General features: G+C 64.2%; 50 protein-coding genes and 1 tRNA gene (2 of these 51 only partly in view). 23 read left to right on the forward strand and 28 right to left on the reverse strand.

All coding sequences use genetic code 11. From position 1 onward, the window contains the following. Together BLR92_RS16300 and BLR92_RS16305 are read left to right on the forward strand one after the other, a co-directional pair. Positions 1–519, forward strand: partial view of a cytochrome C assembly family protein gene (locus tag BLR92_RS16300; RefSeq protein ID WP_089730341.1) — the 3' portion only. Its footprint begins 282 nt before the window's first position; the window shows 519 of its 801 coding nt (coding positions 283–801); its start codon lies off the left edge, out of view; its stop codon occupies positions 517–519. An 88-nt stretch (positions 520–607) separates the two neighbouring features. Next, entirely contained in the window at positions 608–1,891 is a 1,284-nt protein-coding gene (locus BLR92_RS16305) for an HlyC/CorC family transporter (protein WP_089730342.1), read from the forward strand. Between the two features lie 2 nt (positions 1,892–1,893). On the opposite strand, the gene BLR92_RS16310 is transcribed toward BLR92_RS16305, so the two are convergent. Beyond that, positions 1,894–3,780: an MFS transporter gene (locus BLR92_RS16310; protein ID WP_089730343.1), complete on the reverse strand. Its 1,887-nt coding sequence runs from the start codon at positions 3,778–3,780 to the stop codon at positions 1,894–1,896. An 8-nt stretch (positions 3,781–3,788) separates the two neighbouring features. Beyond that, complete coding sequence (locus BLR92_RS16315) at positions 3,789–4,403, reverse strand: TetR/AcrR family transcriptional regulator (RefSeq protein ID WP_089730344.1); 615 nt, start codon at positions 4,401–4,403, stop codon at positions 3,789–3,791. Positions 4,404–4,620: 217 nt separating this feature from the next. Here BLR92_RS16315 and BLR92_RS16320 point away from each other — a divergent pair, with 217 nt between their 5' ends. Together BLR92_RS16320 and BLR92_RS16325 are read left to right on the forward strand one after the other, a co-directional pair. Beyond that, entirely contained in the window at positions 4,621–5,307 is a 687-nt protein-coding gene (locus BLR92_RS16320; RefSeq protein ID WP_089730345.1) for an SOS response-associated peptidase, read from the forward strand. Next, on the forward strand, positions 5,307–8,126 hold the full coding sequence (locus BLR92_RS16325) for an insulinase family protein (RefSeq protein ID WP_089730346.1): 2,820 nt from the start codon (positions 5,307–5,309) through the stop codon (positions 8,124–8,126). The genes BLR92_RS16320 and BLR92_RS16325 overlap by 1 nt, the downstream gene beginning before the upstream one ends. A 66-nt stretch (positions 8,127–8,192) precedes the next feature. Here BLR92_RS16325 and sbcB read toward each other — a convergent pair whose 3' ends face one another. The 4 genes from sbcB to minC all read right to left on the reverse strand — a co-directional run bounded on the left by sbcB (position 8,193) and on the right by minC (position 11,562). Further along, positions 8,193–9,653: an exodeoxyribonuclease I gene (gene sbcB / locus BLR92_RS16330; RefSeq protein ID WP_089730347.1), complete on the reverse strand. Its 1,461-nt coding sequence runs from the start codon at positions 9,651–9,653 to the stop codon at positions 8,193–8,195. Positions 9,654–9,717: 64 nt separating this feature from the next. Beyond that, positions 9,718–9,966, reverse strand: a complete 249-nt coding sequence (gene minE / locus BLR92_RS16335; RefSeq protein ID WP_089730348.1) for a cell division topological specificity factor MinE — start codon at positions 9,964–9,966, stop codon at positions 9,718–9,720. Beyond that, positions 9,963–10,781 carry a septum site-determining protein MinD gene (minD, locus tag BLR92_RS16340; protein WP_089730349.1) on the reverse strand — a complete coding sequence of 273 codons (819 nt, stop codon included), beginning with the start codon at positions 10,779–10,781 and terminating at the stop codon, positions 9,963–9,965. Before minD ends, minE begins: the two co-directional genes overlap by 4 nt. A gap of 46 nt (positions 10,782–10,827) precedes the next feature. Further along, positions 10,828–11,562, reverse strand: coding sequence for a septum site-determining protein MinC (gene minC / locus BLR92_RS16345; RefSeq protein WP_089730350.1), 735 nt, complete (start codon positions 11,560–11,562; stop codon positions 10,828–10,830). Between the two features lie 222 nt (positions 11,563–11,784). Between minC and BLR92_RS16350 the strand changes: the two genes are divergently transcribed. After that, positions 11,785–14,556 carry a DUF349 domain-containing protein gene (locus tag BLR92_RS16350; protein ID WP_089730351.1) on the forward strand — a complete coding sequence of 924 codons (2,772 nt, stop codon included), beginning with the start codon at positions 11,785–11,787 and terminating at the stop codon, positions 14,554–14,556. 83 nt (positions 14,557–14,639) lie between these two features. On the opposite strand, the gene phbB is transcribed toward BLR92_RS16350, so the two are convergent. Continuing rightward, positions 14,640–15,386, reverse strand: coding sequence for an acetoacetyl-CoA reductase (gene phbB / locus BLR92_RS16355; RefSeq protein ID WP_089730352.1), 747 nt, complete (start codon positions 15,384–15,386; stop codon positions 14,640–14,642). A gap of 178 nt (positions 15,387–15,564) precedes the next feature. On the opposite strand from phbB, the gene BLR92_RS16360 reads away from it, so the two are divergent. Next, a tRNA-Met gene (locus BLR92_RS16360) sits at positions 15,565–15,641 on the forward strand. A 381-nt stretch (positions 15,642–16,022) separates the two neighbouring features. Here the strand turns inward: BLR92_RS16360 and BLR92_RS16365 are convergent. Then, on the reverse strand, positions 16,023–16,832 hold the full coding sequence (locus BLR92_RS16365) for a DUF3750 domain-containing protein (protein WP_089730353.1): 810 nt from the start codon (positions 16,830–16,832) through the stop codon (positions 16,023–16,025). Between the two features lie 91 nt (positions 16,833–16,923). Between BLR92_RS16365 and BLR92_RS16370 the strand changes: the two genes are divergently transcribed. Then, positions 16,924–17,856, forward strand: a complete 933-nt coding sequence (locus BLR92_RS16370) for a tetratricopeptide repeat protein (protein WP_089730354.1) — start codon at positions 16,924–16,926, stop codon at positions 17,854–17,856. Here BLR92_RS16370 and BLR92_RS16375 read toward each other — a convergent pair. Further along, positions 17,850–19,004, reverse strand: coding sequence for a MalY/PatB family protein (locus BLR92_RS16375; RefSeq protein ID WP_089730355.1), 1,155 nt, complete (start codon positions 19,002–19,004; stop codon positions 17,850–17,852). The two genes, BLR92_RS16370 and BLR92_RS16375, sit on opposite strands and share 7 nt — an antisense overlap. A gap of 44 nt (positions 19,005–19,048) precedes the next feature. Between BLR92_RS16375 and BLR92_RS16380 the strand changes: the two genes are divergently transcribed. From BLR92_RS16380 to BLR92_RS16410, 7 genes are all read left to right on the forward strand, one after another. Beyond that, positions 19,049–19,474, forward strand: a complete 426-nt coding sequence (locus tag BLR92_RS16380; RefSeq protein ID WP_089730356.1) for a hypothetical protein — start codon at positions 19,049–19,051, stop codon at positions 19,472–19,474. A gap of 12 nt (positions 19,475–19,486) precedes the next feature. Then, positions 19,487–20,302, forward strand: coding sequence for a hypothetical protein (locus BLR92_RS16385; RefSeq protein WP_089730357.1), 816 nt, complete (start codon positions 19,487–19,489; stop codon positions 20,300–20,302). Between the two features lie 53 nt (positions 20,303–20,355). After that, positions 20,356–20,766 (forward strand): acyl-CoA thioesterase, encoded by a 411-nt coding sequence (locus tag BLR92_RS16390; RefSeq protein WP_089730358.1) that lies wholly within the window; start codon positions 20,356–20,358, stop codon positions 20,764–20,766. Then, on the forward strand, positions 20,763–21,233 hold the full coding sequence (gene ybaK / locus BLR92_RS16395; protein ID WP_089730359.1) for a Cys-tRNA(Pro) deacylase: 471 nt from the start codon (positions 20,763–20,765) through the stop codon (positions 21,231–21,233). Before BLR92_RS16390 ends, ybaK begins: the two co-directional genes overlap by 4 nt. A 148-nt stretch (positions 21,234–21,381) precedes the next feature. After that, entirely contained in the window at positions 21,382–21,903 is a 522-nt protein-coding gene (locus tag BLR92_RS16400) for a DUF501 domain-containing protein (RefSeq protein WP_089730360.1), read from the forward strand. 35 nt (positions 21,904–21,938) lie between these two features. Continuing rightward, positions 21,939–22,481, forward strand: a complete 543-nt coding sequence (locus BLR92_RS16405) for an LOG family protein (RefSeq protein WP_089730361.1) — start codon at positions 21,939–21,941, stop codon at positions 22,479–22,481. 37 nt (positions 22,482–22,518) lie between these two features. After that, complete coding sequence (locus BLR92_RS16410) at positions 22,519–23,502, forward strand: NAD(P)H-quinone oxidoreductase (RefSeq protein WP_089730362.1); 984 nt, start codon at positions 22,519–22,521, stop codon at positions 23,500–23,502. A 340-nt stretch (positions 23,503–23,842) separates the two neighbouring features. On the opposite strand, the gene BLR92_RS16415 is transcribed toward BLR92_RS16410, so the two are convergent. Then, the gene (locus BLR92_RS16415) at positions 23,843–24,337 is read right to left on the reverse strand and encodes a 3'-5' exonuclease family protein (RefSeq protein ID WP_245704242.1); all 495 of its coding nucleotides are present in this window, start codon (positions 24,335–24,337) and stop codon (positions 23,843–23,845) included. A 49-nt stretch (positions 24,338–24,386) separates the two neighbouring features. Continuing rightward, positions 24,387–24,905 carry a tetratricopeptide repeat protein gene (locus BLR92_RS16420; protein WP_089730364.1) on the reverse strand — a complete coding sequence of 173 codons (519 nt, stop codon included), beginning with the start codon at positions 24,903–24,905 and terminating at the stop codon, positions 24,387–24,389. A gap of 264 nt (positions 24,906–25,169) precedes the next feature. On the opposite strand from BLR92_RS16420, the gene yaaA reads away from it, so the two are divergent. After that, complete coding sequence (yaaA, locus tag BLR92_RS16425; RefSeq protein WP_089730365.1) at positions 25,170–25,952, forward strand: peroxide stress protein YaaA; 783 nt, start codon at positions 25,170–25,172, stop codon at positions 25,950–25,952. Positions 25,953–26,070: 118 nt separating this feature from the next. Continuing rightward, positions 26,071–26,886 (forward strand): Tim44 domain-containing protein, encoded by an 816-nt coding sequence (locus BLR92_RS16430; RefSeq protein ID WP_089730366.1) that lies wholly within the window; start codon positions 26,071–26,073, stop codon positions 26,884–26,886. 220 nt (positions 26,887–27,106) lie between these two features. Here the strand turns inward: BLR92_RS16430 and BLR92_RS16435 are convergent, their stop codons facing one another. From BLR92_RS16435 to BLR92_RS16460, 6 genes are all read right to left on the reverse strand, one after another. Continuing rightward, positions 27,107–29,389: a tRNA(Met) cytidine acetyltransferase TmcA gene (locus tag BLR92_RS16435; RefSeq protein WP_089730367.1), complete on the reverse strand. Its 2,283-nt coding sequence runs from the start codon at positions 29,387–29,389 to the stop codon at positions 27,107–27,109. A 55-nt stretch (positions 29,390–29,444) separates the two neighbouring features. After that, complete coding sequence (locus BLR92_RS16440; RefSeq protein ID WP_089730368.1) at positions 29,445–31,652, reverse strand: xanthine dehydrogenase family protein molybdopterin-binding subunit; 2,208 nt, start codon at positions 31,650–31,652, stop codon at positions 29,445–29,447. An 11-nt stretch (positions 31,653–31,663) separates the two neighbouring features. Continuing rightward, positions 31,664–32,659 (reverse strand): FAD binding domain-containing protein, encoded by a 996-nt coding sequence (locus BLR92_RS16445; protein WP_089730369.1) that lies wholly within the window; start codon positions 32,657–32,659, stop codon positions 31,664–31,666. Continuing rightward, on the reverse strand, positions 32,656–33,189 hold the full coding sequence (locus BLR92_RS16450; protein WP_089730370.1) for a (2Fe-2S)-binding protein: 534 nt from the start codon (positions 33,187–33,189) through the stop codon (positions 32,656–32,658). Before BLR92_RS16450 ends, BLR92_RS16445 begins: the two co-directional genes overlap by 4 nt. Before the next feature lie 248 nt (positions 33,190–33,437). Then, a complete protein-coding gene (locus tag BLR92_RS16455) occupies positions 33,438–34,991 on the reverse strand; it encodes a DHA2 family efflux MFS transporter permease subunit (protein ID WP_217636606.1) in 1,554 nt (517 codons plus the stop codon). Next, entirely contained in the window at positions 34,988–36,082 is a 1,095-nt protein-coding gene (locus BLR92_RS16460) for an HlyD family secretion protein (protein ID WP_089730371.1), read from the reverse strand. The genes BLR92_RS16455 and BLR92_RS16460 overlap by 4 nt, the downstream gene beginning before the upstream one ends. Before the next feature lie 147 nt (positions 36,083–36,229). On the opposite strand from BLR92_RS16460, the gene BLR92_RS16465 reads away from it, so the two are divergent. After that, positions 36,230–36,874: a TetR/AcrR family transcriptional regulator gene (locus tag BLR92_RS16465; RefSeq protein ID WP_089730372.1), complete on the forward strand. Its 645-nt coding sequence runs from the start codon at positions 36,230–36,232 to the stop codon at positions 36,872–36,874. 18 nt (positions 36,875–36,892) lie between these two features. On the opposite strand, the gene BLR92_RS16470 is transcribed toward BLR92_RS16465, so the two are convergent. The 9 genes from BLR92_RS16470 to BLR92_RS16510 form a co-directional block, all read right to left on the reverse strand. Next, positions 36,893–37,474 carry a hypothetical protein gene (locus BLR92_RS16470; protein WP_089730373.1) on the reverse strand — a complete coding sequence of 194 codons (582 nt, stop codon included), beginning with the start codon at positions 37,472–37,474 and terminating at the stop codon, positions 36,893–36,895. 10 nt (positions 37,475–37,484) lie between these two features. After that, positions 37,485–38,840, reverse strand: coding sequence for a TRAP transporter large permease (locus tag BLR92_RS16475; RefSeq protein ID WP_089730374.1), 1,356 nt, complete (start codon positions 38,838–38,840; stop codon positions 37,485–37,487). Further along, positions 38,833–39,468, reverse strand: a complete 636-nt coding sequence (locus BLR92_RS16480; RefSeq protein WP_089730375.1) for a TRAP transporter small permease subunit — start codon at positions 39,466–39,468, stop codon at positions 38,833–38,835. The genes BLR92_RS16475 and BLR92_RS16480 overlap by 8 nt, the downstream gene beginning before the upstream one ends. Continuing rightward, entirely contained in the window at positions 39,468–40,556 is a 1,089-nt protein-coding gene (locus BLR92_RS16485) for a TRAP transporter substrate-binding protein (protein WP_089730376.1), read from the reverse strand. Before BLR92_RS16485 ends, BLR92_RS16480 begins: the two co-directional genes overlap by 1 nt. A 274-nt stretch (positions 40,557–40,830) precedes the next feature. After that, complete coding sequence (locus tag BLR92_RS16490; RefSeq protein WP_217636607.1) at positions 40,831–42,225, reverse strand: sigma-54 interaction domain-containing protein; 1,395 nt, start codon at positions 42,223–42,225, stop codon at positions 40,831–40,833. Positions 42,226–42,318: 93 nt separating this feature from the next. Beyond that, on the reverse strand, positions 42,319–43,554 hold the full coding sequence (locus BLR92_RS16495) for a c-type cytochrome (RefSeq protein WP_245704243.1): 1,236 nt from the start codon (positions 43,552–43,554) through the stop codon (positions 42,319–42,321). Next, positions 43,554–44,102, reverse strand: coding sequence for a (2Fe-2S)-binding protein (locus tag BLR92_RS16500; protein WP_089730377.1), 549 nt, complete (start codon positions 44,100–44,102; stop codon positions 43,554–43,556). The genes BLR92_RS16495 and BLR92_RS16500 overlap by 1 nt, the downstream gene beginning before the upstream one ends. Beyond that, complete coding sequence (locus BLR92_RS16505; RefSeq protein WP_245704244.1) at positions 44,099–46,930, reverse strand: xanthine dehydrogenase family protein molybdopterin-binding subunit; 2,832 nt, start codon at positions 46,928–46,930, stop codon at positions 44,099–44,101. Before BLR92_RS16505 ends, BLR92_RS16500 begins: the two co-directional genes overlap by 4 nt. A gap of 125 nt (positions 46,931–47,055) precedes the next feature. Further along, entirely contained in the window at positions 47,056–47,967 is a 912-nt protein-coding gene (locus BLR92_RS16510; protein ID WP_175488837.1) for a LysR family transcriptional regulator, read from the reverse strand. Positions 47,968–48,100: 133 nt separating this feature from the next. Between BLR92_RS16510 and BLR92_RS16515 the strand changes: the two genes are divergently transcribed. The 3 genes from BLR92_RS16515 to BLR92_RS16525 are packed head-to-tail and all read left to right on the forward strand — an operon-like array spanning position 48,101 to position 51,677. After that, a complete protein-coding gene (locus BLR92_RS16515) occupies positions 48,101–49,495 on the forward strand; it encodes a uracil-xanthine permease family protein (protein ID WP_089730380.1) in 1,395 nt (464 codons plus the stop codon). Continuing rightward, the gene (locus BLR92_RS16520) at positions 49,492–50,967 is read left to right on the forward strand and encodes an amidohydrolase family protein (RefSeq protein ID WP_089730381.1); all 1,476 of its coding nucleotides are present in this window, start codon (positions 49,492–49,494) and stop codon (positions 50,965–50,967) included. The genes BLR92_RS16515 and BLR92_RS16520 overlap by 4 nt, the downstream gene beginning before the upstream one ends. Beyond that, the gene (locus BLR92_RS16525; protein ID WP_089730382.1) at positions 50,964–51,677 is read left to right on the forward strand and encodes a sulfite exporter TauE/SafE family protein; all 714 of its coding nucleotides are present in this window, start codon (positions 50,964–50,966) and stop codon (positions 51,675–51,677) included. Before BLR92_RS16520 ends, BLR92_RS16525 begins: the two co-directional genes overlap by 4 nt. 2 nt (positions 51,678–51,679) lie before the next feature. On the opposite strand, the gene BLR92_RS16530 is transcribed toward BLR92_RS16525, so the two are convergent. Beyond that, positions 51,680–52,198: an ankyrin repeat domain-containing protein gene (locus BLR92_RS16530; RefSeq protein ID WP_089730383.1), complete on the reverse strand. Its 519-nt coding sequence runs from the start codon at positions 52,196–52,198 to the stop codon at positions 51,680–51,682. 191 nt (positions 52,199–52,389) lie between these two features. Here BLR92_RS16530 and BLR92_RS16535 point away from each other — a divergent pair, with 191 nt between their 5' ends. From BLR92_RS16535 to BLR92_RS16545, 3 genes are all read left to right on the forward strand, one after another. Continuing rightward, a complete protein-coding gene (locus BLR92_RS16535) occupies positions 52,390–53,178 on the forward strand; it encodes a transporter substrate-binding domain-containing protein (protein WP_089730384.1) in 789 nt (262 codons plus the stop codon). Between the two features lie 184 nt (positions 53,179–53,362). Beyond that, positions 53,363–53,620, forward strand: coding sequence for a type II toxin-antitoxin system Phd/YefM family antitoxin (locus BLR92_RS16540; RefSeq protein WP_089730385.1), 258 nt, complete (start codon positions 53,363–53,365; stop codon positions 53,618–53,620). Next, the gene (locus BLR92_RS16545) at positions 53,608–53,919 is read left to right on the forward strand and encodes a type II toxin-antitoxin system RelE/ParE family toxin (RefSeq protein WP_089730386.1); all 312 of its coding nucleotides are present in this window, start codon (positions 53,608–53,610) and stop codon (positions 53,917–53,919) included. Before BLR92_RS16540 ends, BLR92_RS16545 begins: the two co-directional genes overlap by 13 nt. A gap of 104 nt (positions 53,920–54,023) precedes the next feature. Here BLR92_RS16545 and polA read toward each other — a convergent pair whose 3' ends face one another. Then, a protein-coding gene (gene polA / locus BLR92_RS16550; RefSeq protein ID WP_089730387.1) for a DNA polymerase I crosses the window boundary here: on the reverse strand, positions 54,024–56,434 show its 3' portion. It continues 373 nt past the right edge of the window; the window shows 2,411 of its 2,784 coding nt (coding positions 374–2,784); its start codon lies beyond the right edge, outside the window; the stop codon is at positions 54,024–54,026.

The raw sequence follows: 56,434 nt of genomic DNA on the forward strand, positions 1-56,434 counted from the left end.
GGGCTGTTTCCGCTCGCGGCGGTGACCATCCTGCTGGTCGTGGGGCTACCGGCCTCCGGTCATCGCGAAGGTCTCACACCGGGCATCGCCGTTCACATTCTGACCTCGATACTGGCCTTTTCGCTGTTCGCCATCGCCGCCATGCAGGCGATGCTGCTGGCGGGCCAGAACCGCGCGCTGCGCCATCATCACACGCGCGGCATCGTCCAGAGCCTGCCGCCGCTGACCACCATGGAACGGTTGCTGTTCGAGTTGATCTGGGCCGGCATGTTGCTGCTCACCGCGTCGCTCGCCAGCGGCATGATCTTTCTCGACAACATCTTCGCCCAGCATCTGGTGCATAAGACGGTGCTGTCGATTGCCGCCTGGATCATCTTCGCGCTGCTACTCGCCGGCCATCATATTCTCGGTTGGCGTGGCGCCAAGGCGGTACGCTGGACGCTCGGCGGCTGCGCCCTGCTCTTGCTGGCCTATTTTGGCAGCAAGTTCGCCCTCGAGGTGGTATTGAACCGGCCATGAGCCAAGCTTGTTTAGCGTCGACTCCTTGACACTGGGGCAGCCGATTCCCTACAAACGAGCCTACTACAAGATTTAGGACCCTCAGACCTTGAGCGACGACATCCCCCTGGGACTGCTGTTCGGCGTACTCTTCTTGCTTGTTTGCCTGTCTGCCTTCTTCTCCAGCTCCGAGACCGGCATGATGTCCATCAACCGCTATCGCCTGAACCATCAGGCCAGGAGCGGTGAGAAGCCCGCCCAGCGCGTGCTGCATATGCTGAAGCGCCCCGATCGGCTGCTCGGCATGATTCTGATCGGCAACAACCTCGTCAACAACCTCGCGGCATCGATCGCCACGGTGATCGCCATTCATTACCTGGGCGAGGTGTCCGGGCCCGCCGTGGCCACGTTGGTACTCACCATCGTCATCCTGATCTTCGGCGAGGTCACGCCCAAGACCTACGCCGCGATCAAGCCCGCGCATATCGCCTACCCCGCCTCGCTGGTACTAGCGCCACTGCTCAGGCTGTTCTATCCGCTGGTGTGGCTGGTCAATGCGATTTCCAACGGCCTGCTGCGCCTGCTCGGCGTCAAGAACATCGAGAGCGGCGCCGAGGACCTGACCCGCGACGAACTGCGCACGGTGGTTCACGAGGCGGGCGCGATGATTCCGCGCCGCCACCAGGCCATGCTGCTGTCGATCCTCGATCTGGAAAACGTCACCGTCAACGACATCATGGTGCCGCGCCACGAGATCGACGGCATCGACCTCGACGACGACCTGGGAAGCATTCTCGCCCAACTGCGCGCCAGCCAGCATACCCGCCTGCCGATTTACAAAGGCGATATCAATAACATCATCGGCATCCTGCATCTGCGCAACGCCGCGAGATTCCTGTCCAAGCCGGAGGTGACCAAGGCGGCGATCGTCCAGGAGGCTCGCGAGCCCTATTTCATTCCCGAATCAACGCCGCTGCATACGCAACTGCTCAACTTCCAGCAGCATAAGCGGCGTATCGGCATCGTCGTCGACGAATATGGCGATGTGGATGGGCTGGTCACCCTGGAAGATATTCTCGAAGAGATCGTCGGTGAGTTCACCACCGACGTGGCCGGCATGCACCAGGACATTCATCCGCAGGACGACGGCAGCTTCGTGATCGATGGCACCGCCAATATTCGCGAAATCAACAAGATGCTCGGCTGGCAGCTACCCACCGATGGTCCCAAGACACTCAACGGCCTGATTCTCGAACATCTGGAATCCTTCCCCGACGGCCCAGCCTGCCTGCAATTGGCCGATACCCGCATGGAGGTTCTGCAGGTCAAGGACAACCTGATAACCTCCGCTCGCTGCTGGCTGCTAACGCGGCGCGCGACCCTGACCGACTAGGGTCATCCAGCGATCACAGGGCGTTTCGCCCAGTCATCGGCGGCGACCTTGAGTTCGCGCACCCGGGCTTCGAGCGTCGTCCGGCCGGCTTGACGCGGGGACAACGGCGCGCCGAACACCAGCCTTACCCGGGCACGAAAGCGCCGCGGCCGTTTGGACAATGCCTTGCCGCCGCAATGCGACGTCCACGAGCCCCATAATCCGGCCAGCGCCGCCGGTACCACCGGCACCGCGTCGCGCGCCAGAATCATGTCGACGCCACGCCGAAAGCGGCCTACCTCGCCATCGGTGGTCAGTCGCCCTTCCGGAAACAGCATGACCACCTCGCCATCGCGCAGCGCGCGACTGACCTCGCCCAGCGCTCGGCGCACACCACCGGGATCGCGGCGCTCGGAGTCCACCGGTATCGCCCCGGCGATACGAAAGAACCAGTTCAGCCACGGCGATTCGTAAATCGGCCGGTCCATCAGGAAACGTAGCGGGCGCGGGCAGGCGCCGCCGAGGATCAGCGCGTCCATGAAGCTGACGTGGTTGCACACCACCAGTGCCGCGCCCTCGGTGGGGATATGGCTGCGCCCCGAGAAGCGCAGGCGATAGAGCACATGCATCAGTGCGAACAGCGCCAGCCGCAGCACCGAGCGCGGGTTGGCGGTCAGAATGCCCACGCCCACCAGCAGCGGGATCACCGCCAGGCAAACGAAGAACGCATGCAACGACGTGCCGATCAGCGTCAGCATGACGATGCCGAAGCCGGCGGCAATGACCATGAACAAGGCGTTGAGCAGGTTGTTGGCGGCGATCATTCGGGCACGGTGATCGTCGCGGCTGGCGACCTGCACCAGGGTGTACAGCGGCACGCTGTACAGACCGCCACCGACACCCACCAGCGCCAAATCCAGCGCCATGTGCCAAAAGCCCGGTATCGCCACCAGCGCTCCCAGCGTCAACCGCTCGCCGACAATGTCGGGCTGCAAGGCCAGATCGAGCCCGGCGGCACTGATCAGCAGCGCGCCCAGCGGCACCAGACCCACCTCCAGCCGCCCGGCGGACAATCTGGCGCACAACAACGCCCCGCCGCCGACACCCAGCGCAAAGGCCCCCAGCAGGAAGCTGACCGCCGCCTCGCCGCCATTCACCACGTCGCGCACCCAGGCCGGTAGCTGGGTCAGGTAGCAGGCGCCGAGAAACCAGAACAGGCTGATGCCCAATAGACCACGGAACACGCGCGGATGACGCCAGGCATCATGCATCACCCGCATGCTGCCCGCCAGCGGCTGCCAGGAGACCCGCCCCGGGTCACTCGACGGCGCGGCCGGCACGCCGAGGCTGACCAGGTAACCGAGCAGCGCCACGCCAATCAGCGTGGCGGCAATCGCGCCCCGCGAGGCGGCGCCATCCAGCGCAGCGAGCAGGCCAGCCAGCAGGGTGCCGAGCAGGATCGACACGAACGTGCCCATGTTGACCCAGGCATTGCCGCGCACCAGCTCGGTGGCTGCCAGGTGCTGCGGCAAAATGGCGTATTTCACCGGCCCGAACAGCGCCGACTGGGTACCCATCATGAACAACAACGCCAGCAGCAGGCCGAATTGCTCGAACCATACGGCAAGCGCGGCGACGCTCATGGTAGCGAGCTCGAGGAGCTTTAGGCGACGAATCAGATATCGCTTGTCGAGCCGGTCGGCGAGCGTGCCGCCCCAGGCGGAGAATAGCAGGAAGGGCAGGATGAACAGGCCCGCCGCCAGGTTGTTGAGCAGCCCGGTGTCCCAGCCATAACGCGGCACCGCGACGAAGGTCAGCAACAGCAGCAGGACATTCTTGAAGACGTTGTCGTTGAAGGCGCCCAGCGCCTGGGTCCAGAAGAAAGGCGCGAAGCGACGCTGTGCGAGCATCGGCGATCTCACGCCTCGTGCTGAGTATGCCTGAGACCGGCGAGGATGGTCGTCAGCAACTGATCGAGTAGCTCGCCCACTTCGAGCGGTTGCCCTTGCCAGTAGCCCAAGCGCTCGTTGAGCCCCAACTGCACCAGGCCATGCACGCTGCCCCACAGGGTCCGCGCCATGCGCCGCGCCTCGAGATCGCCAAGCGCCGGTTGATGCTCTTTCAGGGTCGCTTCGACACGCGTGAACAGCGCCTCGATCATGGTGTTCTGGCGCTGGTCCAGCTCGCCTTCCTGGGCCAGCGGGTAGTCGAACAGCAACTGCCAGCGATAGGGATCGCGCTGCGCGAATTGCCAATAGGCGTTGGCCAGCGCCTTGAGGCGCGGCTCCGGCGTCGCCTCGCTCATCCCTTCGACCGCCCCGCGCAGGCGATTCAACGTCTCGATGTTGACGTATTGCAGCAGGTTATTGAAGCTGCCGTAGAGCTTGAGCAGGGTACTCGGTGCACAGCCGATTTCGCGCGCCAGGGCGCGCAGCGAAAGCGTGTGCACGGGGTTTTCCCGCAGCCAGGCATCGCATGCCGCCATAACCTGGGCATGCAGCGCCTCGGGCGCATGCTGTCTGGGACGTGCCATCGCTTTCCTCTTATTCTCGTGATTCGCTCCCTGCGGGAAGCGGCAATGATCGAACAGTGTTTTCGTACAGCATATCGACACCGCGCGCAAACGCAAGCCCTACGCTCCCCAGCCTGGCCGGGGCCGCTCCCTTCGGGCCATGCGGCGCTGGCTCCCCGACGGCGACTTCGCTACCCTGTGACTCCGCCATTCCGGCGGACCCAATGTTGGAGCCGCCATGGCCGGACGCCTGCACATCGCTCCCCAGCCCCTCGATAGCCTGCTGCCCGGATTACGCGCCGATGAGCCGCTGCTGACCAGCCCCAACCTGGCGCCGCGCCAGCCGCTGTCGATGATTCGTCTGGAGGGCGGCGCTCCGACGCTGGTCAGCGCGTTCTGGGGGCTGACCCCGCCCTGGCTCAAGGTGCTCGACCATGCACCACACTGCGCGCGCGCCGAGTCACTGGGCGAGCGCGCGATGTTTCGCGACGCCTTCGCCGCGCGGCGCTGCGTGATTCCGGTCAGCGGCGTCTACGCCTGGAAGCCACAGCCGCGCATGAAACAGCCGTTCCTGATCACCCGCGTCGATCGCGGTTCGCTGCTGCTGGCCGGGCTATGGTGTCGTTACCACACCACGCTGAGCGCCTACACCGATTCCTGCGCGCTGATCACGGTTCCCGCCAACCCGCTACTATCCTCGCTGACCGAGCGCCTCCCGGCGCTGATCGACCCCGCCGACGCCATGGCCTGGCTCGATCCGCATACACCGCTCGCGCAGGCCCGCGACGTCTTGTCGCCGGCGCCCTTGGAACTGTTGGGCGCTTTTCCGGTATCAAGGCGTGTAAACGATCCGTCCTGCCAGGACTGGGCCTGCGGTCATCCGACCGGCGCGATGGCCCGCTGGCATAGCGAACAAGAGACATGATGCGCCTATTGCAACCCCTGAGCGCCACCGCGCTGGGGCTGATCGGATTCGGCCTGCTGCTGGGCGGCTGCCAAGCCGTGCCGGAGGATTCCCCCGAGGTCGTCACGCCGATCACCAGTCCCAACGACAGTCGCGACTATCGCGCCCTGACCCTGGACAATGGCCTCGAGGTGCTGCTGGTCAGCGATCCCGAGGCCGACCGCGCCGCCGCCTCGATGAACGTCTCGGTAGGCAGCGCTCAGGACCCCCAAGCCATGCCTGGGCTGGCGCATTTTCTCGAGCACATGCTGTTTCTCGGCACCGACCGTTACCCCGAAGCCGACAGTTACCAACAATATTTGAGCCAGCATGGCGGCAATCACAACGCCTTTACCGCCAGCCAGGACACCAATTATTTCTTCGACATCGAGCCCGGCGCCCTGCCCGGCGCACTCGACCGCTTCAGTCGCTTCTTCATCGCGCCACGCTTCAACCCGGAATATGTCGAGCGGGAACGCAATGCCGTGCATTCCGAATATCAGGCCCGTCTGCGTGACGACGGCCGGCGCATCAACGAGGCGCTGGACCAGGCCCTGAATCCCGAACATCCGACGACCGGCTTCTCGGTAGGCAGCCTGGCGACGTTGAACGACGATGAGCAATCGCTGCGCAAGGCGTTGATCGATTTCTACGAAAACCACTACGGCGCCGGCGTCATGCACCTGGCGGTGGTCGCGCCGCAGTCACTCGATACCCTCGAGATCCTGGTTCGCGAGCGCTTCGCCGAGGTTCCCAACCGCGACCTGACCCGCGCCGAGATTCCCGAGCGACTGCTGACGCCCGCGCAGCTCCCGGCGAAACTGGCCGCACAGAGCCTCGGGGAGCGTCGCCAGGTGCGTTTCCTGTTCCCGGTCGACGACCCCATCGACGACTACCGCAACAAGTCGTTGTCCTACCTGGCCAACCTGCTCGGCCACGAGGGCGAGGGCAGCCTGCTCGCCGCGCTGCGCGAGGCCGGCTGGGCCGATGGCCTGTCGGCGGGCGGCGCTCGCGGCGATGGCGACGATGCGCTGCTCAGCGTCAACATCAGCCTGACGCCGGAGGGCGCCGAACACCTGGATCGCATTCAGGCCAGCCTGTTCGCGATGATCGAACGCATCCGCGAGAAGGGTCTGGATAGCTGGCGCTATCAGGAGCAGGCCCGGCTCGCCGAGCAGAGCTTTCGCTTCCAGCAACGTGGCGAGCCCATCCATGTCGCCAGCAGCCTGGCCATGAACCTGGCCTACTACCCGCTCGAGGATGTCCAGTATGGCAACTACCGCATGGACGGCTTCGAACCGGACAAGGTGCGCGAGATTCTCGCCAAGCTGACGCCAGAGCGGTTGCTGCGCGTTTACAGCGGCCCAAATGTCGAAGGCGAGCGAACCACCCAATGGTTCGACACGCCTTATCGACTCACGCCCGTCGAGAGTTGGCCGCAAGCCGCGCCACTAAGCGGGCTCTCGCTACCCGAGCCCAATCCGTATATCGCCGAGGATCTCGAGCTGCTCCCGCTCGACACGGCAAAGCCCGAGCTGCTGGCCGACGGCGAGCACTACACGCTGTGGTATCGGCCAGATAGCGAATTCGGCACGCCACGTGTCGAGTGGCGCTTCAGCCTGCAGAACCCCGAGACATCGAGCAGCCCACGCAACGCCGCCCTGACGCACCTGCTGGCCGGCTGGCTGGGCGATAGCCTCAACGAAGCGCTCTACCCGGCGCGCCTGGCTGGCCAGGAGGTTTCCGCTTACGCCCATGCGCGGGGTCTCACGCTATCGTTCTCGGGCTGGCGGGATCGCCAGGAGCGGGTGATGCAGCGTGTGCTCGACCAGCTCCAGGCGGGTGACATCACGACCGACAGCGTCGCCCGCGTCAAGCTGGGGCTGATGCGTGAGTGGCGCAATGCGCCGCAGTCGCCACTCTATCAACAGCTGTCCCGCACACTCGGTAGCGCTCTGATTCGCCCGCAGCACTCGGAAGCAGCGCTTCTCGAGGCGATCGAGCCACTCGACGCCGAGGCATTGCGCGACTTTCGCCAGCGCTTCCTGGATCGGCTGTACATCGAGAGCCTGGTGGTGGGCAACCTGAAACCGGCACTGGCGCGGCGCGAGGGGTTGCTGGTGATCAACTCCCTGGCGCCGAGCGTGGATGCCTCGGCAATTCCCGAACTGACCCCGCTGAACGTGCCAGCCTCGGCGCCGACCCTGCACCCGCACTCCACCCGCAACGACAGCGCGGTACTGCGCTACCTGCAGGGGCCCGACCGCTCGCTGGGCAGTCAAGCTCGCTTGGCGGTGCTCGGGCAACTGATCGAAGCGCCCTTCTACACCCAGCTACGCACCGAGGAGCAACTGGGTTACATCGTCACCGCCGGCTACCGCCCGTTGCTCGATGGGCCGGGGCTAAGCCTGCTGGTGCAATCGCCCAGCGCCGACGTCGCGCATATCCAGTCGCGCATCGCTGCCTTTCTCGAGGCGTTCGATACGCGCGTCGCGCAACTTGACGATGCGACACTGCAACCCTACCGCGACGCCGTACGCGATCGCCTGCTGGAACGCGACCCATCGCTGACCAGCCTGACCAACCGGCTGTGGTATCAGTTAGCGCTGGGCGATACCGACTTCAACCATCGCCAACGCCTCGCCGAACGCGTCATGGCACTCGATGCCAATGGCATCCGCCAGGCCTGGCAAGCCGTGCGAGAAGCACCGGCCCAGACCGTCAGCTTCTCCCCGGAGACAACGCCCAGCGATGTCGCGGCGCTGACCGCTGATTTCGAGCCATTGCCCGAGGGCCGCTGAAAGAGCGTTGCTGAAACGATCACGCCCGCGCCGCGAGTCGGTGCGGGCGTGATCGTTAAGCGCAAATCATCCGAAAGCCTGGGCCGGCATCATCGCCTCGACATGCATCACCAGTTCCTCGAGGACCTGGCGATCGCGATCGCTCAACGAGAGCTGGTTCAAGCGCTCGATCTCGCGGGCGAAGCCCTGCAATGTCAGGCCGCCGAGCGTGCCGTCGTTCATGCGTGCCCAGCGGTACGCCTCCCACTGTGCCTGCTCGTCGCTCGTCAGGGTATCCGGGTAGCTGCGCGCGCGCAGGCGGAACAGCATCTCCTCGAGGCGCGGGTCCTGAAAGGCGAAGGCCGTCTCGCCGAGAGATTCCGGCGCGGTGGTGTGGACACGCTGCATTTCCTGACGATCCGCCGGTGAGAAGAAGCCTCCCGAATAGAGCATCAAATCCGGATCGCTGGGGCCCTCGGGCGGCCCCTCGGCGAACACGGCGGCGGCCTTGCGCGCCGCTTCTGGATTGGCGCACAGCGCTTTCCAATGCGCTTCGCACAGACCGCGATCCAGAGTCAGCCGCGCGGCCACATCGTCGGTTACGGCATTGATCGGCAACAGCACCGGGCTGCGGTTGATATGCACCACCTTGAGCGGGATGCGCGACTCGCCCTCAGCCAACTCATCGGCACTGACGAACACGCGCGCGCGAATCTGTTCGACGGAAAGCTCGAACAGCGGCGCGGGGTCCACGCCCAAGTCGTAGACGATCACCCCATTGGGGTTGGAGGGATGCTCGGCCAGCGGCATGACCAGCGCGCCACAGCCACGGCTGGCCGGGTAGCGACGCGAAATGTGCAGCATTGGCTTACGCGAGGGAATGTCCAGCAGCTTAGCGACCTCGCACTTGCTGCGCAGCTTGAGCAGATAATCGAACAGTCGTGCGTTGCGTGACTTCAGCAGCCGCGCCAAGGCGATGGTGGCGCGCACGTCGGCCAGCGCGTCATGCGCGCCGGCATGCTCGATGCCGTTGGCGGCGGTCAGGTGCTCGAGCTTGAAGCTGGGGGAGCCATCGTCGCGCGTCGGCCACTCGATGCCCTCGGGGCGCAATGCATGGAAGGCTCGCACCACGTCGATCAGATCCCAGCGCGAATTGCCGTTCTGCCATTCGCGGGCATAGGGGTCGAGAAAGTTGCGATAGAACAGATGGCGGCTGACTTCATCGTCGAAGCGCAGGCTGTTGTAGCCCAGCCCACAGGTTCCGGCCACGCTCATCTCGGCATTGATGCGCGCCGCGAATTCAATCTCGGGAAGGCCGCGCCGGCGGGTCGTCTGCGGGGTGATGCCGGTGATCAGGCACGCCTGGGGATGCGGCAGATAATCGTCGGCCGGTTTACAGTACAGCGTTAGCGGCTCGCCGATCTCGTTGAAATCGGCATCGGTGCGGATAGCGGCGAACTGCGACGCGCGATCGCGCCGCGGGTCAGCGCCGAAGGTCTCGTAATCGTGCCACAGAAAGGTCTTCTGCGACTTGCCAAGCTGCGCCATCAGCGTCTCCACGCATGCCAAAAACGCTCAGCCTAGCACAGCCATGCCGGCCACTCAGCCGCGACTAGCGCGGTAGAGTGACATTGAGCTCCAGCACCGAGCAGTCATCCTCACGGTCGAGACTGATATTGATTGCCTCCTGACCGACGTTGACGTAACGGCGGATCACTTCCAGCAGCTCTTTCTCCAGCATCGGCATGTAATCCGGCTGGTCACGCTGGCTACGCTGGTGCGCGACGATGATCTGCAGCCGCTCCTTGGCGACCGACGCCGACTTCTTGCGTTCGCGTTTAAGGAATTCGAGTAACTTCACCGACGACCTCCTCCGAACATACGGGAGAGCAGACCCTTCTTCTGATATTCATGGAAACGCAGTGGCACGTCCTCACCCAACAGCCGCGATACGGTGTCGGTATAGGCCTGGCCGGCATCGCTCTTCATGTCATGAGTCACCGGCACGCCCTGGTTGGAGGCACGCAGCACCGCTTCGGATTCGGGAATCAGGCCGATCAGGTTGATCGCCAGAATCTCCTGGATGTCCTCCAGGTTGAGCATGTCGCCATCGCTGACCCGCTCCGGGTCGTAGCGGGTGATCAGCAGATGCTCCTTGACGGGATCGAGATTCTGCTCGGCACGCCGGGATTTCGAGGACAGCAGACCGAGGATGCGATCGGAGTCGCGCACCGACGACACTTCGGGGTTGGTCACCACCACCGCCTCGTCGGCATGGTACATGGCTAGCTGCGCGCCACGCTCGATGCCCGCCGGCGAATCGCAGATCACGTAATCGAAGTCCTTGCTGAGTGCATCGAGCACCTTCTCGACGCCTTCGGCGCTCAGCGCGTCCTTATCGCGAGTCTGGGAGGCCGGCAGGATATGCAGGTTGTCGACGCGCTTGTCGCGAATCATCGCCTGATTGAGACCGGCCTCGCCCTGAATCACGTTGATCAGGTCGTACACGACGCGACGCTCGCACCCCATGATCAGGTCGAGATTACGCAGCCCCACGTCGAAATCGATCACCACCGTCTTGTTACCGCGCAGCGCCAGCCCGGTGGCGATGGCTGCCGCGCTGGTCGTTTTACCGACCCCGCCCTTGCCGGAGGTCACTACAATGATCTTGGCCAAGGTAAGCTTCCTGTTGCTAGTTGGATGATCGTCCAGGCCCCTCGGTTCACACCAACGGGGTAATGGTTAACTGGTCGTCGTTGAGGCGCACCTGTACCGCCTTGCCGAGCAATTGCGGGTCGATGTCCTCGAGACGCTTGTAATTGCCTGCCAGCGACAGCAATTCGCCGTGCAGCTCATGACAGAAGATGCTGGCCTCGCGATCGCCACGTATACCGGCCAGTGCCCGCCCGCGTAGCGCGCCATAGACATGCACGTTGCCGCCGGCGAGCACCTCGGCGCCGGCGTTGACCGCGCCGAGCACCACCAGATCACCGTCCGGCGCGCTGACCTGCTGACCGGAACGCACCGTGCCGCGATGAATGCGACTGCCCACCGCGCCCTGGATTTCAGGCGTGGGCTGTGGCGCTTCGGCCGGTGCCGATGGCGCGACGCTTTCCAGCGCGCGCGTACGCTCCTCTTGCGGCGGAAACCAGCCCAGACCCAACGCCCAGGCCGACTGCTTGACCGGATCGGCACCGCCGCGCACCGCCACCGGCAGTAGCTTGTGGGCACGGCATACGGCGCAGATGCGCTCCAGCGCCAAGTGCGGTTCATCGAGTTTTTCCACGCTCAGCACCACTGGCGTATGCTGAAAGAACGCCGGAGACTGGCTGAGTTTACCGGCCAGTTGCTCGCGGATCCGCTCGGGGTCCGCGCTGATCAGCTCCATGACCGTCATGGGCAACATGCCGCCCTTGAAAGTAAAGGCAGAACCTGCCCTATCCACGTTAAGGCTCATTACCATTCTCCGCGTCGGGTAATGTGACTAAAACTAAGCGAGGGGCTACTCGGCTGCAACTGATCATACGCTCAGGCGGATGGCTTGTCAGTGTCGCCGCCCGCCGACGCCTCGGACTTTCACCGGCTTGTCGCACATGCTTATATAGCAGGGAGAGTGGCAACGGACGCCTCTCGGCGCCTCGACATCATTCAGAACTCTATCAGGGACGCGTATCCACCCATGTCAGCATTCTTTCGTCGTTTCTTCGCCCCCCGTTGGCAGCATCGCGACCCCGCCGTGAGACGACAGGCGGTGTCGCGCCTCGACATCGGCCAAGCGCAGGATCGTGAACGCCTCGAACGACTCGTCGGCGATGAAGACCCCGACGTGCGTCAGGCGGCGCTTGCCCGCCTGGACGATCCCGCCCGGCTGCTCGCGCTACAGATGACCCATGCCTCGCCCGAGTGGCGCGCGCGCTTGGTCACGCTACTCTCGGGTCGCGAGGGCGCCACGCCGCTAGCGACTCGCCAGGCATTGCTCGAGCGTGTCGACCATGCCGCATCGCTCGCCGAGATCGCGCTGCATGGCGATAACCAGACGCTGCGCCTGGCCGCCCTGGCACGCATCGACGACGAAGACACGTTGATTCACCAAGCCTGCGAGAACGGTATCGCCGCGGTCCGCCACGCCGCCGCCGAACGCATTACCAGCGAGGAAGGACTGACCCGACTGGCGCGCCAGGCGCGCCGCGACAAGCAGGTCGCCCGCCTGGCCCGCGAGCGCCTGAATCGTCAGCGCGAAGACGCCGCCCAGGCGCAGGCCCAGCGTGCCGAGCGCGAGCGTATTCTCGATGCGCTCGAGCAACATGCCCGACATGCCTGGGAGCCGCTCTACGCCGGGCGTTATCGCCACCTGCAGCGTGAGTGGGATCGCCTGACCGATCTGCCCAGCGCCGACCAGGAACGGCGCTATCAAGACGCCAGCCTGCGTTGTCGCAAGATCATCAGCGATCATGACGCCCAGCATCAAAGCGTGTTTGCTGCCGACCGCCGGCGCAGCGATGCCGACGAGACCCGCCAGGCGTTGATCGAGGCACTCGAGGAAACCCTGGCCGGGCTACGCCAGAGCACGCACCTGACCGACCAGGACCTGGCCAGCCTGCACGCTCAGAAGCGCCTGCTGGCGAGCCGCTGGCAAGCGCTATCGGATCAGCACGCGCCCGAGGCGGAACTCAGCCAGCGCTATGCCGAGGCATTGGCCGAGCATGACCGTATCGGCCGCGCCTGGGAGCGCTTGCAGCACCAGGCCGACACCCTGAACGATGCCTTGAGCCAGGCGGACGACACGCGTCTCCGTCACGCCCTCGAAACCCTGGACTGGCCCGATGACCTGCCCCCGTCGCCACTGCTGGAGCGCGCGCGCGAACGCCTCGATGTTCCCGCGCGTGACGATGACGACACCCGAAAGGCCGAGCGCGTCGCGGCGGATGTCGAAGAACTCGAGCGGCTACTCGAACGCGGCGCCTTCAAACATGCCAGCCGCCTGCACCAGAGCCTGCGCCAACGTCTCGATGCACTCCCGCCCGAGCCGCGTCGCCGATATCAGCCAAAACTCAAGCAGCTCGCCGCACAGCTTGCCGAATTGCGCGACTGGCGCGGTTTCGTCGCCGGGCCCAAGCGCGACCAACTGAGCCAGGCCATCGACCAGCTTGCCGACGATCTTACCCTCAGCGATGCCGAACTCGATAGCCGTCACCACCGGCTGGTCAAGGAATGGCGCGAACTTGGCGACGCGGCCGCCAACCAGCAGCTATCGGTGCGCTTTCGGGCGGCTTCGGATCGTATTCATGAGCGCCTCGGCCCGTGGCGCCAGGCGCGCGATCAGCAGCGCCAGAAGAACCTGGTCGCGCGCGAGGCCCTATGCACGCAGCTCGAAGCCCTGCTCGACAATCCCGACCCACGCGCCGACCCGGACAGCCTGCGCCAGATTCGTGATCGCGCTCGCGAACAGTGGCGACATTTCTCGCCGGTGCCCCGCGACCAAGCAGAAAGCGTCGGTCATCGTTTCGGACGCATACGCCATGCCCTGCAGACCCTGATCGACCAGCGCGCTCTACAGATTGCGTCGGCCAAGCGGCAAATCATCGAAGAGGCCCGCGCACTACAGACCGCGGCGACGCCGGCCGCACAGCGCGCCGAGCAGGCCAAGGCCCTGCAACGCCGCTGGCGCGAACTGGGCCGCGCGCCCAAGGGCGAGGAACAGACGCTATGGCGGGAGTTCCGCGGCCTTTGCGACGGCATCTTCGCCGCCCGCGAGAGCGAGCGGGACGACCGCACCCAACGCGCTCGCGAGCGTCTCGACGCCATGCAGGCACTGATCGAACGTATCGACGCCTGGCAACCCGCTTCCAGTGCCGACGCCAGCATCCTGGAGCAGGCCATAAGCGAGGCCGAGGGGCTGGAACCGCTACCTTCAGCGCGACGCAGCGATGGCATGCGGCGTCGCTGGCTGGGCATCGTGCGCGCCCGGCGTGAGTGGCTTTCACGCTTGGCATTGCATGAGCAGATACAGCATTGGCAGACATTGCGACCCTTGCTCGACGCGCATTTGCAGGCCGATGCGCGCGCGCTCGATGGCCAGCCCGCCGAGACGATCGAGGCAGGCGTCGCACTCGACGACGACCTGCTCGAAGCACATCGGCAACGCAATGCGGCGCGCCAGGACCCGTCAGAAGCGATAGACGTCGAAAAGGCACTGACCCGCCTGCGTGTCCACCTGGCGCTATTGGCCGGCGAAAAGGTCTCTCGCGAAGACGAACCGTTACGTCTGGCGATTCAGGTCGAGCGGCTCAACGAAGGGCTGAATCGGGCTGAAATGAGCAAGGCCGATGAACTGCATGGCGTACTGTGCGCCATCCTCGCCACTGGCCCCGTCCCGCCACCGCTGTGGTCCCGCGAAGTCGGCGAACTGGATCTGTCGCTGACACAGATGGCACGCTTGCCCGCGTCCTGAACCACTATCTTATCTAGACGCGAAACCAGCGAGCGAGGCCGGTGCCTCGCTCGCTGGTTTTCCTCAGGTGCTTGTCGACGAACTCAGCCCATGAATTGGCCGCCGTTGATGTCCAGATTCGCCCCGGTGATAAAGCCGGAATCGCGATGGGCAAGGAATGCCACCGCGCGGGCGATTTCCTCCGGCGTGCCGTAACGCTTGACCGGGATCGTCTCGCGAATGGCTTCACGTACCTTCTCGGGGATATTCATGATCATGTCGGTAGCGATATAGCCCGGCGACAGCGTGTTGACGGTAATACCCTTGGTTGCGGTCTCCTGCGCCAGCGACATGGTCAAGCCATGCATACCGGCCTTGGCGGCGGCATAGTTGGCCTGTCCGAACTGCCCCTTGCGGCCATTGATCGAGGAGATATTGACGATGCGCCCGTAGCCCGCCTCGAGCATGTCCTCGATGACGCAACGGCAGGTGTTGAATACGCTATTGAGGTTGCAGTCGATCACTGAGTGCCACTGCTCGGGGCTCATCTTCTTGAGCGTCGTATCGCGGGTAATCCCCGCGCAATTGACCAGCACGCCGACCGGACCGTGTTTTTCACGAATCTCGCGAACGCCCGCCTCGCAGGATTCGTAGTCGATCAGGTTGGCGCCGGAGAGCGCAATGTTGTCGTATCCCTGGGCACGTCGCTCTTCCAGCCATGCCTTGGCCTTGTCGGGGTTATGATAACCCGCCACGACCTGATATCCCTCCCTGACCAGCGCTTCGCAAATAGCGGTGCCGATGCCACCGGTGCCGCCGGTTACCCAGGCGATGGGGATTGTCTGAGTCATCTTGTCTCTCTCCTGAGTCGTGATGTCTGGGCTGACGCTATCAGTCTTGAACGGCTCGGGTGACATCGTCATGACACCCTCACTTGGCAGTATGGTTGAATTTTCATCCAACACACGAACGCACGAATAAACCCTTGACCTTGCGAGAAATTCGCCTATAATGCGACGCACAATCTGATGCGGGGTGGAGCAGTCTGGTAGCTCGTCGGGCTCATAACCCGAAGGTCATCGGTTCAAATCCGGTCCCCGCTACCAAGTTTTCGAAAAGCCGATCCGACAGGGCCGGCTTTTTGTTGAGGCGTATAACCCGAAGGTCATCGGTTCCCTCTCGTTTCAACATCGGCGGTTCCCGCTACCAGGTTTAGAAAGAACCGATCCAATCGGGCCGGTTTTTTGTTTGAACGGCATACCCCGAAGGTCGTCGGTTCCCTTTCGTTTCAACATCGGCGGTCCCCGCTACCCAGTTTAGAAAAGCCGATCCAACAGGGTCGGTTTTTTGTTGAGGCGTATAACCCGAAGGTCATCGGTTCCCTCTCGTTTCAAGGTCGGCGGTCCCCGCTACCAGGTTTCAGAGAAACCGATCCGGCAGAGTCGGTTTTTTCGTCGGGTGCATACCAGGGCAGCCGATGCGTGAGTCTACTGGGCTGGCGTCTGCAATACCCTGCCCTCCTGCGTCATCACAGTGCCCATCACCGACTGCGGGAAGCCTACCCGGCCGATGCCCGGCAGCTTGAGCGCCGGCTTGGTGAAGTCCACGCCCAGCGTCAGGCCCAGCAGATTGAGTTCGATGCCTTCCTCCAGCGCCACCAGAATGCCGATCACGCCACCCACTGCGAATTGATAGCCACTGCCACTGGGTGCCGCGGCGAATGGGCCATCGATCAGGTAATCCTTACCCACGGCGAGAGCCGGCAGCTGTACCCGCAGGCCCGGCACCTGCCTGACGACCCAGGCAACGAAGGTATTGCTGTTGGGGCCCGGCCAGACTCGATAGCGACCGGCAAGCGGGTAAGCGGCTGCGGCGTCGTTAATCAGTGGAATCATCCTTGCTGCCGCAGCGCCGCGATAATCGGCCAACAGCCAGGGCGAATTGCCGAACCAGGCGCGATCCGGGGCGCTGCGCTGCGTCGACGCGCTATAACTCCAGCGAGTCACCTGATGCACCCGATAACTCGAGGCGCCTGCGGGTTTCGTGGCGATCCAGGTGTGCACGCCGAACGCGCCTCGCCAGTTGAAGGCGCGCGCGGCATAAATCTGGATTACGGCCTCGGGCGTACGTTCAGGCAGCGGCGCCAGCCCCGCCGATGAGCGATCGGCACTCGCCCAGTGGCTGCCAAGATCGATCCGTGGCCCAGCCAGCATAAACAGTGGGCCGGCCAGCAGCAGGACCAACGTCAGCGCCAGTAATCCAAGTCCGCGCAACACTCGACCGTTCGATCGTCTCATTGTTTTCTCTGCCTTGAATACCGGGCCTTTCACCCGCATTTTGATAGGCAACCGTCATTTTCAACTGTCGTTTTCAATAAGGCCAAGCGCTATGCCGATCGTCGACCCCCGCACAGGTGCCCCGCTCAACACGCCGGAGGGCTCCACACAAACGAGTGCCGCTTCAGCCGACCCGGCGAACTACATCGTCGATATCGACATGTCCAACTTTCAGCAAGTGGTGCTGGAGGGGTCGGTACAGACTCCGGTGCTGCTCGACTGCTGGGCGCCCTGGTGCGAGCCCTGCAAGAATCTCATGCCGGTACTGGAAAAGCTGGCCCATGAGTACGCCGGCGCCTTCATACTGGCCAAGCTCAATATCGAGGAACATCAGGAGATCGCCGCTCAGTTGGGCATCCGCTCGGTACCCGACGTCAAGCTGATCATGCAGGGCCAGCTTTACGATCAGTTTCAGGGCGCGCTGCCCGAGAAACAGATTCGCGAGTGGCTGGCGCAATACATCGAGGCACCACAAGATGCTCCGGCGAGCCCCGAGGAACAGGCCGAAGCGGCGCTGGCCGCTGGCGATGCCGCGACCGCCCAGGCGATCTACCGGCAGTTGGTCCAGGAAAACCCGGAGCATTACGATTATCAGGTCGACCTGGCCAGCGCGACCCTGGCCGGTGGCAACGCCGAGGATGCCCGTAGCGTTCTCGACAACCTGCCGCCGGAACACCGCGACGCCCCTAAGGCACGCGGCGTGCGTGCGCGCATCGACTTCGGCGATGAAGCCCCCAGTGCCGAGGAACTGGCGTCACTCGAGGGCCGCGACGATAGCGAGGCCCGCTACAAGCGTGCCTTGCGCCAGGTCGCCGATGGCCACTACGAGGCCGGCCTTGATGCGCTACTCGCGCTGATGAAGGCCGATCGCGCCTATGGCGACGATGCCGCGCGCCTGACCCTGCTGCGCGTCTTCGATGCCCTCGGCGCCGACCATCCGCTGACCGTCGCCTACCGGCGCAAGCTGTTCGCGCTGCTTTATTGAGCCCTTAGCACGGCATCGAGCCGTTGCAGTGCTTCCTCCAGCAGCGCCGGCGGGGTACCGAAATTCAGCCGCGCGAAACCCGGCCAGCCGAAGTCGGCGCCGTCGGATAGCGCAACCCGCGCCCAGTCCAACAACGCCTGCTGGGGTGACTCGCCAAGCCCGGCGCGGCGCAGATCCAACCAGGCCAGATAGGTGGATTCCGGCGCGCTATACGTAACGCCGGGCCAGCGCGCCGTATATTCACCGAGCCGCTGACGGTTATCGCGCAGTACCGCCAGCAATTCCTGGCGCCAGGGTTCCCCTTGCGCATAGGCCGCCTCGGCGGCGAGCAGGCCCAGCACGTTGGCGTCGGGCATCAGGCCACGCATGGCTTCCTGCAAGCGCTGGCGTAGGCGTGGGTCGGAGACCACCGCGCAGGCGCAGGTCAACCCGGCGATGTTGAACGTTTTCGACGGCGCCCATAGCGTGATGATGCGCTTAGCCAGTTCGGGATAGCACGCGGCCAGCGGCCGATGGCTATCACCCGCGTCGAGAATCAGGTCACAGTGCAATTCGTCGGAGGCGATCAGCAGATCGTGGCGCTCGGCCAACTCGGCGAGAATGGCCAGTTCCTCGTCACGCCAGACCCGCCCGGTCGGATTGTGCGGATGACACCACAGCAACAGCCGGGTACGTGGGGTAATTGCCGCTTCCAGCGCCTGGCGGTCGAGCCGCCAGGGTTCGCCCGACGCGCTTGGTGGCGCCAGTTCGGCGGTCTGCGCCAAGCGCCCGGTACGCTCGGCGACCTTGAGAAACGGCGGATAGATCGGCGTCACCGTGAGCACGCCATCGCCGGGCTCGGTCAATGCCAGGCTGGCCAGGTGCAGCGCCGGAACCACGCCCGGCAACCAGACTTGCCAGTCGGGCTCGATTGCCCAGCGGTAATGACTGGCGCTCCACTCGCAGAGCGTCCGTCGCAGGCTGTCTGGCACCTTGCCGTAGCCGAAGACGCCATGCGTCACGCGAGACTGCAGGGCCTCGATCACCGCCGGCGGTGAAACGAAGTCCATGTCGGCGACCCACAGAGGCAGCACATCGTCGCCATAACGCTGCCATTTCTGCGAAGGGTACTGCCGGCGATCGATGGACGTGGCAAAATCGAAGCGCATGACGCCTCCTGTCGAATTCATGTGATACCCGGAAAGACTCGAACATGCCTGAAAGCCTCTTCTATGCCAAGGCCATGCGTGGCGCTTCGCGTCTGGTCGGCCATTGGCTGCTGCTCGGCCAGGCCGCCCCCGATCGTCTGGCGATGATTCTCGCCGACACCGCCCGACTGGCCAAACTCGGCGAGCCCGAAGACACCCCCAGCGGCGCCACGCTCGGCGAGTGGAGTGGCGATCGCCAACCTCCTTTATGGGCAGCACGCACCGCGCTGTTCCTGTTGGTGCAGATGCCCGCCCGGCCGATACCGCGCGACGATCTCGAGGCCGCCGCCTGGGCTTATTGCTGGCTGCGCAACCGGCGCTTCGACGATTTCACGCAGGCCCATCAGGCGCTTCCCGAACATCTGCGTGAAACCCTGCAGGCGGCACTGGAACAGGCCTGGGCCGATCGACAGTCACAACGCTTGATATAAAGGAGCCTTTGCATGGAAGTGCCGTTTGCCTGGCAGGTCGCCAAGCTGCTGGCGTCGGTGGGGATCGTGCTGGGTCTATCGATGATCGCCGAGCGCGTCAGTACGCGTGTCGCCGGGCTGCTTTCAGGCTACCCGCTGGGCACCGCCATCGCGCTGTTTTTCATCGGCCTGGAGATCTCGCCGGGATTCGCCGCCGACAGCGCCGTGCATACCCTGGCGGGCTTTAGCGCCACGCTGGCACTCGGCGGTGGCTACCTGCTGTGCGGTCGGCGCGATGGCTTACCTGGTGTCGCGGCCGGTACCGCCGGGGGCATGGCCGCCTGGCTGGCGGTCAGCGCCGTGCTGGCCACTATCGACTTCAATCGCCTGGGCGGCACGCTGACGACGCTGGTGGCCATCGCAGCGTTCACCTGGCTCTACCGTCGCGTGCCGGAAGCGCGCACCGGCGCGCGTGGCGGGTTCTCGTGGCCTGCTCTGATCATTCGTGCCGCGCTGGCCGCCGCGATCATTTTTCTGATCACCGGGCTCGCCCATGTGCTGCCCCCGGCTTGGGCCGGGCTGTTGGCGGCGTTTCCGGTGACCATGTACCCGTTTTTGGCGATCCTGCACCTGACCCACGGCGCCGCGCCAGTGGCCACGGTCATCAAGCACTACCCCGCCGGGCTCGGTTCGCTGTTGTGCTATGCGCTGTGCGTCTCGTTGACGTACCCGACGCTGGGCCTGGCGCTGGGCACGCTGGCCGGTTTCGCCGTGGCGACGCTATGGCTGCTGGCGTGGACGCGCATGCAGTCCTGGTGGCAGCGGCGCCAGCTCGCGACCAACACTTGACCTAGCGCTTGCTCGGGTCAATCCTGAGGCTTTGATCTGCCAAGAGTCACACCATGTTCACACGCACCCTGGAACCCGCTTTCTACGACACCGATGCCCTCGGCCATATCAACAACACCCGCTTGCCGGCCTGGTTCGAATGGGCCCGCAACGACCTGTTCCGGCTGTTCACCCCCAATCTCGATCCGCGCAAGTGGGCATTGATCATGGCGCGCATGGACGTCGAATACCGCGCCGAGCTTTACTATGGTGAGGAGGTCGAGCTTCGCACTTGGCTAACGCGGCTCGGCAATAGCTCGTTCACCGTGACCCAGCAAGCCTGGCAAGGCGGTCGCCTGGGCGCACAGGGCAATACCGTGATGGTGCATTACGATCACGCCGCCAAGCGAGCCGCGCCGCTGCCCGAGGCTATCCGTGCCGAGTTGCAGAAGCACGTTCAGGAGCCCGCCGAGGCCGAATCGTGACACCCGCCGTGCGCGCGCTTCAACGCGCGGGAATCGACTTCGAACTCCTCGAGTACGCTCACGACCCGGCAGCTCCCGCCTATGGCGAGGAAGCCGCTCGCGTGTTGGACCTGGCGCCGCAATCGGTATTCAAGACGTTGCTGGCCAGCATCGATGGGAAGCGACTGGTCGTGGCGCTGGTGCCGGTCGCCGGCAGCCTGGATCTCAAGGCGCTGGCGCGCGCCGCGGGTGGCAAGAAGGCCGTCATGGCCGACGCTGCCGCCGCCGAGCGTGCCACGGGCTACGTGGTCGGCGGCATCAGCCCGCTGGGCCAGAAGCAGCGCCTGGCAACATTCATCGATGCCAGCGCCGAGAGCCTGTCGCGTCTGCATGTCAGTGGTGGGCGGCGCGGCCTGGAAATCGCACTCGGCCCCGCCGACCTGCAACGCCTGACCGAGGCCAAGCTGGCACCGATCGCCCGCGGCTGAGCCGTTCCCGAGCGGTGATTTGCCGTTTCGCTCCTGCGGCGACTATCCGCATCCGCTTGTTGACGATTGGCCCTAGCGCTTATGATGCCCCGCTCATCCGGCTCTCTCGGGCCCATAACCCTTGACGACTTTCCGCGGAACCCAGCCGATGTTGCTCCAGACCAATCAGCCCCCCACCGAACATCAACTCGCAATCATTGCCGAGCAGCTTGGGCGTGCCCCGCGCGGCATTCAGGCGGTAGCCGCCACCGATGGCGAAGGCACGCCGCTGGTGCTGCGCATGGAGTCGATCGTCGATGGCAAGCCCTTTCCGACGCTGTATTGGCTGTGCTCCGATCACCTCAAGGTCGTGCTGTCACGCATCGAGGCCAGCGGCGTGATCAAGAACCTGGAAGCTCGGCTTCAGCAGGAACCCGAATTTCTAGCCGCCTACCATCGCAGCCATGAAGACTACGTCGCCCAGCGCTGGCGACACATGCACGCCGAACACCACGATCAGGCCGAGCGACTAGGTTATGCGGCGCTGTTTCGCGAGCGCGGTATCGGCGGTATCGCCAATTGGGACCAGGTGCGTTGCCTGCATACCCAATATGCGCATCACCTGTGCGGCGACAACGTCATCGGCCAGTGGCTGGATGCGGAATATGGCGTGATCGATACGCTGCCCTGACGGATAGTAAGAAGGCGTTAAACAAGGAGGACGGCATGTCACGAATCTGTGTCTACCTGGGCGCGCGTGAGGGCCATGATCCACGCTTTCGCCAGGCGGCGATCGAACTGGGCCAAGGCATTGCCAGCCGTGGCCTCGGCCTGGTTTACGGTGGCGCCCGCATCGGCTTGATGGGCACGCTCGCCAATGCCGCGCTGGAGGCCGGCGGCGAGGTCATCGGCGTCATGCCGCATCATCTGGTCGAGCGCGAGATGGCCCACCACGGGCTGAGCCAGTTGATCCACGTCGACAACATGCACGAGCGCAAGGCCAGCATGGCGGCGCATGCCGATGCCTTCATCGCCTTGCCCGGTGGCATCGGCACCTTGGAAGAACTGTTCGAAGCCTGGACCTGGCAGTATCTTGGCCTGCATGACAAGCCGCTCGGCGTGCTCGATGTCGCCGGCTTCTATCAGCCACTGCTGGGTTTTCTGGATAACGCCGTCAGCCAGGGCTTTCTGGCCGCCGAGACGCGCTCTGCGTTGCAACATTCAAGCGACCCCGACATCCTGCTCGACACGCTCATGGCGCGCCTGTAATAGCGCCGAATCCATCCCAGCTTCGGAGTACAACGCCATGTATGCCATCGGCATCGACGACAAGACACTCAACTGGGGCGAGCAACCGGCGCCGGGACCGCTCGGTGCAGATGACATTCGCATCCGGGTCGCCTGGGCCGGCATGAACCGCGCCGACGTAATGCAGCGCGCCGGCAGTTATCCGCCACCACCCGGCACCTCCGAGATTCTCGGCCTGGAAGTCAGCGGCACCATCAGCGAGGTCGGCCCTGGCGTGGAGCGGCTGCGTCCCGGGCAACAAGTCTGCGCGCTACTGGCCGGCGGTGGCTACGCCGAGGAAGTCGTGGTGCATCAGGCCCAGGTCCTGCCGCTGCCCGATGGCTTCGGCCTGCGCGAGGCGGCAGCGCTGCCCGAGGTGTTCGCTACGGCCTGGCTCAACCTGTTCATGGAGGGCGCGCTGCGTCATGTCGATGGCCAGGCCGAGCGGGTGCTGCTGCATGCCGGTGCCAGCGGTGTCGGCACCACCGCCATCCAGCTGTGCCGTACTTTCGGCCATCCTTGTTTCGTCACCGTGGGTAGCGAGAGCAAGCTGGAGAAGTGTCTGGCGCTGGGCGCCGAGGCCGGCTGGAATCGCCATCAAGGCAGCTTCGTCGAGGCGGTGAAGGCGTGGGGCGGCGCGGACATGATTCTCGACCCGGTGGGCGGCAACTATCTGGCCGACAACCAGCAGGTGCTCAACGCCGATGGCCGGCTGGTATTGATCGGCCTGATGGGCGGGCGCAAGGCCGAGCTCGACATGGGGCGCATGCTGATGAAGCGTCAGCGGCTGATCGGCTCGACGCTGCGCAGCAAGTCGCCACAAGCCAAGGGGGCGATTCTCGATGGCCTGCATACGCATGTCTGGCCACGCCTGGCACGTGGCGAGCTACGACCGCTGATCGATCGTGAATGGCCGATCCAGCAGGCCGGAGAGGCCATGGCGTATCTGGAAAGCAATGCCAGTTTCGGCAAGGTACTGCTCGCCGTCAGCGGCGAGGGCTAATCCGCTCGGGGAATCGCTGAATAAATCGACGAGCGGAATGAAGCGGGCGTCGCTACGTCGCAAGGAGCCCGGAGCACAGAAGAAGAGACATAACGTACAGTTAGGCTGTTCTTCGACCGGGCTGGCGTACCAGCACCGCGTGACCTGCGATTCTTCGGGGACGCCGAGTCCGTGCAGGCATTTATGCAGTGGTTCCTTAGAGGGTGTTTACAAAAGTCACGAGCGACGACCAGACAAGGCGAAATCGGGCGAAGAAGCGGAGTTTACAAACGGTAAATGAGCATTTTTGAGCACGATTTCAACGCAGAATGGGCGAGCGCAGTAATTTGTAAACACCCTCTTAGGCCCCGGCTTGCCGTGTACGCAGGTAGGTGAGTTGCAGCAGCCGGGCATCTTCACCGGCGCGATGGCGGACAATGCCCCGCTCGCGAACCAGCGCTTCCTTGGTGGATTTCCAACGCGATAGCTGGGGCTCGCTGAGTAGCCGACGCAGCGCTTCGAGGCGAAATCGCGGCATCATGCCGGCATGATGAAACAGCAGCGACAACCAAGTGTTGTCATAGCCCCAGCTATCGCTATAGGCAAGGCCAATCTCGCTGAGCTCATCGTTCAGCCAGCGCGCCACTTCACTGACCGGACGCCCTTCGCGTTGCAGGCGCCCACGCGAGATGCCATGCAGCAGTTCGGCCTTGGAATCCCAATGCATCCACTCGTTCAGCGGTTGAATCAGAAATGCGCAGGTGCTGCCATCGGCCCGCGCCAGGCCGATCTCGATTGGGTAGCTGCCACGGCCAAAGCCGGACGCTTCGATATCGAGCAGAGTGGGCAGCGTCACGTCATCACGTTCCTGTCTCATGCAACCAAGGCAGTCTGCGCCGTCTCGATCAGTGCGTCTGGCTCTGCTCGGCGCTGTCGGGGTTGGCCAACGCAAGTTGGCGGTCGGCCAGTGCCTGCCACTGTGCGGCATACTGCGGGGAGACCGCCAGTCCCAATTGTCCGTTGCGATAGGCGCGAGCCAGGCGCTCGGCGGCCAGGGTGTGGCCAGCCTCGCCAGCGCGGGCATACCAGGTCACGGCGTGATCGTCGCGACACGGATACTGGGCGCAACCATGCTCGTATATTCGCCCGGCCTGATATTGGGCACACGTGTCGCCGTCCTGCGCTGCCTGTAATACGTAGCGCGCGCCACGGGCCTTGTCCTGCGGAGTCACGCCGCGATGGAACAACATGTGACCATAAACCGATAGCGCAGCGGTATGGCCGGCATCGGCGCAGCGCTGAAACAAGTGCATGGTCAGCCGCTGGGTACGGGGTGAGCGCGGCAGTAGCCAGCGTGTATGAAATAGCTGCTCGGCCAGTCGATATTCGAGCCGGGTGAACAGCGAAGATGATACCTGCGGCATGCTTAACACCTTGAAGCCAGTGTACCTTGGTGACGATGACGTGCGGCTCCACCCTGAGCCAGTCCGTGCCCCATTCTACGGCTCGCCGCCCAGCCTCGCCGGCGCGACGGGCCGCAAGCATACGCCCCCGACCAGCCCGACTCAACCCTCGTTCAGCACCCGCGCTAGAGCCGCCTACCCGACAGACTATAGGGTCGATAGTAGGGTCGGTACCGGCCCCTTGATATACTGTCGCCATCGACTCGACGAATCAGGAGCGTTCCCATGCTGAGCGTGATCTCCCCGGCCAAAACGCTGGATTTCGACACACCGCCCACCACCGATATCTACACCCAGCCCGACTATCTGACCCAGAGCCGCGAGCTGATCGGCACCCTGCGCGATTACTCACCGCCACAACTCTCCGAACTGATGGGCATCAGCGACAAGCTGGCCGGGCTCAATGCCGCACGCTATGCCGAGTGGGCGACACCGTTCGATCTCGACAATGCCAAGCAGGCCGCTCAAGCCTTCCAGGGCGATGTCTATGTCGGGCTCGAGGCATCGAGCTTTAGCCAGGACGACAATGCCTTCGCCCAGGATCATCTACGCATCCTCTCGGGGCTGTATGGCATGCTGCGCCCGTTGGACCTGATTCAGCCCTATCGCCTGGAAATGGGCATTCGTTTGCCGAATGCCGCCGGCAAGGATCTCTACGCCTTCTGGCGAGAACGGTTGACGCGCGACCTGGACGCCGCAGTCGCCAGGAGCGGCTCGCCGGTGCTGGTCAACCTGGCCTCGAACGAATATTTCAAGGCCATCGATCACAAACTCCTCCAAGCTCGCATCGTCACCCCGATTTTCAAGGATGCCAAGAACGGCCAATACAAGGTCATCAGCTTTTACGCCAAGAAAGCTCGTGGGCTGATGAGTGCCTGGCTGATTCGCCAGCGCATCGACGACCCTGAACGGCTCAAGGATTTCGATGTTGCCGGCTACCGTTTCAGCCCCGCCATGTCGGAAGGCAGTACACTGGTCTTCACTCGTGAGGAGAATGCCGGCAATTGATTCGGTGGGGTAGGAAACCTGGCTGCAGGCCCGACTCTCTTTAGGGATGCTCTTGCAGCACAATAGTCGTTAAAATACCGGTAGTTTTTTCTTTGGCGTTCACTTTAAGGAATACACCATGCGCAACCTGGTTGTCATGCTACTGGTTGGTCTGCTCGGCTTTGGCTTGGCGGTCGACCATGCCGAGGCCAAGCGCTTCGGCGGTGGCAAAAGCTTCGGCTCCTTTTCACGCTCGGCATCCAGCACATCGAGCACACCCAGCCGTATCGCCTCCACGCCACAGCGGACGCCTTCCAAGGGACTCTCGCGCTTTGCCGGCCCGTTCGCCGGGCTCCTCGCCGGTGGTCTGCTCGCCTCATTGTTCTTCGGCGGTGCCTTCGACGAGTTGCGCATGGTCGATATCCTGCTGGTCGCCGGTGCCATCTGGCTGGCCTTCCGGCTGTTCGGGCGCCGCCGAACCGCAATGTCAGGCGGCCCGCGGACCTATTCCGAGCACGTTACGCCGCATAACGGGCCCCAGGCCTTCACCGCCACCGGATCAAGCGGTGGTAGCACGGCAGCCACCCCCGCCTGGTTCGACAAGGAGCGTTTCCTGAACGGCGCCAAGGAGCACTTCATGACTTTGCAGCGCGCCTGGGATAACAACGACCTTAGTGGCATTCAGGAGTATGTAACCCCAGCGCTCTACAACCTGCTACGAGAGGAGCGCGCCAATCAGCCTGCCAATAACCGCACCGATATCGTGCGCCTGTTCGCCGAACTGAGCGACGTACAAGAGCGTGGCAAGCAAGCCGAAGCTACCGTGCTATTCCATGGCATCATGGATGAGAATGGCGAGCACAATGAGTTCAACGAGACCTGGCATTTAGTACGTGAGTTGCGCGATGGCGCGCCTTGGCATATTCAGGGAATCGAACAGAACTCCAACGCCTGACATTTTCATTGGCCAGATACACGAAAACCGGGCCAGCAGACAAACCTGTCAGCTGTGCTCGGCCGAATTTTCATAACGCTCCGGCCCAACCGGCTTCGTCTTTCGCAGAACCGCCTACGACTCCTTCTTCGACGACTAACGTCGGGGTTACGGCTGCTGGATAGGCTGCCGAAAAAACCATCAGCACTATAGCCTCCCTCGGCACCCTCGGTTCTTGAAGCTAGCGCTCGAGATAGCAATGGAGCCGCCCCGCCAGAGCCCGCCAGCGTGCCAGACGGGCCTTGCGCCCCACTCCGCCGTTGATCGACCCACCACCCTGAAACAGTGGCGCAACCAGTTCCAGCAAGTCGACGTCGCGTGATGCCGGCGGTGTGCTGCGCCACCAGACCAGCCAGGCCTCGGCAAGCCAGGGGCGCGCCAGCGCTAGCTCGCCGCCGCCCAGCGCGAACCACTCGATACGTTCCAGCGTCTGCGTGCCGAGCGCCGGCGCTTCGCCCTCGGACAATAGTGCCGCCGCCAGCTCGGGCTCGAGTCGAGTGAGTTCATGGGCCAGCAGGCTGGGTAGCAGGCGCTGGAAGTCTTCCGCCAGGTGTCCGATAGCCTTCTCGACCGATTCATGCAGCGCGCGGCCCATCATCAGCGCGTGTTCGCCGCTGGACGCCTCACGCGATAGCCCCAGGCGCAGCGACACGAAACCCTGGGCACGCCAGAAGTCGATCAGCCCCACCTCGCCGCCGAAGCTCACGCCGAGGCGTTCGATGCCATCGTCGGCGACGCTCGTGGCCAATTGCTCGATCAGCGCGCTGCCCAGCCCACGCCGACGTGCCGCCGGGTGAACGGCGATGCGCGCGATGCGACACCAGCGCGCCTCGGCGGCTTGGCGGTGGCCACCGTGCGTCGCCAGCGACTGCGCCAGCAAGTGCCCACGCGGGCGACGCTCGCCGCGCCAGATCGCCGCCGCCAGCTCTGGCGGAAAGCCGCCTTCGTCCTGGGCCAGGCACACCCCCACGCAACGCTCGCCGACATAGGTGGCGAGCAGGCGCACGTCGGGGCCATCGAGCAATTGACGCAGATCGGCGGGAGTAGTTCGGTAATGTGCCTGCACCAGCAGTCCGAACAGTTCACTAAGCGCACGTTCATCAGCGGCCAGTGCTGCACGGTCGAGGCTGATCAGGCGTGGCCCATGCACGTTCAGCGCCTGGGCGACCGTCGTGTCGGCGGCGGGCTCGGCATCGAGCAGCAGCAACTCGCGGGTCAGCGCCTCCAGCGGATCGCCCTCGGCCCAGCGTACCGGCTGGCTCAGGTGGTATTCGCGCCAGTCGGGCGTATCGCGTTCGAGGCGCGCGCGGAAACGCACCGCGAAGCCGCGCCCGGTGCCTTCGTAGCCATGCACGGTGGTAGCGAAGGCGATGCGCGGGAAGGCCGCCAGCCAGCGCGCCAGCAGCGGTGTGGGGATCGCCGCCGCCTCGTCGACGAACAGCGTGGGCGGCGAGCGCGCGTCGATGTCGTTGGATTGCAGCGCATCGCTTACACCATCGGGGGCGATAAAGCGCACCTCGGCGTGCGCGCCGTCGATCTCGACATTGAAGCCGTTATCTTCACGTCGACCCTGCGGCAGCAGCACGCTCAATCGCTCGAAAAAGGGCTCGACCGCCGCCGGGCGTGGCGCGGTAATCCATAGCCGGCGCTCGCCATCGAGCAGGCGCCGCGCCGCACCGATGCCCAGCGCCGCGCTCTTGCCGCGCCCACGGTCGGCGCTGAGCACCAGCGGGCGACGCCGACGCAGGCGGGTCAGTCGCGATACCGCCTCGACCTGATCGCTGGTCAGGCAGGCGCTATCACCGGGGCTCGCATCGGGACTCGAAGCATCATCGCTCGCTGCCGGCGTTATCGCTGGCAGCGCCAATCTTGGCATGGTCTGCCCCGTCGGCCAGTGCAGCGCCAGCGGCGATACACGCAGCAAGCGCGCCAGCCGTGCCAGATAGCGCGCGCTCAGATCGCCGACCTCATACGGCCAGGCGGCGAGTCGCGCGTAATCGGCATCCACGGCGGGCGTGCCTGTATGCCATGGCTTTTGCCATGATGGGGGCGTCAACAACACCAGCAGGCCACCGGCACGCAGCGTGCCGGATACCGCGCCGAAGGCATCCGGGTCAAAACCGGCATTTGGGGATACGGCATCGATCACCACCAGGTCGTGCTCGCCGCCCAGCCGGGTGCGCGCCTTGGCGGCGGGCAGTGGCGAGACGCCGAGGGCATCGAGCTCTCGTTTCAGTTCCGGCCCCAACTCTTGTTCGAGCTCCGAACCCGGTTCTTGTTTGAGCTCCGACCCCAGCTCTGGCCCCAACCACAGCGGCGACTGCCAGGCGCGGGCTCGCCACAGCGCCAGCGCGTGCGATAGAGCCTCGCCGGGCACGCCGCCGATCCACAGCAGGGCGCGCTGGTGACGCGCGCCGAGTTCGCCGAGCAAGGCGTCAAGCGCGATGAAATCGTCATCTGTCATGGCGCACAGGATGCGTCATTGGCGGTCTCGGCACCAGTCGCCGTTAGCGAACCAATCAGTCGGCCAGCAGCTTGTCGATGGTGATCGGCAGGTCGCGAATACGCTTGCCGGTGGCGTGATGAACCGCGTTGGCGATCGCCGGGGCGACCCCGGTCAAGCCGATCTCGCCGACCCCGCGCGCGCCGAACTCGTTGAAGGCGTAGTCGGGGTTGTCGAGCAGTTCGACGTCGATTTCCGGCATATCGGCGTGGCAAGTGACGATGTAGTCCGAGTAGTTGTTGTTGATCAAACGCGCATCGCGCGGGTCGTATTCGAGCTTTTCGAGCAGCCCCATGCCGATGCCCATGACGATGCTACCCTCGACCTGATTGCGCGCCGTGGCGGGATTGATCGCCCGACCGATATCGAAGCTGCTGACCACCCGTGCGACGCGGATACGCGAGATGCCCGGGTCCCAGCGCACCTCGACGAAGTGCGCGCCGAACGAGCGAAAGCTGTACTGCTTGCGCTCATCGCCGGGTGCCGTGTCGCCATCGCCATTGACGCTGCCCAGCTTGTGATCGGTCAGAATCTCGCTGAAGGAGGCGCGTTTACCCTGCTCGTCGAGCAGTGCGCCGTCCTCGAGCGTGAGCGTCTCGGGATCGGCACCGGCGAAGGCGCCATTCTCGGCGGTGGCGACCTCCTTGAGTTCATCGATAGCGGCGCGCACCGCCTTGGCCACCGCCGGCAGCGTGGTTGCCGTGGCCATCGAACCACCGGACAGCGGCCCGGCGGGCAGGCTGGATTCGCCCAGGCGCACCTCGATGTGCTCGATCGCCACGCCGGTCAGTTCGGCCACGGTCTGAGCGATCACGGTATAGGTGCCGGTGCCGATATCCTGAGTGCCACAGGCGGCCATGATGCTTCCATCGGCCCGCAACTCGACCCGCGCCGCGCAGGGCTGACGCCCGGCGAACCACGAACTGGTGGCCATGCCCCAGCCGAGAATCTCGTCGCCCTCCGTCATCGAGCCGACGACGGGATCGCGACGGGCCCAGCCGAAGCGCCGCGCCGCGCTGTCGTAGCAGGCATCGAGATGCTTGCTCGACCACGGCAGACCCTTGGCGGGATCGTCACGGCTGTCATGGCGTCGGCGCAGTTCCAGCGGGTCCATGTTCAGGGCGATGGCCAGTTCGTCCATCGCGCACTCCAACGCGAAGATGCCCGACGTTTCACCCGGGCCACGCATCGGGCACGGAGTGCCGTGATTGACTTCGAGCAGGTGCTGGCTGATCGCAACGTTGTCGCAGGCGTACAGGCTCGGCGACACCGAACCGATGGCATCGACGAACGTATGTACCAGGGAGGTTTCGGTGGCGCTGTCGTGGTGGATTGAGAGCAGCTTGCCCTGCTCGTCGGCGGCCAGGCGCAGGCGCTGTCGCGAGGCCGGACGATTGCCGCCGCAGGTCATGTCCTGCTGGCGCGGCAACACGGTCTTCACCGGGCGACCCAGCTCGCGCGCCGCCGCCACGGTAGCCACGGCATGCGGCCACATGAACAGCTTGTTGCCGAAGCCCGAGCCGATATAGTGCGAGATGACCTCGACATCCTCCTCGGCGAGACCGAAGACGCGCGCCATGGCCTTTTGCTGATAGATCACGCCCTGGGTCGATTCGTGCACGATCAAGCGGTTATCGCGCCACTCAGCCAGGGTGGCGTGGGGCTCCATTTGCATATGGCTTTCGGCGGCGATGCTGTAGGTCTGGTCGAGCTTGACCGGCGCCTGCTCGAAGGCGCCATCGGCGTCGCCGCGAACCTGACGCTTGGCTTCGAGCGGCTGGCCATCGGCTTCGCTATCCAGCAGGCTACCGATCGCTCCCGCGTCCTGACGATACTCGGCGCGAACCGCCTGCGCGGCGGCGCGCGCCTGCTCGAAGCTCTCCGCCACCACCAGCGCGACGTATTGGCCCGCGTAGTGGATGCGCGAGTCCTCGAAGGGCAGGCGCACTTCGCTGACTTGGTCCTGATGCGCCATGCTATTGGGCGAGCGGGATAGCTCTGGAAAATTGCCGTCGTAGAAGATCTCTACCACGCCGGGCATGGCCAGCGCTTCTTCGAGATGCAGCGCGACCAGATTGCCGTGGGCGATGCTCGCCGGCACCGGGTAGCCGTAAAGCATCGCCTCGGCTTGCCAGTCGACGGTGTAGTCGGCCTTGCCGGTCAGCTTGTATTCGCCATCCACTCGCGGGGTTCGATGGCCGATCACCCGAGTCTGAGTTTCCATCCTTGGCCCCCTTAGCGGTTTACGGATGCTGCAACGGCCCGGCTCAGTGCCCGCGCGATGGCCTGGCGCGCCAGCGGAATCTTGAAGGCATTGTGCTCGCGTGGGATCGCGCCGCGCATCGCCACCTCGGCGGCACGCTCGAAGGTCGCCGTCTCGGCGGGCTGGTCGCGTAGCGCCTTTTCGGCCTCGACGGCCCGCCAGGGCTTGGTGCCAACGCCACCCAGCGCCAGGCGCGCCTCATCAATCGTGCCGTCCTTGACGGCGACCACCGCGCCGGCCGAGGCCAGGGCGAATTCGTAGGAAGCGCGCTCGCGCAGCTTGAGATAGTGCGAGCCGGCACCTTCGACCGGGGTATCGAGCGTGACATGGGTGATCAACTCACCCTCCTCGAGTTCGTGTTCGAGATCCGGCCGATCCGCCGGCAGTCGATGGAAATCGCCAAACGCCATCTCGCGCGTCCCGTTCGGGCCTTCGAGGGTCAATGTCGCGCCGAGTGCGGCCATCGCCACGCACATGTCCGAGGGGTGGGTGGCGATGCAATGCTCGCTGACGCCGAGCACCGCATGCATGCGATTGATGCCATGCAGGGCATCGCAGCCACTGCCGCGCTGGCGCTTGTTGCAGGCCGCCGCCACGTCGCGAAAATACGGGCAACGGGTGCGCTGCATGACGTTGCCGGCGGTGGTCGCCATGTTGCGTAGCTGGGTGGACGCCCCGGAAAGCAGTGCCTGGGACAACAGCGGGTAGTGCTCGGTGACCAGCGGATGGTGGGCCAGATCGGTATTGGTGACCGTCGCGCCGATGCGCAGCCGACCGTCGTCGAGACGTTCGACATCGTCTAGCGGCAGACGGCTGACATCGACCAGTCGCGCCGGGCGCATCACGTCGAGCTTGACCAGATCGATCAAGGTGGTGCCACCGGCGATAAACGCGGCACCGGCATCGCTCGCATGGGCCTGCACGGCCTGATCGATTCGCGCGGTGGGTTGAAAGGCGAACTCTCTCATGGCGACTCGCCCTCCGTGCGTTGCGGGGAGACGTGTCGGCGGGCGTCCTGAATCGCGCTGAGAATGTTCTTGTAGGCCCCACAGCGGCAGAGATTTCCGCTCATCGCTTCGCGCACCGCGGCGTCGTCATCGGCGATGCGCGAGTCCTCCAGCAGTGCCGCCGCCGACATCATCTGCCCCGGCGTGCAGAAGCCGCATTGATAGGCATCGTGCTCGAGAAACGCCTGTTGCACCGGATGCAGGCCGACATCGCTGGCCAGGCCTTCGACGGTGGTGATGTGCCGACCTTCGCACATCACCGCCAGGCGCAGGCAGGAATTCACCGCCTGGCCGTCGATGTGCACCGTGCAGGCCCCGCACTGGCCGTGATCGCAACCCTTCTTGGTCCCGGTCAGACCCAGCCGGTCGCGCAGTGCGTCGAGCAATACCACGTTGGGTGGCAATGTTAGCTGGCAGGGCTCGCCATTGACGGTCAGGTTCACCGTCGTCTCGCCGGATCCCTGCGAGCGCGTTTCGGAATGTTCCATCATGCCGATCCTCCTCATCGATAACCACGATAGGACGCAGGCCGTCAGGCAGGTTGTCTTCACAAGCTAGGAGAGGATCGGCGACACGACAAACCGGAAACTATCTATGGAATCGCTGAATAAATTGCCGAACCGAATGCAGGGCAAGGCGCACGGAACACAGGAGGCGAGACATAACGGGTAGTTAGGCGAGCCTTCGAGTACCGCGCAACGAAGCGATTCATCGGTGCAGGCATTTATACAGTGGTTCCCTATGCGTCGAGGCGCCGGAGCAACAACACCAGCGGCACGCAGGCCAGATAGATCAACCCCAGCCATAGGAAGATATCGTTGTAGGCCAGTGCTTCGGCCTGCTGAGTAACACGCTGCGCGAGCATGCCGATGGCGGCCCGGTAAGGCTCGGCGACGTGGCCTTCGAACAGCGCCTGATACTGGGCAAGCTCGGCCACGACCACTTGGCGCCCACTATCGACCGCGACGATCAGCTGATTCCAGTGAAAGTCCTCGCGCATGTCGAGCACGGTATCGAGCAACGCCAACCCCACCGCGCCACCCAGGTTGCGCATCACATTGTAGAGCCCGCTGGCATTGCTCACTTCGGCGGCGGGCAGCGTGCCGAGCGCGATGCGCGAGGCGGGTATCAGGCACATGATCAACCCCAGGCCGCGCACCACCTGCGGCCAGAAAAACTGCCAGAAACCGGACTCGACGGTGAGGTTGGCGTTCATCACCGTGCCGGTACCGACCAGCAGCAGGCCGAAGAACAACAACACACGCAGGTCGAGCTGGTTGGACAACTTGCCGATCAGTGGCGCGGCGAAGAACATCGCGACGCCGGTCACCGACATGATCTCGCCGATCTGCAGGCTCGAATAGCCGCGCACCTGACCCAGGAACAACGGCATCAGATAGACCAGCCCATACAGCGCGATGCCGATCACGAAGCCGAGCCCGGTGCCCAGCGCGAAGTTGCGGTTGGCGAAGGCATGCAGGTCGACGATCGGATAGGCAGTGGTCAGCGTGCGGCGAAAGAACCACACGGCCGAGGCCGCGCAGACCAGCGTCAAGGCGAGAATTTCGTGGCTGGCGAACCAATCCTCGCCGGGGCCCTCCTCGAGCACGAACTCCAGCGTGCCGAGAAACACCGCCAACAGCAGCAGACCGATGATATCCAGCCGGCGCGCCGCGTCGCGGTCGCCCTTGTCGATATCGAGAAACTTCCAGGCCGCCCAGGTCACCACGATGCCAGGGATCACGTTGGCCAGAAACAGCCAATGCCAACTGGCGAGTTGGGTGATGTAACCGCCGACCGTGGGCCCGATCGAAGGCGCCATGGTCACGACCATGCCGATCACCGCCTGCACGCTGCCCATCGCGCGACGCGGGAAGATCGAGAAGCTCACCGCGAAGGTGATCGGAATCATCGCCCCGCCCATGAACCCCTGGATGGCGCGCAGCACGATCAATTGCTCGATCGAGGTCGCCAGCGCGCAACCCAGGCTGGCCAAAGTGAAACCGGCACTGGAGATCACGAAGGCAATGCGTGTCGAGAGAATGCGGCAGAGCATGCCCGACAACGGGATCATCACGACTTCGGCAATCAGGTAGGAGGTCTGAACCCACGAGATCTCGTCGCTGCTGGCCGAGACGCCGGCCTGAATCTCGATCAGTGAACTGGCGACGATCTGGATATCGAGCACCGCCATGAACATGCCGAACACCGCGGCGATAAAACCCAGCCGCTGCGGCCAGGGCGGCATGTCGCTGACGCCATGGGCCGAAGACGACGCGACAGCCTCGTTCACGAGGCCGCTTCCTCGCCATGCTGCCCAGCGGCCACTCGACGGTAGGTCGCCGCGCTGTCGGTTTCGCGAGTGTCGATCTCGGGCACCACGGAGAGCCCCGCGCGTAGCCGGTCGAGCGCCTCGTCGGGGCCGGTGACGCGGATCTTCACCGGCACGCGCTGGACGATCTTGTTGAAGTTGCCGGTGGCGTTGTCGCGTGGCAGCAGGCTGAACTGGGTGCCGGTGGCCGGCGCGAGGCTATCGACCACGCCCTCGAAGGTGACATCGGGGTAGGCATCGACGTACAGCGTGACCGGTTGGCCGACGCGCATGCGCGCGGTCTGGGTTTCCTTGTAGTTAGCGATCACATACGCCGACTCCACCGGTACCAGTTGCATCAGCGTCAGCGCGGGTTGCGCCAGATCGCCGGCCGCCACGGTGATGTTGCCGACCACGCCGTCACGCGGCGCACGCAGCCGCGTCTTGTCGAGCTGATGGCGGGCATAGGCCAGATCGGCACCGGCCGCATCGAGGTTCGCCTCGGCGCTCTCGACGCCGGCCTGGTTGACGGCCAGCCGACGTTTCGCCGACACCACCGCGGCGCGGCGTGCGGCCAGCGTCGATTCGGCGATCGCCAGCGCCGCCTGATCGTCCTCGCGGCGCTGGCGCGACACGAATTGGCGCGATGCCAGCGACTGCGAACGCGCCAGATGCTGACGCGCGCGTTCGACCTCGGCATTGGCCGCGTCCACCTGGGCCTTGGCCTCGTCGATAGCTGCCTCGTTCAAGGCCAGTTGACGCTTGGCACGCACCAGCTCCGCCGCCGCCACCGCCTGCTGCGCCTCGGCCTGGGCGACGCGAGCGCGATAGTCGCTGTCATCCAGACGCACCAGCACCTGGCCACGGCTGACCAACTGATTGTCGTCGACCGCGACATCGACCACCCGCGCCGAAACTTGGGCACGCAGCGCCACGCTGTCGGTATGCACGTAGGCGTTGTCGGTCTCCTCGATGAAGCGCCCGACGCTCCACCAGCCGATACCCCACCAGACCAGTGCCACGAGCGCCACCACGACGGCCAGTGCCACTGCTATCTTGCCACCTTGCTTCATGTTCGCCCCCGGCGATCAACCTCGCAGCCCGAGCGGGCCGCAGGTGCGGTCACTCTCGCTTGAAACCCATAGTGTAATGAAGGTTACACTACATATCCATCTCGACTAGACTGATACTCGCACGTTGATTGTTGTCCAGGAGTCAGGATGCCGAAGACCGAGCAGAAAGCTGTGCCTCCCCTGTCCACCCCGCGTGGCGTGGCGCGTCGCGAGCGCCTTTTGGAAGCCGCCCACGACGTCTTTCTCGAGCAGGGTTATGCCGGCGCCAGCGTCAACGAGATCGTCGCCCGCGCCGGAGGCTCGCTGGCCACGCTCTACAAGCAGTTCGGCAACAAGGAGGGGCTGTTCATGGCGGCCCTGGAACGTCATGCGGCGACCGCCTGGGCGGCGCTCGAGGAAGGCCGCCGAGAACACCGGGCGCCGGAACAGGTACTGTTCGAGCTGGGACGGCGCATGCTCGACCTGGTCCTCGACCCGGCCGGAATACGCTTGGTGAGGGGCCTGGCGTTCGAGGCAGAGCGCACCCCGACACTCGGCGAACTGTTTCTCGCCCACGGCCCGGATCGCACGCGCCACGAGCTCGCCGACTACCTGCGCGATCAGGTCGCCTGTGGCCGCCTGACGCTCGACGATCCCCGCGAGGCATCGGGCCTGTTCATGGGCATGTTGCTCGGCGAATGGCACATCGATGCCTTGCTCGGGCGTGAGGTTGCGATCACTGCCGAACAGCGCGATGCCCGCGCCCGGCACTGCGTTGACATCTTCCTACGCGGCACCGAGGCAAAACGCTGACCGGCATCTTGGCCGCGCTCAGGAAGAATACGTCAGCGTCAGCACCTGGCCATTCAATGCGCGCCCCGCGCCACCCGCGAGAAAACGCGCGCAATCGGCCACCGAGGCACTCGATGCGCCTTGCGGGCAGAGCAGATTGACACGAATACCCGACCCGGCCGTATCGGCAAGGCGCCGCACCAGCGCCGCCAGTGCCTCGCGCACCATGCTCGCCGCGTGGCTATCGCCATCGGGCGCTACCGCCACCAAGCGTCCACCGCCACGGCCATGCATCCAGGCGCGAGCGACCTGCAGCAGACTCGATGGACCGGCGACCTGCTCCGCCAGACGCGATTCCAGGGCCACGCTGCGCGGCAGTGCCTGTGGCGCGCAGACCAGCACGTCGAGCCGCCCCAGCCGACTCAGCAGCGTATCCAGCGCGCCCTCGCCGGCCACCACGCCGAAGCGGTCGTCGCGCTCGCCGCCGAGCCCATCGAGCACGTGCTCCAGGCTAGCGGCATCCGGCGTCAATAGCGCCACGCTGGCGCCTTCTTCGAGAAAGGCCCGTGACAGCGACTCGAGCAATTCGCCGCCACCGGCGATCAGCACGCGTTTGCGCATCCGGCGTTCCTTAGATCAGCCCGGGCAGCCACAGCACCAGGGACGGGAAGACGATGCAAAGAATCAGCCCCGTCAGTTGCAGCAACACGAACGGGATGATCGAGCGATAGATGGTGCCGATGCCGATCTGCCCCTGGGTAATGCCCTTGAGATAGAACAGCGCATAACCGAATGGCGGCGTGAGGAAGCTGGTCTGCAGGTTGATCGCCACCAGAATGGCGAACCAGATCATCAGTCCCTGGCCCGACATGCCGTAACCGAAATCGAGCAACTCGACCACCGGGACCAACAGCGGTAGCACCACGAAGCTGATCTCGATCCACTCCAGAAAGAAGCCCAGCACGAAGATGATACCCATCACCAAAAGCAGCAGCCCGTAGGGGCCCAGCCCGGTACCGGTGATCATCTCCTCGATCATCGAGTCGCCACCCAGGCGCTTGAACACCACCGAGAAGCAGGTCGCGCCGATCACCACGAACAGGATCATCGCCGAGGTACGCGAGGTGTCACGCACGGCATCGCGTAAGGTCGCGAAATCCAGGCTGCGCATCAACGCGGCCAGCAGCAGGCTGCCCAGCGCACCGATGGCCGCTGCCTCGGTGGGCGTGGCGATACCCGCCATGATCGAACCCAGCACGGCAACGATCAGCACCACCGGGCCGAGCAGATCGCGCGCCAGCGCCAACGGTAGCGGCGTGGTGTCGGCATCGATGGCGTCGGGATCGGCCAGCGGCGCCCAATCCGGCTTGAGCCGCGCGGTGACCAGCAGGTAAACGATGTACAACACGCCCAGCAATAGCCCCGGTATCAGCGCGGCCTTGAACAGATCGCCCACCGAAACCTGCAGGATCGAGCCCATCAGCACCAGCATGATCGATGGCGGAATGAGAATGCCCAGGGTGCCCGAGGCGGCGATCACCCCACAGGCCATCTCGGGATGGTAGCCCTGCTTGAGCATCACCGGCAGCGCCAACAGGCCGAGCATCACCACCGAGGCGCCGATGATCCCGGTACTCGCGGCCATGATCACGCCAAGCACCGCTACCGACACCGCAAGCCCGCCATGGGTGCGCCCGAACAGCCGCTGCAGAGTCAGCAACAGGCTCTTGGCGATCCCCGAGCGCTCCAGCATCAGGCCCATGAACACGAACAGCGGAATCGCGATCATCAGCCAGTTTTCGATCACCCCACCAAAGATGCGCGAACCGACCGTGCCCAGAAACGGGATCGGGATGCCACCGATGAAGGCGAAGGCGATGCCCAGCCCACCCAACAGGAAGGCCACCGGATAGCCGCTGAAGATACCCGCCAGCAGGGTGACGATCATCAGCAGGGCCAACGCATATTCAGCCACGAATTCAGCCATGCATCGGCTCCTTGTCGGTGTGGGGGGAAGGCAGCCGCGCCGGATCGAAGAGTCCCGCAAGCTTCTCGAGAACCTGCCCGAATGCGCCCAGCGCCAGGAAAACCAGGCCGATGGGCAGCATCGCCTTGATCAGGTAGCGATCGGTCAAGCCGCCATAGTTGGATTGTTCGCCCGACAGATAGGACATCCTGACGAAGTGCTCGGACAGCCAGGCGATCAGCAGGCAGAACGGAATCAACATCAGCAGATGGCCGAGAATATCGACGATCGCTCGACCGCGCGGCGACAGCCTGTGATAGACCAGGTCGACACGCACATGGCTATCGTGATGCAGCGCGTAAGTGCCGCCGAACAGCGTCAGGATGCCGAACAGGTGCCACTGCAATTCGGTCACGCTATTGATGGTCAAGCCATCGCCGAACAACAGCACCTCGCCTTCCCAGCGAGCGATCGTATTGATGCCCAGGAAATTGAGCGCAACCGTGGTGAGTACGGCCAGCATCACCAGCAAGACCAGCCAACTGGTGATGCGACCGACGACCAGCCCCAGCCCGACCAACGGTCGGGCCAGGCCGGCACTCACCGCCGCGCCACGCTCGCGCCAGGGCGCAAGAGGGGCGTGAGGCATCAGCTCTCTCCTTGGGCCGCGTCAACCGGAATGGGCGCGGGTAGTTCCTGCAGCTCGTACCACGCCTCGATCAGCCCGACGTGCTCCATCAATGACTCGTAGGCTTCCTTGAAGGCCGGGTTGTTGGCCATTTCTTCCTTGCGCACCTCGACCCAGGCGTTCTGCAGCGCCTCAATCACCGGATCCGGGAAGCGCCTGACCTCGACACCGCTCTCTTCGAGCTCGCGAATGGTGCGCACCTGCTGCGGCGGCGCCACGGCCATCGACCACTGCAGGGTAGCGCGGCAGGCAGTTTCGAACTGCGCCTTGCGCTCCTCGCTGTACTCGTCCCAGACGGCCTGGTTGACGATCAGCGAGAACCAGCTCGCGCTCTGATGCCAGCCGGGGAAATAGTAATACTTGGCGATATCGTCGAAGCCCATCGCCTTATCGACCTGCGGAATCGAGAACTCGGTAGCGTCGATGCGCCCGCGCTCGAGCGACAGATAGATCTCGCCGCCAGGGATCAACTGCGTCGAGGCGCCGAGCTTGTTGAGCACGCGCGCGCCCAGGCCGGAAATACGCATCGACAGGCCCTCGAAATCCTCGGGGGTGTTGATCTCCTTGTTGTACCAACCGCCGGTTTCCTGCGGCGAGATGAAGCACGGCAACACCTTCACGCCGTAAGGGTCATAGGCTTGCTGTAGCAGCTCGGTGCCCTCGCCGGCCCACATCCATGACATGAAGGCTTCGGGCGACGGGCCGAATGGCAAGGCCCCATACAGATTGGTGATCGGCACCGTGCCGGCCCAGTAACCGATCCAGTCCCAGCCGGCCTGAATGGCACCCGAGGAAACCGAGTTGAACACCTCGAAGGGGGGTACCAGATCGCCCGGCTCATGAATTTCCAGCGACACCTCGCCACCAGTGGCTTTCTGCAACTCCTCGGATAACCGCACGGCGCCGGCGCCGAGGAAGTTCTGGGTCGAGAAGACACTGGCAGTATTGAGCTTCTCGGGCCCGGCGGCCAGCGCCGGCGCAACCATCATCGTGGTCGCGGCCGCGCCGATCGCGACGGCTATCAGGGAACGAGCGAAAACATGTGGCATGACTGACTCCTTGCAGTTGTTGTTGTAAGCCATGAAAGGCTACCAACCCACTAACGCAAGGAGACTGCCAGTTGAACAAATTCTCTTGTTAAACAAAATGTTGCGTATGGAAGGAGATATGATTCGGCACTCCGCAACGGTAGCGTCAAGCGATTGGAGAGGCAGGCACCGAATTACGTCCGGAAATTCGGACGCTTATGTCATCGGCATGCGCGGTGAGTATCGCTCGACGCGTCCGACATTCCGGTCGACGTCCGAAATACCGGAAGCGGCCTCACTTGGTCTTGTCGAGACCATGACGCGCCAGCTTCTCGTAGAACGACGACTTGGCGATACCCAGCCGCCGCGCCGCCTGGGTACGATTGCCGCCACTTACCGCCAGTGCACTCTGCAATGCCTCGCGCTCGACGCGTGCCAACGTCGCCTTGAGCGAGGCTCCCAGCACCGGGGCCGAAGCGTCCCGTTGCCGCAAGGTCTCGGGCAGATCGTCGGCGTCGAGGCGCGCGCCACCCAGGTAGAAAGCCGCTTCCAGGGCGTTCTCGAGCTCTCGCACGTTGCCCGGCCAGCCATGCCGGCACAGGCAGGCCAGCGCCTCGTCACTGAGCGTCGGGCAACGCCGGTCGCGGCGTTCGGCCAGACGTGCCAACAGGTGCCGCGCCAGCACGGGAATATCCTCGCGACGCTCGCGCAGCGGGGGAATTGTCAACGGCACGACGTTGATGCGATAGAACAGGTCCTCGCGAAACTCGCCGCGCTCGACCAGGCTCTCCAACGGCCGATGCGTGGCGGTGATCACGCGCACGTCCACCGGCAATAGACGCGTGGCGCCGACTGCCTCGACCTCGCGATCCTGCAACACGCGCAGCAATTTGACTTGCATCGCCAGCGGCATGTCGCCGATCTCATCGAGAAACAAGGTGCCACCATGGGCAAGCTGGAACTTGCCCGGCTTGCCGCCCTTGCGCGCGCCGGTGAAGGCACCCTCCTCGTAGCCGAACAGCTCGGCTTCGAGCAACTGTTCGGGAATCGCCGCGCAGTTGAGCTTGATGAACGGCCCCTTGGCACGCTCAGAAAGACGATGCAGCGCATGCGCATACAACTCCTTGCCGGTGCCCGATTCGCCACGAATCAGCACCGAGGCATCGCCGGGGGCGACCTTGCGTACCTTGGAGTTGAGTGCGCGAATCGCCTCGCTCTCGCCAATCACGTCGGTCAGTTGCCAACGTGCGCCGGCGCGCGAGTCGAGTGCCTGGCGGTAGTAATCGACTTCCGCCTCCAACGCCTGAACCTGGACGTCCATCTGCCGCCATTCCCAGGTGTCGTGATAGATCACCGTGCCTATCGCGCCGACCACCTGGCCATCGACACGAATCGGGTAACGATCGGCAATCATGTGATGCCCGCGCACCATTTGCAGTTGTGCAATCTCGGCCTTGCCCGACATCACCACCTCGGGCATGCGCGTATTCTCGATCACCTCGGTCACCGGGCGGCCGATCGCCGTCAGTGGATCGACCTCGAGAAAATCGGCGTAAGGCGCGTTGATATAGGCAATTCGCCCCTTGCCATCGACCACCACCAGCCACTCAGCCATGGTATCGAGGCCACGCAGCAACAGCGGCGAGCCCAACTGCGTCATTGCCGCGTCAAGAAGAACTTCGCTGCCCATGCTTGGAATCCGTGTCGTGATCGTCGCCCCAGCATTGCCAGAGACGCCGGCCACGACAAGGCGACCTTGGATGTAGCCCACTCCGGAAGGCGGCTACTCGGCGCTCCGTGCCTCGCTGCGACGCAGCTCGGCGACATCGTCGACGCTGACGTCACCCGGCTGGCCACCCCAGGTGGTACGCAGGTAATTGACGAGTTCCGCCATCTGCGAATCATCCAGTTGCTGCGCGTAGCCGGGCATGGCCTGCATGCGCGCATGACCTGGAAAATCCTGGAGCGGGATGCCATCGAGCAGCACGGCAATCAGGTTGTGTGGGTCTTCCAGGCGCAGGGTCGAGTTGCTGGTCAATGGCACGATGGTATGGGGAATGCCCTCGCCGTTGGACCGATGACAGCCGGAACACAGATTCATATAGGTCAGTCGGGCCGGCGCTGGATCACCCTCAGCCTGCTTCGGATCAGCGCTGGCGATGGTCTCTGACGGCGTCTTTGGCGTCTCGACGCCGGTCAACAGGTAGGAGATCAACGCATCGAGGTCGGCGTCGGTCAGATAACGCGTGCCGTGAATCACGGCGGGAAACATCTCACCGTTGGCGGCACCCAGGCGCGACAGGCCGAGGCTGAGGTAAGACGCCAGCTTGTCGGGCGTCCAGCCGCGCTCCGCCAGCGCTTGCGGTGTGATGTCGGGTGGCCAGATGCGACCGAGGTTGCTGCCGCCGAGGTATTTATCCTCCTGTGTCTGCCCCATGAAGCCACGCGGCGTATGGCACTCGCCGCAGTGCCCCAACGCGGTGGCCAGGTAGCGTCCGCGATTCCAGGTTTCGGAGCGTTCGGGATTGGGCTCGAACGATCCCGACTCGAGGAACAGCAGGTTCCAGAACACCAGCCCCCAGCGCTGATTGAAGGGAAAGTTCAGCTCCGAGTCGGGGGCCTCATGCTCGACCGGCTCCAGGCTCATCAGGTAGTGATAAATGGCGTTGGTATCTTCGCGCGTCAGCAGGCGGTAAGTCGTGTAGGGCATCGCCGGGTAGAGCTGATGGCCATCGCGGGCCTCGCCGGCATGCAGGGCACGGTAGAAATCTTCCTCGCTGTAAAGACCGATGCCGGTCTCGTCATCCGGCGTGATATTGGTGCCGTAGATCGTGCCGAACGGTGTCTTCAGGGGCCGACCGCCGGCATAGGCGGCGCCGCCCTCCGCGGTATGGCAAACGTAACAGTCGGCGGCGCGCGTCAGATAGCGACCGCGCTCGATCACCGAATCATCGGCCGCCTGCCCGGCGAGCGGTATGAATGCCAGACCGACGAGCCCCATCGCGGCGGCGATACGCATCATGCCTCCTTGACCAGGCCGGGCGTCGACAGGATCGTGTCGCGTACCGCTGCTAAGTAACGCACGTAGCCGGTGCAGCGGCAGATGTGGTCGTTGAGCGCATCACTGATGGTGTCTTCCAGCTGATCGCGCGCCACCGGTTCGCGCTGCAGGCGCTCGATGAGTACCGTGGCGGCGTTGACGAAGCCCGGCGCACAGTAGCTGCATTGGAACGAGTAGTGCTCCAGGAAACTCTGCTGGATCGGCGCCAGCGCCAGCACTTCGCCGTCTTCGTCGCGTTGCGCGTGGCCCTCCACGGTGCGGATGCGCCGCCCGTTGAAGTAGTGCGCACCGGTTATGCAGGTACGCATTTCGTGGCTGCTGCCGTCATCCTGGTCGACGATCACGGTGCAGGCGCGACACATGCCTTGCCCGCAACCGAAACGGGTGCCGGTAAGGTTGGCATATTCATGCAGGTAATCGAGCATCATCAGCTCGACCGGGACCTCGATGGGCCCATGCTGTTGGCCATTGATGGTCAGCGCGAGGGGGCGCGTCGCGATGCTCATAGCACCTCCAGGATCTTGTCCGGCGTGATCGGCAGCCGGGTGAAGCGGTGGCCGATGGCATGGGCGACGCCGTTGGCGATCGCCGGTATCACCGGGATCATGACCACCTCGGCCATGCCCTTGTGCGGGTCGCTGTCGGACAGCGGCGGCAGTATCTCGCTGGTTTGCCGCCATACCGCGACGTCTTTCGCGCGCGGTATCCGGTAGCGATTGATGTTCCAGGTACCATTGCCGGGCCCGTCCTCGTAGAGCGGCATGTCCTCGAACAGGGCGTGACCGATGCCCATGGCGACGCCGCCCTGGAGCTGGCCGGACACCAGTTCCGGCACGATCGGGTTGCCACACTCGAGGATCGTATGATGATCGAGCACCTCGACTTCGCCGCTGCCCGTATCGACCGCAAGCGCCACCAGCGTGCCGCAGGCGCTGTAGTACGTCACGCCGGCGTTGTTACGTTGAGTCGGCGGATAATGCACGTTGGCGCGATCGAGCAGATGATAGCCACGCGGGCTGGTCATCGACCGGCGTTTCTGCGAATCCGCGCCCGCCCCGTACTTCAGCGCGAGGCCATCCAGCGGCAGGTTTTCGCGCTGGCCGTCGATTTCGTACTCGGCGGTCGCCCAGGCCCAGCGGTTGAAGGCGTGCGCCATGGCGGCGGTCACTCCGCCCATCTCGTGCGCCCGACGGGCCAGAAACTCGAGCGAAAGCGGCTCCATGCCACTTGCCGTGAGCTTGCCATCGACCCAGCGCGCCTCTTGCTCACGAACCACGTACGGCGCGGCCTGACCGCCGCCGATACCGCGGCTCCAGTATTCCAGCGCCGCCGGCCACAGGCCGTGACGGAAAATAATGCGCGCCGCTTCGATGGTCGGGAACGAGAAGTAATAGGCCGAATTGCTGGCGCTGGAAGCCTGCATCAGCAGTGGCGTCCAGCGCGGGTTGCGGGCCAGGCGATCCTGCTCGTCCTGCGCCATGATGTACGGATTGCCGGAGCTTTCCATTTGCATGTCCGACCATTCGGTCTCGGCGGTACCGATCTCGTCCGCGGCGCGCCCCAGCCATGCAGCGCAGACCGCCGCCTGACCGGTGGCATAGCCGGTGCCCATCTCGGCGCCGATATTGCGCAGGCGAATCCGCCCTTCCGGGGTCAGCTCCACCTCCGAGAACACGCCCTCGGCGCCATGGCCGAAGTCCTTCTGCACGCAGCCGAAGCCAACGCCATAACGCTTGCCGGGATGCGCGGCCTCGTAGGCCTGCTTGCGCTGCTCGCGCTCGGTCCATAGCGGATGTCGGCGCGCCCTGTGCAGAACTTCGCCGGCGCGCGACGCGCCGGCCGGAATCGCGCCCTGGGTATTTTTCATCCCGGCTTTCAACAGGTTGCGCAACCGCAGTTCGATCGGGTCGATACCGAGTTCGGCGGCGAGCTCGTCGATCATCATTTCGGTGGCGGACATGGTCTGCAAGGTGCCGTAGCCGCGATAGGAGCCGGCCTCCGGCATGCGCGAGTAATTCGCCTGCGCAGTCAGGTCGCTGCTCGGGAAGTAGTAGATGCCCTGCGCGGCGGTGGCGCCGACGAAGGCCACCGAGTTGGAATAGTTGGCGCGCCCGCCGCCGTTGGCGTCCAATACCAGCTTGAATATCTGGAACTTGCCGCTGTCGCGCTCGACCGCGATGCGATGGCGCATGCTGAACGGATGGCGCTTCATGGTCGCCTGGAATTGCTCGTAGCGGTCATTGGCCAGGCGCACCGGGTGGCCATCGGCGTAAAGCGCGGCCACCAGGCCGTAGTAGGGGAAGACGCTGGCATCCTTGGACCCATAGCCGACGGTGTACGCCGGATGCAGGAAGAATCGCTTGGACGCGAACCGGGACTTCGCCAACAGTTCCGGCATCCAGCTCGCCAGTTCGGCCGGGGATTGGGTGCCACAGACCACATGCATGGCCCCGCTGGACCGGTCGTACCAGCAGTTGCTGTTGTCGGCCTCCATGGCGAAGTGATCGGTATATTGTGAGTAATACTCGCGCTCGAACACGACCCAACCCTCGGGCGGGCTTGCGAGTTGCTCCTCGATACGGCCCGCGTGATACATCGCCGTTTCGGCGTCCGAGCCGCTTCTCAGGGCTTCCGGCCAGATCGGGTGACGCTTGCGATAGTCCGGCGTCAGTACCGTCTCTTGCAGCGCCGAATACACATCGGGCTGGTATGCATCGTCGTTGCCGACCCGGATATAGCGAAAGGTGCCGTAGGGATCGCGCTGTGGATAACCGGTCTCTTGGCCATAGCGGATGACGTCTTGCTTGAACTTGAGGCGGTTCTTGGCGATGGAATAGCGGGCAAAGTCATGGTAAATCAGGATCGCTACCGGGTAGCCCAGGTAGCTCGGCGTCTGCCCCGTCGCCAGCAGTAGATCGGGACCATAGAATTCCGGCACCACGATCCCATCGCGCTCCAGATCCTGTGCGGTGACCACCCGGTCGGGCAGCAGGTCCTCGGCCTCCAGCCGCGCCAGATCGAAGCCCTCGTAAGTCCGGTCACAGCGGGTGGTGCGCAAGATGAAGGCGTGCGACTGCCGATCCGGCCAGTGCGGCATGTCGCGAGCGCGGATGTCGCGCGCGAACACCTTCGCGCCGGTGACCTTGGAGACGCCATCCAGGCGGAAGCGCATGCGTGCCGCTTCGGCATCCCAGGCCGCATCGGTCGGCGCCAGGATGCCCTCCTCGAACAGGGCCGCGAAGGCCGGGCTGCCGAGGTTCGCCACGTACACCCCCACGCCGGCAACCATGCTGGTTTTCAGAAACTGCCTGCGGGACGGATCGAAGTCGGCCAACATGGTCTCCTGAAGTGGACAGTCAACGCCTTGCCGGGGTTACTTCTCATGTCAGCACAAGGTGCTTCAACTAGCAAAATCTAACGTGTCCGGTATGAGACTCCGCTGCGCGTCGAACTTCTCGATCAAGCCACCGGCTCGATATTGCGCAGCGCCTCGCTGAGTTCCTCCACCAGCACCGCCAGCGCCAGCGACAACGAGCGCTCGGCGGCGCTGCACAGTACCAGCCGGGCCTTGGCGATATTCCTGTCCTGCAACGGCTTGAATACCAGTTCGCCATGTTCCAGCTCACGGGCGATATCCAGCTTGTTGAGAAAGGCCACGCCCAGACCCGCCCGCGCCAGTGACTTGATCGTGAGAATCCGGTTGCAGCCCGCCAGCGGCGTGAGATCGATATCCGAATGCGCCAGCACCTGCTCCAGGGTCGAGCCGCGAAACATCTCGGCGCTCGGCAGGATCGCCGGATAGGGACGGCAGTCGCGAAAGCGCACCGTTTCTTTCTCGGCCAACGGATGCGAGGGAGCGACCACCGCGCCGAAGCCAAGCTCCACCGCCTGGATGAAGCGAATTCGCCGCGTCACCGGCGGGTTCATGCAGATGCCAATGTCGGCCTCGCCGCTGGCGACCTGCTCCAGGATCGTCTCGGTCAGGCCGGTCATCAGCACGAAGCTTACCTTGGGGAAACGCTCGCCGAAGCTGCCGAGCAGCGTTGGCAGTACCTGATCGGTCAACGACTCGACGGTGGCGATACGAATCTCGGCGCAGCCGGTGCCACGGATATCGCCCAGCGTCTCCAGCAAGTGGCGCTCATCGCGCTGCCATTGGCGAATCTGGTAGAGCACCATCTCGCCTGCCGGCGACAGCCGCAGCCCACGCGGCAGGCGCTCGAACAGCGGCACGCCGAGTTCGTCCTCGAGCTTGAGAATCTGCCGATTGACCGCCGATGCGGCGACATGCAAGCGCTCCGACGCCTTGCGTAGCGAGCCCTGGCGGGCGACTTCCTCGAAATAGCGCAGAGAGGTCAGCAACAGTTGCATGGGCATCATCCATAGCCAGGCTTAACGTTGCTTTTTCGGCAACGAAATGAACGAAATATTATTATGGACTAGAACGGTTTCACGGCGCTAGCTTGCCAGAAGCAGCGACAACAACAAACACAGGAAGCTAGCGATGAAAAACACCACCGACCTCCCCGATCCACACCAACGCGCGACCGAACCGGTCGACGAGAAGCTGCCGCTGCGCGCCATGCTGCTGTATGGGATTCAGCACGTGCTGGTGATGGCCGCCGCGCCGATCACCGCGGTGTTCCTGGTCGGCCGCGCGATGGGCTTCGACAGCGACGTAACCGTCGCACTGATGAGCGCGACCTTCCTGGCCTGCGGCATCGGCACCCTGCTGCAGTCGTTCGGCCCGTTCGGTATCGGCGCGCGGCTGCCCTTCGTGCAGGTGCCGGGCGGCGCACCGATCATGATCTTCCTGGCCATCGCCCAGGCCACCGACATGCAGACGGCGACCGGCGCGGTAATCCTGACCGGGGTGTTCTACTTCCTCGCCCTGCCGTTCTTCACCAAGGTATTGAGATTCTTCCCGCCGATCGTGATCGGCACCATGCTGCTGCTGGTCGCGGTCAACCTGATCCGCATCTTCGGTGGGCTGATCACCGGCCAGGCGGGTTCGCCGGAGTTCGCCGACATGACCAGCATCGCCCTGGCGCTGGGCACCATGAGCGCCATCGTGATCTTCGCCCGCGTGTTCACCGGCGTGCTACGACGCATCGCGGTAATGCTCGGGCTGATCGCCGGGGCCCTGGCGGCGACGCTGCTCGGGGTGATGAGCTTCGACAACGTGTTGCCCGGCCCGGTGATTGCCTTTCCCTCGCTGTTCCCGTTCGGCATCCCGAAGTTCGATATCTTCGCCTCGCTGCCACTGATCATCTTCAGCGTGGTGTCGATGACCGAAGCCACCGGCCAGACCATGGCCACCGCCGAGATCGTCGAGAAGAAGGGCGACGCACGAGCCCTGGTGCCGCGTAACATCCGCGCCGACGCACTGGGCTCGCTGATCGGCGGCTGCTTCGGTACCTCGCTGATCATCACCAGCGGCGAGAATATCGGTATCGTGCGCGCCACCGGCATCCGCTCGCGCTATGTGACCGTGGCGGCCGGCTGCATCCTGATTGCACTGGCGCTATTCGCCCCGCTCGGCCGGCTGGCTTCTACTTTGCCTACCGCCGTGGTCGCCGGCACTGCGGTCATCGTGTTCTCGATCATCGGCGTGATGGGTATCAACATCCTGCGCAAGGTCGACTTCAACGAGCACGGCAACATGTTCACCCTGGCCGCGGCACTGGCCATGGGCCTGATCCCCATCGTCGTGCCCGGTTTCTACAGCGCCTTCCCGCAGCATTTGCAGATCATCCTCGGCAACGGCCTGGCCATGGGCACACTGACGGCGGTGCTGGTCAACATCCTCTTCCATCATCTCGGCCATTCCCGCGCCGCCGCGCCGGCGACCAAACAGGCCGATCTTTCGAGCGAACACATCAAGGAAAGCAAGTCATGAACAAACCCACATGGGTTCGCGAAGCGGACGCAAGCGCAGCCGTCGGGCCATCGTCATTCGATGCCGAAAAACTGCTGCTGGTACCGGAGGAAGTGCTGCTGGAAAGCGGTTGTGCCAAGGGCCAGGCGGTGCTCGTCGCGGATGGGGTATTTGCCGAGGTCGACGCGCGCGACGCCTTGATCGCACGCCATCCCGAGCTGACGCCGATCGAGCTGCCGGGCAAACTGCTGATGCCCGGCTTCATCGATACCCACCATCACTTGACCCAGTCGCTGGGCAAGTCGCTGGTGTTCGGCGAGCCCTCCGAAATCTTCAAGCGCATCTGGGTGCCGCTCGAGGCCAGCCTCGACGAGGAGACGCTGCATCTCTCGGCCAAGCTCGCCGCTCTGGAAGCGCTGCGCGGTGGCTTTACCACCGCGGTGGACGCCGGCACCCGCGCCTCGGCGGAGATCGCCAGTATTGCCCATGCCGCCGAGGAAACCGGGCTGCGCTGCGTGTTGGGCTTCATCTGCAACGACCTGGGTGGTAAGGACTCACCCAGGGATGGCGCCGCGATCCGTCGCGACGCCAAGCGCCACCTGGCCCGCTGGGAGGGGCACGCGCTGGTCAAGCCGTCGTTGGCGGTATCGATTCCCGAAGTGGCCAGCGACGCCATGCTCCGCGACGTGGCGGCGATGTGCGCCGAGCGCGGCGCCATCTTCCAGACCCACGTCAACGAGCACTTGCAGGCGGTCGAGCGCTCGCTGGTGGCGCGTCGCCAGCGCCCGCTGGAGCACCTGCACAGCGTCGGCGCGCTGGGTCCGCAGACGCTGATCGCCCACGCCACCCTGGTCACGCCGAGCGAACTCAATCTGCTGCGCGACACCGGCACGGCGGTCGCCTTCAATCCGGTCGCCAGTTCGTGGAAGGGCAATGCCGTAGCGCCAGCGCTACAGATGGCGGCGCTAGGTATCCGCTTCGGTTTGGGCACCGATGGCACGCGCAGCGACGCCTTTCGCCTGCTGGATGCCGCCGAGACCAGTCAGCGCCTGACCGTCGGCCTGGCGAGCGGGGATTCCTCGTGTGGCGGCGGCTGGTTGTGGCTCGATCACGCGACCCGCGCCAGCGCCGATGCGGCTGGGCTCAAGGGGCTGACCGGTGAAATCGCCCCGGGCCTCGCCGCCGATTTTCTGCTGGTGGATATCGATGTGCCGGAGATGACGCCGTCCTGGGATCGCCCGTGGGAACTGGTGCGTTACGCCAATCGCGACCAGATCGACGCCGTGTTCACCAATGGGAAATTGCGTCTATGGCAGGGCTGGCCGGTGGATTGGGATGCCCGCGCGCTGCTGCGTGAGGTGCGTGAGGCGGCCGGCGCCGCGGTGAAACGCGCGCCCATCTACCGCGTGCATCCGGTATCGACGGATCATCGGGCCACGATCAAGGACGACAACGCAGAGATAGCACCCCTGGAAGCGCGGAACCGCTCATGAACGAGATTGCCATCTTCGCCGTGATTGCCGCCGCCACCGGTATCGCCGCCTTCGTCCAAGGCGCGATCGGCATCGGCTTCGCGCTGATCGTCGCGCCGGTGATGGGCTTTCTGCGCCCCGACCTGCTACCGATCGCCTTGTTGATTCTGATGCTGCCGCTCAACTTCTATGTCGGCCTGCGCGAGCGCGACGCCATCGACTGGAAGGGCGTCGGCTGGATCAGCCTGGGACGCCTGCCCGGCACCTTCGTCGGGCTGTGGATCCTGGTCATCATGAGTGCCGCAAGCCTGAATCAGCTGATCGGCGCCTCGGTCGTCATCGCCGTGCTCGCCGCGCTGTTCGCCCCGGTGTTTCATCCACGCGCGGGCTCCTGCATGGCCGTCGGCGCGATCACCGGCGTCACCGAGACGGCGACCGGTATCGGCGGCCCGCCGCTGGCACTGCTCTACCAGCACCGGCCCGGGCCGATACTGCGCTCGACCATCGCCTGCTGCTTCCTGATCGGCGAGATCGTCTCGCTGATCATTCTCGCCGTCGCCGGCCAGGTGCATGTCGACCAGCTACTGTGGGCCATCTACCTGCTGCCGGCGCTGGCCATCGGCAGCGTCGCCAGCCGGATCGTGCATCACCGCATCGACGCCAAGCGGCTGCGCCAGGGCGTGCTGCTGTTCGCACTGGTTTCCGGCGTGCTGTTGCTGATTCCCTATTAGATTCACCCAGCCAACTGCGCCACGCTGTCGTCGGCGCCCATGCTCCTGGCCAGATCGAGCGCCGTCATGCCGCGGCTCTCGCGGGCGTCCTTATCGGCGCCATTGGCAAGCAGGCACTCGACGACTTGCGGACGATTGAACATGGCGGCGAACATCAACGCCGTCCTGCCGTCCGGCGAGCTGCCATTGACCTCGGCGCCATGCTCGATCAATAGCCGCACCATCGGCAGATCGCCCTTATAGGCCGCCCCGGCCAGCGGGCTCTGGCCATTGTCGTTGTGCAGCTCAGGGTCGGCGCCGTGTTCGAGCAGCACCCGCGTGGTTTCGACATGGCCATGGTAGCTGGCCAGCATCAGCAGGCTATCGCCCTTGTGGTTGCGCATGTTGGGCGGCAACCCATGCGCCAGCCAGTGGCGAAAGTTCTCGCTCTCGCCCTCGCGGGCCGCATTGAATACCTGCGTGGCCAGCTCGATGGTCTGTGCGTCCGGCTCGCTGCCCGGCCCCTGCGGTGCATCACTCATCGCATCCTCCTTCAAGCGCGGTTGTCATGTTCCGAGCATACCGCCTAAGCCGCCACTTGGCGGCCTATCGGGGTAATGCACAGGGGCAATCGGTCCAGTCAGGCAAGATTCGCGACTATCGGCGAACGGTACAAACCGCCGCCGGCGTCTACGCTCGGGAGTTCAGCAACCCAACGAAAGGAACCCGCGGAATGACAAGAACGCTCAGCGTACTGGCCACCCTGACATTACTCGCCGCCGCGCCGCTACAGGCGGCGGAACCATCCGGCAGTCGCTCCCACCTGGACCAGGTCCTGAAACAGGGCGTGGTACGCGTCTGTACCACCGGCGACTACAAGCCGTTTACCTACCTCGACCCGCAGACCGAAAAATTCGAAGGCATCGATATCGACATGGCCAAGGACCTGGCCGAGGCACTCGGCGTCGAGGCTGAGTTCGTCCCGACTTCCTGGCCCACGCTGATGCAAGACTTCACTGCCGGCAAATGCGACATCGCCATGGGTGGCATCTCCGTCAACCTCGACCGTCAGCAGAAAGCCTATTTCAGCATTCCCTATTTCAAAGGCGGCAAGACGCCGATCACGCGCTGCGAGAATGTGGATAAATTCCAGACCCTGGAACAGATCGATCGACCCGGCGTGACCGCGATCGTCAATCCCGGCGGCACCAACGAGCGCTTCGCCCGCGCCAACCTCGACGAGGCGGAAATCGTCATGTACGACGACAACGTCACGATCTTCAAGCAGATCGTCGCCGGCGAGGCCGACCTGATGATGACCGACGCCATCGAGACCGTACTCCAGGCCAATCTCAACCCGGAACTCTGCGCCGTCCACCCGGAAGCGCCGTTCACCTATTCCGAGAAGGGCTATCTGCTGCCACGCGGCGACGAGGTATGGAAAGCCTGGGTGGATCAGTGGCTACACCTCACCAAGGCGACCGGCGAGTTCGACGCCATCAAGGACAAGTGGCTCGAATGATCGGTTGAAGGCTTAGCGCTCACGCCGGGTGTTTTCGACGATGCCCGGCGTGGCGATATTGTTCTGAACTCCTGTGGTTCTGAATTCAAACATTAAGCACCTGCAGCTTTCACTGCTTAAGGTTGTCTCTCGAAAAAAGTGGCACTATAGTGATACTCTCAAGCACCCCCTTGGATGAAAACCAATGAGAGTCGAGCTAGTCACCAACCTCAAGCGCCAAGCCACTAAAATCCTTGCAGAATTACATACCTCAAAAGAGGCAGTTCTGATTACTGAGCATGGCCAGCCCTCTGCCTACCTGGTCGACGTGCAAGACTATGAATTCATGCAACGCCGCCTTGAAATTCTGGAGGCTATTTCACGAGGTGAAAGAGCTATCCTGGAAGGGCGCACATATAGCCAGACAGAAGCAAAAGCGAAGCTGAGCAAATGGCTGAAGTAAGCTGGACTGAGCCTGCGCTTGCTCAGCTGGATGAAATTGCCGAATACATCGCGCTCGAGAACCTGCCTGCGGTGAGCAGACTGGTGGTAAGGGTATTCGCGGCTGTCGACCGCCTGGAGCAGTTCCCGAGATCCGGACGAAAGCCGCCAGAGCTTGCGGATTCGGTGTACAGAGAAATCGTCGTTTCGCCGTGTCGCGTCTTTTATCGTACAGAAAACGAGCAGGCGTTTATCCTGTATGTAATGCGAGAGGAGCGGAAGCTCAGAGCCTGCATGCTCAATAACGGTGTGGATAGCTAATATACGGCAACTATTCCATAACTGCTTTCGGCCGAAACTGGCCGAAAGAAGCCCGCCACCAATTAACATGAGCCCGGCCTCAACCGGGCTAATCCCCCTAACCCTCAGTGCGCTTCATCCCAGTTATCCCCGACCTCAGCCTCAACGATCAGCGGCACCCTGAGCTCAGCGGCATTCTGCATGCGCTGCTTGACCGCGCCGATAAAGTCGCCGACCTGGCTCTCCTTGACCTCGAAGACCAGTTCGTCGTGGACCTGCATGACCATCATGGCGTCGAATTCGCTCGCACCTGTCAGCGGCGTGAGCCAGGCGTCGACGTCGATCATCGCGCGCTTGATGATGTCGGCGGCGGTGCCCTGCATCGGCGCGTTGATGGCGGTGCGCTCGGCGGCCTGGCGGCGGGCGTGCTGGCGTGAGTTGATCTCGGGCAGGTAGAGGCGCCGCCCGGATACCGTCTCGACGAAGCCGTCCTCGGCGGCCTGGGAACGGGTGTCGTTCATGAAACGCGCGACCCCGGGGTAGCGGTCGAAGTAACGGTCGATATAGGTCTGCGCCTGGCTGCGCTCGATATGCAGTTGCTTGCCCAGGCCCCAGGCGCTCATGCCGTAGATCAGCCCGAAGTTGATGGCCTTGGCGCTGCGCCGCTGGTCGGGCAGCACGCTTTCCAGCGCCACGCCGAAGACTTCGGCGGCGGTGGCGCTGTGGATATCGCGATTCTCGGCGAAGGCGTCAAGCAGGCCCTTGTCTTCGGAGAGATGCGCCATGATGCGCAGCTCGATCTGCGAGTAGTCGGCGGCAACGATGCGATAGCCGGGCCGGGCAATGAACGCCTGGCGAATCTTGCGGCCTTCCTCGGTGCGAATCGGGATGTTCTGCAGGTTGGGATCGCTCGACGACAGTCGCCCGGTGGCGGTCACCGCCTGGTGGTAGCTGGTGTGAATGCGCCCGGTGGCCTTGTTGACCAGCAGCGGCAGCTTGTCGGTGTAGGTCGACTTGAGCTTGGTCAGGCCGCGATGGGCCATGATCACCTTGGGCAGCGGGTAGTCCAGCGCCAGTTCTTCGAGCACTGCTTCGGCGGTCGAGGGTGCGCCCTTGGGGGTCTTCTTGAGCACCGGGATCTTCTGCTCGTCGAAGAGGATTTCGCAGAGCTGCTTGGGCGAGCCGAGGTTGAACTCGCGCCCGGCGATTTCGAAGGCTTCCTTTTCCAGCTCGCGAATGCGCCCTTCCAGTTCCTGGCTCTGCTTGTGCAGGCGCGTTACATCGAGCGCCACACCGCCGCGCTCCATGCGCGAGAGCACCGGTATCAGCGGGCGCTCCAGGGTGTCGAGCACCTCGCTCAGGCGGCCTTCGGCCTCGACCCGGGGGCGCAGCTCACGATGCAGGCGCAGGGTCACGTCGGCATCCTCGCAGGCGTAGGGCACCGCCTGCTCCAGCGCGATCTGGTTGAAGGTGAGCTGCTTGACGCCCTTGCCGGCGATCTCCTCGAAACTGATGGTCTTCTCGCCGAGATACTTGAGCGCCAGCGAATCCATGTCGTGACGGGTCGCCGTGGAGTTGAGCACGTAGGATTCGAGCATGGTGTCGGTCAACGGCCCGACCACGCGAATGGCGTAGCGCGCCAGCACCGAGATATCGTATTTGAGATTCTGGCCGATCTTGCCCTTGGCGGGGTCCTCAAGCAGCGGCTTGAGCGCGGCGAGCACGGCGTTGCGGTCGAGCTGCTCGGGCGCGTCGAGGTAATCGTGGGCGAGCGGAATGTAGGCCGCCTCGCCCGGCTCCAGCGCCAGGCCGACGCCGACGATCTCGGCTTCCATGTAGTTGAGGCTGGTGGTTTCGAGATCAAAGCAGAACACCTCGGCGCTTTTCAGGCGCGCCAGCCACTCGTCGAATGCCGCCTGGGTGAGCAGGGTGTGGTCGTCCCGCACCGGTTTGGCCAGGGTGACGTCTTCCGGCAGCGAATCGTCATCCGCCGATGGCGTGCCGCCACTGTCCACGTCGTCGACGCCCTTGTCGCGGCCGGCGAGCAACTCGGCAAGCCAGGCCTTGAACTCCAGCTCGCGGTAGAGTTCGAGCAGTGCCTCGCGGTCGGGGTGGGCGATATCGAGATCACCGAGCCCCACCGGCAGGTTACAGTCGGTCTTGATGGTCGCGAGCTTATAGGACAGGAACGCCTGTTCGCGGTTTTCCTCGAGCTTCTTGGGTAGCGACTTGGCGCCGCGTATCGGCAGCGTGGCGACCTTGTCGAGCTCGGCATAGATGGCGTCCAGCCCGCCGACCCCTTGCAGCAGGCCCAGCGCGGTCTTGGCGCCGACGCCCGGCACGCCGGGAATGTTGTCGACCTTGTCGCCCATCAGCGCGAGGTAGTCGATGATCAACTCCGGCGGCAGACCGAACTTGGCGTTGACGCCGGCGATGTCGAGCGTCTCGTCCTTCATGGTGTTGACCAGCGTGATATGGCCGTTGACCAGTTGCGCCATGTCCTTGTCGCCGGTCGAGATCACCGCGTTACGGCCGG

The sequence above is a fragment of the Modicisalibacter muralis genome (assembly GCF_900102945.1).
GTDB classification, from domain to species: Bacteria; Pseudomonadota; Gammaproteobacteria; order Pseudomonadales; family Halomonadaceae; genus Modicisalibacter; species Modicisalibacter muralis.

What these genes read in the sequence shown, in the direction of transcription:
- BLR92_RS16365 (WP_089730353.1), bottom strand. Translation starts at nt 16,832, where the DNA reads ATGAGACGATCGAACGGTCGAGTGTTGCGCGGACTTGGATTACTGGCG.
- BLR92_RS16470 (WP_089730373.1), bottom strand. Translation starts at nt 37,474, where the DNA reads ATGCGCAAACGCGTGCTGATCGCCGGTGGCGGCGAATTGCTCGAGTCG.
- BLR92_RS16320 (WP_089730345.1), top strand. Translation starts at nt 4,621, where the DNA reads ATGGCCGGACGCCTGCACATCGCTCCCCAGCCCCTCGATAGCCTGCTG.
- phbB (WP_089730352.1), bottom strand. Translation starts at nt 15,386, where the DNA reads ATGACTCAGACAATCCCCATCGCCTGGGTAACCGGCGGCACCGGTGGC.
- BLR92_RS16510 (WP_175488837.1), bottom strand. Translation starts at nt 47,967, where the DNA reads ATGCAACTGTTGCTGACCTCTCTGCGCTATTTCGAGGAAGTCGCCCGC.
- BLR92_RS16375 (WP_089730355.1), bottom strand. Translation starts at nt 19,004, where the DNA reads ATGCGCTTCGATTTTGCCACGTCCATCGATCGCCGGCAGTACCCTTCG.
- minC (WP_089730350.1), bottom strand. Translation starts at nt 11,562, where the DNA reads ATGAGCCTTAACGTGGATAGGGCAGGTTCTGCCTTTACTTTCAAGGGC.
- BLR92_RS16350 (WP_089730351.1), top strand. Translation starts at nt 11,785, where the DNA reads ATGTCAGCATTCTTTCGTCGTTTCTTCGCCCCCCGTTGGCAGCATCGC.
- BLR92_RS16540 (WP_089730385.1), top strand. Translation starts at nt 53,363, where the DNA reads ATGAGAGTCGAGCTAGTCACCAACCTCAAGCGCCAAGCCACTAAAATC.
- BLR92_RS16495 (WP_245704243.1), bottom strand. Translation starts at nt 43,554, where the DNA reads ATGCGTATCGCCGCCGCGATGGGGCTCGTCGGTCTGGCATTCATACCG.
- BLR92_RS16430 (WP_089730366.1), top strand. Translation starts at nt 26,071, where the DNA reads ATGCGCAACCTGGTTGTCATGCTACTGGTTGGTCTGCTCGGCTTTGGC.
- BLR92_RS16535 (WP_089730384.1), top strand. Translation starts at nt 52,390, where the DNA reads ATGACAAGAACGCTCAGCGTACTGGCCACCCTGACATTACTCGCCGCC.
- BLR92_RS16325 (WP_089730346.1), top strand. Translation starts at nt 5,307, where the DNA reads ATGCGCCTATTGCAACCCCTGAGCGCCACCGCGCTGGGGCTGATCGGA.
- BLR92_RS16420 (WP_089730364.1), bottom strand. Translation starts at nt 24,905, where the DNA reads ATGCCGCAGGTATCATCTTCGCTGTTCACCCGGCTCGAATATCGACTG.
- BLR92_RS16450 (WP_089730370.1), bottom strand. Translation starts at nt 33,189, where the DNA reads ATGATGGAACATTCCGAAACGCGCTCGCAGGGATCCGGCGAGACGACG.
- BLR92_RS16440 (WP_089730368.1), bottom strand. Translation starts at nt 31,652, where the DNA reads ATGGAAACTCAGACTCGGGTGATCGGCCATCGAACCCCGCGAGTGGAT.
- BLR92_RS16480 (WP_089730375.1), bottom strand. Translation starts at nt 39,468, where the DNA reads ATGCCTCACGCCCCTCTTGCGCCCTGGCGCGAGCGTGGCGCGGCGGTG.
- BLR92_RS16545 (WP_089730386.1), top strand. Translation starts at nt 53,608, where the DNA reads ATGGCTGAAGTAAGCTGGACTGAGCCTGCGCTTGCTCAGCTGGATGAA.
- BLR92_RS16410 (WP_089730362.1), top strand. Translation starts at nt 22,519, where the DNA reads ATGTATGCCATCGGCATCGACGACAAGACACTCAACTGGGGCGAGCAA.
- BLR92_RS16520 (WP_089730381.1), top strand. Translation starts at nt 49,492, where the DNA reads ATGAACAAACCCACATGGGTTCGCGAAGCGGACGCAAGCGCAGCCGTC.
- BLR92_RS16315 (WP_089730344.1), bottom strand. Translation starts at nt 4,403, where the DNA reads ATGGCACGTCCCAGACAGCATGCGCCCGAGGCGCTGCATGCCCAGGTT.
- BLR92_RS16445 (WP_089730369.1), bottom strand. Translation starts at nt 32,659, where the DNA reads ATGAGAGAGTTCGCCTTTCAACCCACCGCGCGAATCGATCAGGCCGTG.
- BLR92_RS16465 (WP_089730372.1), top strand. Translation starts at nt 36,230, where the DNA reads ATGCCGAAGACCGAGCAGAAAGCTGTGCCTCCCCTGTCCACCCCGCGT.
- BLR92_RS16370 (WP_089730354.1), top strand. Translation starts at nt 16,924, where the DNA reads ATGCCGATCGTCGACCCCCGCACAGGTGCCCCGCTCAACACGCCGGAG.
- BLR92_RS16515 (WP_089730380.1), top strand. Translation starts at nt 48,101, where the DNA reads ATGAAAAACACCACCGACCTCCCCGATCCACACCAACGCGCGACCGAA.
- yaaA (WP_089730365.1), top strand. Translation starts at nt 25,170, where the DNA reads ATGCTGAGCGTGATCTCCCCGGCCAAAACGCTGGATTTCGACACACCG.
- BLR92_RS16490 (WP_217636607.1), bottom strand. Translation starts at nt 42,225, where the DNA reads ATGGGCAGCGAAGTTCTTCTTGACGCGGCAATGACGCAGTTGGGCTCG.
- BLR92_RS16435 (WP_089730367.1), bottom strand. Translation starts at nt 29,389, where the DNA reads ATGACAGATGACGATTTCATCGCGCTTGACGCCTTGCTCGGCGAACTC.
- BLR92_RS16530 (WP_089730383.1), bottom strand. Translation starts at nt 52,198, where the DNA reads ATGAGTGATGCACCGCAGGGGCCGGGCAGCGAGCCGGACGCACAGACC.
- BLR92_RS16385 (WP_089730357.1), top strand. Translation starts at nt 19,487, where the DNA reads ATGGAAGTGCCGTTTGCCTGGCAGGTCGCCAAGCTGCTGGCGTCGGTG.
- BLR92_RS16400 (WP_089730360.1), top strand. Translation starts at nt 21,382, where the DNA reads ATGTTGCTCCAGACCAATCAGCCCCCCACCGAACATCAACTCGCAATC.
- BLR92_RS16380 (WP_089730356.1), top strand. Translation starts at nt 19,049, where the DNA reads ATGCCTGAAAGCCTCTTCTATGCCAAGGCCATGCGTGGCGCTTCGCGT.
- BLR92_RS16460 (WP_089730371.1), bottom strand. Translation starts at nt 36,082, where the DNA reads ATGAAGCAAGGTGGCAAGATAGCAGTGGCACTGGCCGTCGTGGTGGCG.
- BLR92_RS16405 (WP_089730361.1), top strand. Translation starts at nt 21,939, where the DNA reads ATGTCACGAATCTGTGTCTACCTGGGCGCGCGTGAGGGCCATGATCCA.
- BLR92_RS16525 (WP_089730382.1), top strand. Translation starts at nt 50,964, where the DNA reads ATGAACGAGATTGCCATCTTCGCCGTGATTGCCGCCGCCACCGGTATC.
- BLR92_RS16310 (WP_089730343.1), bottom strand. Translation starts at nt 3,780, where the DNA reads ATGCTCGCACAGCGTCGCTTCGCGCCTTTCTTCTGGACCCAGGCGCTG.
- sbcB (WP_089730347.1), bottom strand. Translation starts at nt 9,653, where the DNA reads ATGGCGCAGCTTGGCAAGTCGCAGAAGACCTTTCTGTGGCACGATTAC.
- BLR92_RS16500 (WP_089730377.1), bottom strand. Translation starts at nt 44,102, where the DNA reads ATGAGCATCGCGACGCGCCCCCTCGCGCTGACCATCAATGGCCAACAG.
- BLR92_RS16485 (WP_089730376.1), bottom strand. Translation starts at nt 40,556, where the DNA reads ATGCCACATGTTTTCGCTCGTTCCCTGATAGCCGTCGCGATCGGCGCG.
- BLR92_RS16390 (WP_089730358.1), top strand. Translation starts at nt 20,356, where the DNA reads ATGTTCACACGCACCCTGGAACCCGCTTTCTACGACACCGATGCCCTC.
- BLR92_RS16475 (WP_089730374.1), bottom strand. Translation starts at nt 38,840, where the DNA reads ATGGCTGAATTCGTGGCTGAATATGCGTTGGCCCTGCTGATGATCGTC.